Raw genomic sequence first — 55,324 nt, forward strand, 5'->3', positions numbered from 1 at the left:
CGCGGTTTTGCCAGCCGCCGAGCGCCTCCAGCGCCTGCGGCAGGTCCCAGTGGTAGAGACAGAGCCACGGCTCTATCTCAGCGGCAAGCAGGGCGTCGATCAGGCGGTCGTAGAAGGCGAGGCCGGCTTCGTTGGCCGCGCCGCGGCCTTGCGGCAGCACCCGCGGCCAGGAGATCGAGAAGCGATAGGCGTTGAGGCCGAGCTCTTGCATCAACGCCACGTCGCCGGCGTAGCGATGATAATGGTCGCATGCGGTCTCGGCCGTGTCGTTGGTCTTGGTGCGGCCCGGCGCGCGCAGAAAGACATCCCAGATGCTGTCGGCGCGGCCGTCGAGATGGGCTGCGCCCTCGATCTGGAAGGCCGAGGTCGAGGCACCCCAGAGAAAGCTCGGACGGATGGTCATGATCGAGAGGGGCCCTTGCGTTGTTGCGATCAGCCGCATGATGGCGGTCGCCGGCGCTCCGCCGTTGACTGGGATCAAGCCGACGATACCGGGGCCGGTGTGGCCTGCGAAGATGTCCTGCGCCGGGCAATGGCAATCATGCAGGCAACAGGCTTGCATCGGAGCCGAAAGCTGTGGAACGTGCGGCCGCCGAAAACTGGAGTCCCGGCGCGAATGAGCGTTTTTCTGCTGCGGCGCTGCCTGACCTTGCTGGCGACCCTCGTCGGCGCGTCGCTGATCATATTCCTGGTGCTCGACGCGCTCCCGGGCAACGCCGCCCAGATGCTGATGGGCGCGGATGCCTCGCCCGATGCGGTCAGGGCGCTGACGGTCAAGCTCGGGCTGGATCAGCCGCTGGCCTGGCGCTACCTGCACTGGATCGGCGGCATGCTGAGCGGCGATCTCGGCAACAGCTATGCCTATGGCACGCCGGTGGCCGAACTGATCCGCGAGCGGCTGGCGATGACGATTCCGCTCGCGATCCTGGCCATGGGACTCACGACCGTGCTGGCGCTCGCGGCCGGCATCTACACGGCCGCCAATCACAACCGCCTCGGCGATGTCGGCGTGATGTCCCTGACCCAGATCGGCATCGCCTTGCCGAACTTCTGGTTCGCGATCCTCCTGATCCTCCTGTTTGCGGTGAAGCTGCAATGGCTGTCGGCCGGCGGCTTCCCCGGCTGGGAGGACGGCACTTGGCCGGGGCTGCGCGCGCTGCTGTTGCCGGCTGTGGCGCTGGCGGTGGTGCAGGCCGCGATCCTGGCGCGGGTGACGCGCTCTGCGGTGCTCGACGTTCTGCGCGAGGATTTCGTCCGGACCGCGCGCGCCAAGGGCCTGACGAAGCGCGAGGTGCTGTGGCAGCACGTCTTGCGCAACGCGATGATCCCGGTGCTCACCGTGATGGGCCTGCAATTCGCAAACCTGCTGGCCGGCACCATCGTGATCGAGAACGTGTTCTATCTGCCGGGCCTGGGGCGTCTCATCTTCCAGTCGATCGCCAATCGCGATCTCATCGTCGTGCGCAATTGCGTCATGCTGCTGGCGGCGATGGTCATTATCGTCAACTTTGTCGTCGACGTGCTCTATGCGGTGATCGATCCGCGCATCAAGGTGCACGAGCTGTGAGTTCGTCCGTGATCGTTCAAGCCGCAGCCGCCACGGCCCCCGCGTCGAGCGCGTTCTGGCGCCGCGCGCTGCGCCATCGCAGCTTCATCGTCGGCGCGCTGCTGTGTCTGCTGGTGCTCGGCGCTGCGCTGCTGTCGCTGGTGTGGACGCCGTGGTCGGCCTATGAGATCGACGTCGCCTCGAAGCTGCGGCCGCCGTCATCAGCACATTGGCTCGGCACCGACGTGCTCGGCCGCGATATCGTCTCGCTGCTCTTGGTCGGTGCGCGAGCGACCATTCTGGTCGGCATCATCGCCGTCGGCATCGGTCTCACCTGCGGCGTCTGCCTCGGCCTGATCGCAGCCGCGCAGCGCGGCTGGACCGAGGAGCTGATCATGCGCTTCAGCGATTTCACCTTCGCCTTTCCGGCGGTGTTGTCGGCGATCATGCTGGCGGCTGTGATCGGCCCGGGCATGGTGACCTCGATCACCGCGATCGGCATCTTCCAGATCCCGGTGTTCGTGCGCGTCACCCGCGGCCAGGCCGGTGCTGTCTGGGCGCGCGAGTTCATCCTGGCGGCACGCGCTGCCGGCAAGGGCCGCTTCCGCATCACCATCGAGCACGTGCTGCCGAACATCCTGTCGATCCTGATCGTGCAGGCGACGATCCAGTTTGCGCTGGCGATCCTGGCGGAGGCGGCGCTGTCTTATCTCGGCTTGGGCACCCAGCCGCCGCAGCCGTCCTGGGGGCGCATGCTGAACGATGCGCAGACCTTGCTGTTCCAGTCGCCGAGCCTCGCCGTGTACCCCGGCGCCGCCATCGCGCTCGCGGTGCTCGGCCTCAACCTGCTCGGCGACGGCCTGCGTGATCTGCTCGACCCTCGGCTGGCGAGGCAGCGATGATGGCGAGCGATCAACCTCTGCTCGATGTCAGCGGTCTCGGCATCCGGCTCAACACCAGCCGCGGCCCGGCGCAAGCGGTGCGCGAGGTGTCGTTCGCGCTCCGGCGCGGCGAGACCTTGGGCATCGTCGGCGAGTCCGGCTGCGGCAAGTCGATCACGGCGCTCGCTCTGCTCGGGCTTCTGCCTGACAGCGCTGTCGTCAGCGGCAGCATCAAGCTCGATGGCCGCGAGCTGGTCGGATTGCCCGATGCCGATTACTGCAAGCTGCGCGGCAACCGCATCAGCATGATCTTTCAGGAGCCGATGACCGCGCTCAACCCGATGCATACGATCGGCCACCAGGTGGCGGAGCCGCTGCTGCGACATACCGGCTGCTCCGCGACTGAAGCGAAACGCCAGGCGATCGCGCTGCTCGACCGCGTCGGTCTGCCGGACCCCACTCGACGCTACGACGCCTATCCGCACCAGTTCTCCGGCGGCCAGCGCCAGCGCGTCACCATCGCGATGGCGCTGGCCTGCAAGCCCGACGTGCTCATCGCCGACGAGCCGACCACCGCGCTCGACGTCACCATCCAGCGCCAGATCCTCGACCTCATCGCCGATCTCGTGGCCGAGCAGGGCATGGCGATGATCCTGATCTCGCATGACCTTGGCGTCATCGCCGAGAACGTCCAGCGCATGATCGTGATGTATGGCGGCACGGTGGTCGAGAGCGGCACGACGGATGCGGTGTTCTCGCGCATGGGGCATCCTTATACGCAGGGCCTGTTCAGGGCGCGGCCGCGGCTCGGCGCGCGCAAGGGCACGCGGCTGTCGACCATCGCCGGCACGGTGCCGGAGCTGGCCGATCTTCCGGCAGGATGCGCGTTCGCTGAACGTTGCGCGCTCGTCGTCGATGCCTGCCGCACGGCGCTGCCGCCGGCGATCGAGATCGGCGCTGGACACGGCGTCCGCTGCATCCGGACCGATGTCGCGCTTGCGCGTGATCCGGTGGGAGTTGTCGCTTGAGCACGGCATCGCAAGGAGCTGGGGAGACGCCGCTGCTCGAGGTCAGGGATCTCGTGCAGCGCTATACGCTGCCGCGGGAGAGCCTGCTGCGTCCAGCCGGACAGGTGCTCGCGCTCAATGGCGTGTCCTTGGCGTTGATGCCGGGCAAGAGCCTCGGCATCGTCGGCGAGTCCGGCTCGGGCAAGTCGACCCTGGCGCGGCTGATCATGGCGCTGGAGCGGCCGTCGTCGGGATCGGTGCTGATGGCGGGGCGCGATCTCGACCGACTGCCGGCCGACGAGCTGCGCCGCGCCCGCCGCGATTTCCAGATGGTGTTCCAGGACCCTTATGGCTCGCTCGATCCGCGCCAGACCATCGCGCGCATCGTGGCCGAGCCGCTCACGGTTCTGGAAAGCCCGGATCGCGAGTCCTTGCGGACGCGTGTCGCGAGCGTGCTGCGGCAGGTCGGGTTGCGCGATGCCGACATGGACAAATATCCGCATGAGTTCTCCGGCGGCCAGCGCCAGCGCATCGCGATCGCTCGCGCGCTGATCACGCAGCCGAAGCTGATCGTCGCCGACGAGCCCGTCAGCGCGCTCGACGTCTCGGTGCAGGCGCAGGTGCTCAATCTGATGCAGGACCTGCAGGAGCAATTCGGCCTCAGCTATGTGCTGATCAGTCATGATCTGGCAGTCGTCGACTATCTCTGCGACGAGGTCGCGGTGATGTATCTCGGGCGCATCGTCGAGCGCGGACGGCCCGAGGATCTGTTCGGCCAGTGCGCGCACCCGTACACCCGGGCGCTGCTCGACGCCGTGCCGCGGGCGCAGGCCGGCGCGATCCGGCGCCGGCGCGAGAGCGTCGCGATCGCGTCGCAATCCCTCGGCGCGGCCGGATGCGCCTACGCGCCGCGCTGTCCACTCGCTGATGCCCAGTGCCGGGCGACGGCACCCTCCCTGCGGGCGCTCACGGGGCTGCATTCCGCTGCCTGCCACAAGGCGGAAAGCGTGATGGCGCTGCCGGTGCTCGTCGCCGCAGAACACCAGCCTCTTGTCTCGAAGCCGCTTTGACGCGTAACTTGGTTCCGTCCGGGAGAAACGAACAATGTTGAAAAGACTATCCATCGTCGCATTGGCCGCGCTCGTCGCGGCCACCGCTGTGCCGGCCTCGGCACAAAGCAAGAAGGACAGCGTCGTCGTCGGCATGACCTTGGAGCCGCCGGGGCTCGATCCGACCAGCGCGGCCGCCGCGGCCATCGCCGAGGTCACGCTCTACAACGTCTATGAGACGCTGACCAAGATCAACGAGGACGGCTCGGTGTCGCCGCTGCTGGCCTCGAGCTGGCAGGCCTCGTCGGATCTGAAGAGCTACACTTTCAAGCTCGTCAAGGGCGTGAAATTCCAGAACGGCGAGGCATTCGATTCCGCCGCCGTGAAGTTCTCGTTCGAGCGCGCCGGCGCCGCGAACAGCACCAACAAGGACAAGGCGCTGTTCCAGGCGATGGAGGCGGTCAACGCGCCCGATGCCGAGACGATCGAGGTCAAGCTCAAATATTCCGAGCCCAACCTGCCGTTCCTGCTCGGACAGGCCACAGCCGCGATCGTCGAGCCGAAGAGCGCGCCGACCAACGCGACGCAGCCGGTCGGTACTGGGCCGTACACGCTGGGTAGCTGGGCCAAGGGCTCGTCCCTGAGCTTGAACAAATGGCCGGACTATCGCAACGCCGCAGCCGTGAAGCTGTCCAAGGTGACGATCCGCTTCATCTCCGATCCGGCGGCGCAGGTCGCGGCGCTGCTGTCGGGCGACGTTGACGCCTTTCCGCGCGGCACCACGGCGCGCACCATCGCGCAGTTCAAGTCCGACCCGCGCTTCACCGTGCTGATCGGCGGCTCAAAGGCGAAGACCATCGTCACCATCAACAACAAGAAGAAGCCGCTCGACGACGTCCGCGTCCGCCGCGCGATCCTTGCCGCGATCGATCGCAAGGCGATGATCGAAGGCGCCGTCGACGGCCTGGGTACGCCGATCGGCAGCTTCTACGTGCCGGGCTCGCTCGGCTATGTCGACACCACCGACATCAATCCCTACGACCCGGAGAAGGCCAAGAAGCTGCTGGCGGAAGCCGGCATCGCCACGCCGCTGCAACTGTCGCTGCGGCTGCCGCCGCCGGCCTATGCGCGCCAGGGCGGCGAGGTGCTCGCGGCTCAATTGGCCAAGGTCGGCATCGTCGCCAAGATCGAGAATCTCGAATGGGCGGCGTGGCTGTCACAGGTGTTCAACGGACCGCATGATTTCGACCTGACCATCGTCTCGCATGTCGAGCCGTTCGATCTCGTGAAGTTCACCGATAAGAACTACTACTTCGGCTATCAGTCCGAGGCCTTCGACAAGCTGTATCAGAAGATCGTCGACACGCCGAACGAGGCGGAGCGCACCAAGCTGCTCGGCGACGCCCAGCGCATGCTGGCAACGGATGCGGCCGCCGGCTTCCTGTTCCAGCCGCAGTGGATCACGGTGATCAACAAGAAGCTGAAGGGCGTCTGGAAGGACGTGCCTCAGTTCGAGAACGATTTCGCGAGCTGGTCGTGGGAATGATCGTGAGCCCGTTTTGCTTGGCTGCGAAATAATTCCTGCGCAATGCGGTGCCCTCTCCCCTTGTGGAAGAGGGCATCGCCGGTCCATCCATATGTGCGGTCGCGTGACGGGTATCTCTCCACGAACGACACCATTAATTCTACAGATCAGTTCGGCCATTCGATGGGCGTAAAGCGCATCTGCCGTCGTCGCATTTCAGCCTGAAGCTCCTGGGCGTATTGCTTGGCCCGGTCTCCGATGAGCCGATAGGGTCCCCCGATCCGACTATCAGCGGCAACTTGCTTTCGGACACTCTCATAATAGGCCAACAGACTTTCGTCGGTTGAATTCTCAAATCGCATCGATGCTCCCCGAAACGCAACCTTAGGTATCAAATTTTGCCACTATCGCCGCGGCATGGCAGTGATATAGGTTAAGTTCCGTTGCCCAAAAAAGTTCCTTGTGTGTTCCGGATTATGGCCGAGCGAATTTCGCTCCGGAGCCCGGGGGGGGGGGGGGGAACTTGGGACCGCTGGCTGCGTAGAATTTGGGGTGTCGGCGTCGACCGAGCGCTCAGGAACCTGCGGTTCGGCAGCGGTCGCGCGCATGGGACGAACAACGGTTTCGCGGCAGACGCGGCCGAGCTGTCAAGAAGGGCGAGGGGCTGCGATGCGCACCGAAGTTCTCGTCGTCGGCGGCGGGCCGGCCGGCCTGATGGCCGCGATCTATCTGGCGCGGTTCCGACGGGACGTCGTGATCATCGACAGCGGCGCATCTCGGGCAGCCCTGATTCCCCGCAGTCATAATCTACCTGGCTTTCCTGACGGCATTTCGGGACATGAGCTGCTCGCGCGGATGGAGCATCAGGTGGAGGACCTCCGCGTTCCGATCATCCGCGGCACGGTGACATCGCTCGACAGGACCGGCGCCGACGTCGTCGCGACATATGCTGACGGCGCAATCGCCGCGCAGCGGGTGATTCTGGCGACGGGGATCGTCGACAGGCAGTTTCCTCTTCCCGACTGGATCGAGGCGGTTCGCCAGGGTGAGCTGCGCTACTGCCCTGTCTGCGATGGCTACGAGGCAGCCGACCGCAAGATCGCGATCGTCGGTGCACTCGGTCATGCTGCAGGCAAGGCGCTGTTCATGCGTGTCTACAGCGCCGACATCACGTTGATCCCGAGCGATGACGCGCAGAACGACGCAGCGCGGGAGGAGCTGGCCGCGGCCGGGGTTCGCGTGATGCCGCCTCTCCAGTCGCTTCAGCGCCGGAGCGGTGCCATCGAGGCGGCGTTCGCAGATGGCGCCAGCGAACGCTTCGAGGTCATCTATCCCGCGCTGGGGGCTGAGGTCCGCTCGGAGCTCGCCATCCGGATGGGCGCGCGACACACGGCCGAGGATTTTCTGGAGGTGGACGCCAAGCAGCGCTGCGGCGTCGACGGGCTTTATGGTATCGGCGACGTCGTCACCGACCTACACCAGATCTCGGTCGCGTTCGGCCATGCCGCGGTGGCCGCCTGCCACGCACATCATTCGCTGCCGATGCGCTATGTGTAACCTTCCGGCAGGACAATCATGCGAAGTCGATCACAACCTCAGATCGCGCTATCCTGTGTTAACGCGTTTGGTGTTGATCTGTCGGACCTTGGCGCATGGACAGGAAATCGGCATGTTTGGCGGCGGCGTCAAGCTGCCATGAGGAAGCCGCACGCGATCCGGCACGCCGCGACCTTTGGCTGCAGGAAGCATCGAAATGGACGGCGCTGGCGGGCGAGCCGGCTGGCAACGCGGTGATCGTCTGCGAACAGGGCGCCTCTGCGACCAAGGAAGCCCGCGGCTGAGTGCAGCTATTGCAGCGTCGGGTCGAGCCGGTCACGCAGCCAGTCGCCGATCACGGACACCGCAAGCGTGGTCACGACGATGATGATCGCCGGCGCCAGCATGATCCACGGCGCGCGCGTGAGATATTCGCGGCCATAGCCGACCATGTTGCCGAGGCTCGTCATCGGCGGCTGCACGCCGAGCCCGAGGAACGAGAGGCCGGACTCCAGCAGGATGACTTCCGGAAACACCAGCGTCATCGACACGATCAGGGTCGAGGCGATGTTCGGCAGGATGTGCCTGAGATACACGCGCTGCGGCGTCGCGCCGAGCTGGCGGACGGCCGCGGCATAGCCCTGCGCATTGGCCGAGATGGCGAGCCCGCGCGCGATCCGCGCATAGCGCTCCCAGCCGAACAGGCCCATCAGCCCGATCAGCAGCGGCAGCGAGTTGCCGAAGAAGGCGAGCACGGCAAGCGCGAGGATCAGGAATGGCATGCTGGCCTGGAAGTCGGCGAGCATCAGCACGGCCTGCTCGACGAGGCCGCGGAAATGCGCGGCGAGAAAGCCCAGCGTGGTGCCGGCGATGGCGGAGATCGCGGTGGCGCCGAATGCGATCAGGAGCGAGATCCGGATCGAGACGATCAGACGCGACAGCACGTCACGGCCGAGTTCGTCGGTGCCGAGCCAATGCGCGGCGTTGCCGGGCAGCGTCAGGCGATTGCGCAGGTCGAACTTGGTGAAGCCATAAGGTGCGAACTGGTCGGCGAAGACGGCCAGCAGCAGCATTGCCGCGATCCAGCACGCGGCGATCGTGACGGAAACGGGAACGTCGGGCCAGCTCAGCCGCCGCGCGGCAGGTGCCTTCATCGCAACGTCGGTCATGCCTCCGCTCCCTTGCTGCGCAGCCGCGGATCGAGCAGGCCGTAGAGGAAATCGACGATCACGTTCGACGTGACCATCGTCATCGCCACCAGCAGCAGGATGCATTGCACGACGGCGAGGTCGCGGTTGGCGACGGCGACGACGAGCAGCCGGCCGACGCCGGGCCACGAGAACACGCTTTCCACCACCACCGCGCCGGCGATCAGGCTGCCGACCATGAAGCCGAGGATGGTGACGGTCGGGATCGCGGCGTTCGGCAGCGCATGGTCGGTGATGACCCGGCGCCAGGGCACGCCCTTGGCTGATGCGGTCCGTATATAGGGCTGGCCGAGGATCTCGAGCATCGCGCTACGCGTGAACCGCGCCAGCACCGCAGCGCCGCCGAAGCCCAGCGTCACGATCGGCAGGATGGCATGACGCCAGGAGTCCTGCCCGCCCGACGGCAGCCAGCCGAGCTGGACGGCGAAGATCAGCACCAGAATCAGCGCCAGCACGAAGCTCGGCACCGTGAAGCCGGCCACCGCCGTGATCATCACGGCGCGGTCGATGGCTGAGCCGCGGTGAAGCGCTGCATAGATGCCGGCGGGAATGCCGAGCAACACCTTCACCAGGAACGCCGGGATGGTCAGCGCCAGGGTCGCCGGGACGCGCTCGATGACGAGCCGGATCGCCGGCCGGCCGTCGCGCATCGAGCGTCCGAGCTCGCCCTGGCCGATTGCCTTGAAGTAGTCGAGATATTGCATCCAGATCGGATGATCGAGGCCCCACGCCTTGCGAAACGCGGCGATGACCTCGGGCGGCGCTTCCGGCCCCATGATCATCAGCGCGGGATCGCCCGACAGCCTGAGCACGATGAAGGCGAAGGTGACGACGAGTGCGATCGTCAGCAGCGCGCGCGACAGGCGGATCGCGAAATAGCGCAGCATCACGCGGCATCCTGGGTCTGTGACTGTGGCCCCATCACGAGATGGCAAGCCACCTGGCGCTGTTGATCCAGCGCGGTGAGCGCGGGCACCTCATTGGCGCAGCGGGCGGTCGCGCGGCTGCAGCGCGGATGGAAGGCGCAGCCGGAGGGGCGCGCGGCCGGATTCGGCGGATCGCCCGTCAGGACGATGCGGTTGGTGCTGCGGCGTCCCGGAGCAGGGGAGGCCGAGACGAGTGCCTGCGTATAGGGATGCTGAGGTCGCGCGAACAGATCGTCGGCATCGCCATATTCGACGATGCGGCCAAGATACATCACCGCCACCTTGCTGCTGATCTGCCGGACGACGCGCAGATCATGGCTGATGAACAGCATGGTCAGCCCGAGCCGCGCCTGGAGTTCGATGAGCAGGTTGATCACCTGGGCCTGGATCGAGACGTCGAGCGCGCTGACCGGCTCGTCGCACACCAGGAAGTCGGGCTTGGTCGCGAGCGCGCGCGCGAGCACGATACGCTGGCGCTGGCCGCCAGACAGAGCGCCCGGATAGCGGCGGCCATGGCTGTCGTTGAGATCGACGGATTGCAGCAGCTCGTGCACGCGCGCGTCGCGCTCGGATGTCGTTCCGATACCGTGGATCTCGAGCGGCTCGCGAATCTGCGCGGCAACAGGGAGCCTGCGATCGAGCGCGCCGAGCGGATCCTGGAAGATCATCTGCATGCGCGCGCGCTGCGCGCGCCAGGCCGCCGAGCCTGGTGCTGCGATCGGCGCACCGCCGAAGCGCACGCTGCCCTGGTCGGGCGGCTCGAGCCCGAGCACCATGCGCCCGGTGGTGGATTTGCCGGAGCCGGATTCGCCGACGATGCCGAGCGTCTCGCCCTTCGCAATCGCAAAGCTCAAGCAGTCAACGGCGTGGACCGATGCAGGACGCCCGAACAGGCCGGACCTCATCCGGTAGGTGCGCGAGATCCCGTGGACCTCGACCAGCGGCGCGGTCATTCGGCGGCGAGCTCCACCGGCAGACGCTGCGGCCGCAGGCAGGCCACCGCGCGGTCCGGCTCGATCGGCGCCAGTGGCGGCACGCCGGCATGGCAGCCGTCGCCGGCAAAGGTGCAGCGTGGCGCGAAGGCGCAACCGCTCGGCAGGGCGCGGGGATCAGGGACCGTGCCGGGAATGGCCTGCAGCCGCCGCCTGATGCCATCGAGCGGCGGCAGCGCACCGATCAGGCCCTGCGCGTAGGGGTGCCAGGGATCATCGAACAGCCTCGTCGCCGGGGCGCGCTCGACGATGCGGCCCGCATACATCACGCAGACGCGGTCGCAATTCTCGGCGACGACGCCGAGGTCGTGGCTGATCAGGACCATCGCCATGTTGAACTCGCGCCGGATGGCCGACAACAGATCGAGGATCTGCGCCTGGATCGTGGCGTCGAGCGCGGTGGTCGGCTCGTCGGCGATCAGGAGGTCGGGCTGGCCGGCGAGCGCCATCGCGATCATGATGCGCTGGACCTGGCCGCCGGAGAACTCGTGCGGATAAGCCGACAGCCGCCGCGCCGCATCGGGAATGCCGACGAGATTGAGCAGCCTGAGCGCCTCGGCCCGCGCGGCCTCGCCGCGCAGCCCGCGATGCAGCGCGAGGCTTTCGCACAACTGGCGGCGGATCGTGAGCACCGGATTGAGCGCGCTCGCCGGATCCTGGAAGATCATCGCGATGCGCCGGCCACGCACCTGGTCGAGCACCCCGCCATCAGCACCCAGCAGCTCGCGGCCTTCGAGCTTGGCTGATCCGGACACTTTCGCCTTGACCGGCAACAGGCCGAGCGCCGCGAGCCACGTCACCGACTTGCCGGATCCGGACTCGCCGACGAGGCCGACGGCCTCGCCCTTGCGGATGTCGAGATCGATGCCATGCAGCACGGGCGTGCCGTCGAACGCGACCCTGAGGCCGGAGATGCTGACCAGCGGCGCCACGGCATCACGCTCCGTAGTTGCCGGTGCGGAAGTCCATCGCGAAGGCCGGCGAGGCCTTCCACTTGATCGACTTCGGCTTGGCGGTGAAGGTCGCGTTCTGGTGCAGCACCGTGTAGGCCGGGTCCTCGCGCTCGGCGATCTCCAGCATCCGGCGGAACGCCTTCTTGCGGGCCTCGCGATCGGTCGAGGTTTCCAGGAACTCCGACAGCCGGTTGAGCTCGTCGTTGCTCCATTCGCCGACCTGCTGCTGCTGGCCGTTCGGACCGTGCTGGGCGACGAGCGACGACACCGGATCGTTGAACGCGGCCGAGTTCGACCAGTCGCGCACGGCGCGGGTGGGCGCGCGCTCCAGGATCTGCGACCAGTTCTCCTTGGTCTCGATCTGCACGTTCAGGCCGACCGCCTGCCACATCTCGACCAGCACCTGCGCGGTCGCGACCTGGTTGGTGTAGTAGTTGTTCAGCAGGCGATAGGGGATCGGGTCGCCCTTGTAGCCGGCCTGCTTCAGCAGGTCCTGCGCCAGCTTGGGATCGAATGCTGGCACGCTCCAATCGGCGACGAACATGTCGCCGTAGAACTCCCACTGCAGGCCCTTCGGCACGCGGGTGCGGCCGGCCCACAGGCTGTCGACGATGGCCTGGCGGTCGATCGCGTGGGTGAAGGCGCGCCGCACCAGGGGATTGGCGAGCTGCGGATGATTCTTGTCGAACACGGTCAGGCGGTGGTTGAGGATGGTGCCGCCCTGGACCTCGAACGCCGCATTCTTCTCGATGCCGGCGATCTGGTCCGGCGGGATGTCGCAGGCGAACTGATATTCGCCGGAGAGAAGCCCATTGATGCGGCTCGCGACCTCCGGCACTTCGAGGAAGCGGATGCGCTTCAGCGGCGGGCGGCCGCCCCAATATTCGTCGTGGGCCTCGAGCGTCAGCGACACGTCGGGCTTGAACTCGACGATCTTGTAGGGGCCGGTGGTGATCGGCTTGCGCGCCCAGTCGAGATAGCTCGCAGCTTCCTCCCAGCCGCGGCGGCTCATGATGTCGGAGCCGTAGCGCATCAGCCGGCCTTCGATGGTCACGTCGGGCGTCGCGTTGACGAAGCGCACGGTGTATTTGTCGATCGCATCGACGCGGACGAGATCCGGCCAGATGCGGCGGGCCACGCCGATGACGTCCGGCGGCAGCTCCTTGCCGGGGCGCGGCGCCGGGATCTTCTCGAATGCCTTGATGGTGCTGCGGCTCTTGGCCTCGCTGTCGCCGAACATGCGCTCGCGGCTGAACGAGAACACGACGTCCTCGGCCGTCATCTCGTCGCCATTGTGGAACTTGACGCCCTGGCGCAGCTTCAATTCGACGGTCTGGTCGTCGATGCGCTTCCACTCGGTGGCGAGGCCGGGAACGGCTTCGAGATTGCCGCGGAAGTTCTTGGAGATCAGGCCTTCCCACAGCGACGAGTAGAACACGCGCTCGCCGACATTGGACTGCTCGCGCAGCACGTCGAGCACGTTCGAGTTGGTCACCTTCTGCACGGCGATGGTGACCGAGGGACGGGTGTCGGCTTGCGCGATCGAGACGCGCGGCAGGATGAAGCTGCCGCCGATCGCGGCGCCGGCGCCGAGCAGGCCGCGGCGGGTGAGCTTGGTCATGGCAATATCTCTGTGGTCTGAGGTTGTCCGAGAAATGAGGATGCGTTGGCTTATTGAGCGAGCTCGAGCGAGGCGAGATACGCTGCGCCGGCCTTGACGTGATCATGATTGCGCAGTTCGAGGATCAGGCGCGGATTGGAATTCAGCTTCGCCAATGCGCGGAACACGGCGACCCAGCGGATATTGCCTTCGCCCGGCGCCCAGTGGCGGTCGGCGTAGCCGTCGGTGTCCTGCAGATGGACATGGGTCAGCATGTCGCCGGCAGAATCGACGTAGTAGTCGACGGGCGGCGCGCCGGTCGAATGGTGCGCGTAGTTGGCATGGCCGGTGTCGAGCGAGACCCGCACCTTGCTGCTGCCCAGCGCCTTCGCCAGTCCAACGCGATCCTGCGGGTTCTTGTCCTCGATGTTCTCGATCACGATCTCGCAGTTGGCCTGCTCGGCAGAGGCAATGACGTCGGTCAAGGTCGCCCGCACGCGCTCGATCAGCGCCTCGCGATTGTCCGGCAGCATGTCGATGTTGTTGGCATCCCAGGTCGTGTACGGCGAGTGGATCACCATCTGGGTGGCGCCGAGAAATTCGGCGACCTCGAGCCCCTGCAGCAGGCGTTTGGTCACGGCGCGGCGGATCATCGGGTCGTGACTGTCGATCTTGAAGCCCCAGAACGGGCCGTGGATGCCGAGCCGACCGGTGTGCCCGTCCAGCATCGACTTGATCTCCTTGGCGGTGCTGCGCCAGTCGCTGTCGAGAAGGTCCGCGCGGAAGAAGTCCTGGATCTCGAGATCGCGTTGACGTTCGAGCAGCCAGTCGCGATGAGCCGGAATGGACTTGACGGAGAGGGCGGCGCCGAGCACCGGCAGCGTGGTGGTCATGTCGAGGAAACCCTTTCGAGGAAGCCCTTGGCCTGCGTGAGACCCGGCAAGCGCTAGCGGAGTTCGATGACGCTCCCATGAAGGGCTGTGGAGGACGTCCGCGACATGTTGTGCCTTCGTGGGCACGAGGCCGGTCGGCCTCGCAATCCCTGGGGTAGTCGCACGTTCTTTGCTGCTACTTGACGTAGCCGCGGGAATTGCAACAATGCGGCGAAAACGGGGAATTGGGATGACGGTGCTGCGTACGATCGTTGGAACGATGCTTTCGCTCCTGGCGCTGGCGACAGCTGCGTTGAATGAGCCTGCGCATGCGAAGGGGCCTTACGGCTCCATCTCCGTCGCGGGCTGGTCGGGCGGCGCCTACACCGACGACAACACCGGAAAATTCTCGAGCTGCATCGCTTCCGCCAGCTACAAGAGCGGCATCAATTTCGGTGTTCTCGCGCTGCCGACCTTCAACTGGGCTCTCGCCTTCATCCATCCCGGCTGGTCGCTGTCGCAGGGACAGAAGTTTCCCATCGTGCTCAGCTTCGACGGGCGCAATTCCTACAATGTCGAGGGCTCGGTATGGTCGGCCAACATGGTCGTCGTGCCGATGCCGAACGACTCCAGCCTGATCAAGGCGTTCAGGGCGGCACGGACGATGTCGGCCTTCGCGCAGGGCAATCTGTTCCAGTTCGATCTGAACGGCACGTCGGTGCTGCTGCCGTCGCTGGCGAATTGCGTGCGCATGATCAATGCCGGCGGAATGGCGGCCGCGACGAATTTCACCGTGCAGCACGGCGCTCCCTCGGCGCAACGTCAGGGAGCGCCGCCCGCCGCCACCGCGACGGCGAGCACGCAGCCGGTACGGGCGTCGGAGGACTCTCCCGAGTTGCAATTGGAAGCGATGCAGATCGCCTCCAACTTCATTCTCAAAGCCGCGCTGTCGCATCCGGCCATTCTGGGCGGGGGCGAACGGCCAGTGTGGTTGACATCGGGCGGGGTCGCCTGGAAGGCCGACAACGCCACCGGGTTCGTTCGGATCGTGCCGCCGCAGCGGAATGTCGACGGCCTCGAAGTCGCCGCCACGATCATCGGCAACGATGCCCGCGACTGCAAGGGCAAGTTCATCTCGGCGCGCAACAGCGAACTGGTCGACAGCGCCGTTGTGTTCCGCGGCATGTCCTCCTGCGAGGACAGCGAGAAGTCGGACATCGCCGAATACTTCATCTTCCCGCGCAAGGCTGGCGGCTTCGTCCTGTTCTCGGTGGTCACGCCGACCAAGCCGGTCGGTGGCGGCGGTGGCCAGCAGCTGCAGACCCGCGAGGAAGCCAACGCCAACTTCCGCAAGGCGGCCTATACGTCGATCGGGAAATAGGGCTGCCTTCCCTTCGCTACGCCGTCCGCGGGTCGATTTGCCGGCTCATCCTCGCGACCGCTTCGGCCGCCTGACGGCGCGGACCTTGCCGCTGCCGCCGCCGCCGCAATACAGCGTTTCGCCGCCGTCGGATTCCATGCCGGAGACGCCGGTGCCGGCGGGCATGTCGAGCTGTTCGAGCACCTCGCCGGTCGCGGGATCGATGCGCCTGATGTCGCTGACGTCGTCTTCCCAGGTGCCATGCCAAAGCTCGCCATCGACCCAGGTGACGCCGGTGACGAAGCGCGTGCACGGGATGCTGCGCAGGATTTGCCCGGTCGCGGGATCGATCTGGTGGATCTTGCGATCGCGATAGGCGCCGACCCAGAGCGATCCCTCGGCCCAGGCTAGCCCCGAGTCCCCGCCGCCCGACGGCGCCGGGATCGTCGCGAGCACGCGGCCATTGTCGGGATCGACCTTGTGAATGCGATCTTCGGCAATCTGATAGAGGTGCCGGCCATCGAACGCCGTGCCGGCATGCGAGGGGATATCCAATGACTTCCGTACCGCGCCGTCGACCGGATCGAACGCCTTGATGCTGTTGCCGGTCGCGATCCACACCTGCCGGCCGTCATAGCTGACGCCGTTGACGCGCTCGGCGTTGTCGAACGGGCCGTACTCGCGAATGATCTCTGCGGTTGCTCGTGTCATGTCTGCCATCCCACTTTTTCCGATGGACCCACGCTAGTCGAGCGACGACCACGCCGGGAGTAACAACGCGGTCGCGAATTCCGGCACGACGGGGCAGGTCCAGCGTTGCGCGCGGCCCCGACCGAACGACTGGACCCTGCCGGACGATGCCAGTCCATCGAGGGCACGCTGCACCGTCCGCTGGCTCGCGCCCAGCGCCAGCGCAAGGCCGGAGCTCGACCATGCCTCACCGTCGGCGAGGCAAGCAAGCACGGTGGCATTGTCGTCCTCGATCGGCTGTGCGAGGACGACGACGTCGTGATCGCGACACGGCACCAGGGCAAAGCCGTCGCGCGTGGCATTGATATCGGCCAGGCCATGGAGGAGCTGGCGCAACCGTCCGATCTCGACGCGCAGGCGGGCGCGGTGCGACTCGTCGGCTTCCTTGCCGCGGAATGCATGCGCGATCAGTGCGGCCCGCGGCACATCATCGGGGACCCCCTCGGCCAGCCGCCGGGCGAGTGCAAACAGCACCGGGCGCCGCGCCAGCGACACGATCTGGCTCGCCCGGCGTACCGCCAATCGGCAGGCATCGACGATCAGCACATCCGACCGGAACAGCGATTCGACGTCGTCGAGCTGCAGCAGGCGTTCCTCGCCGCGCAGGATCATCCGCGCGGCCGGCGCCGACAGCGCCGACGAGGCCCGCTCGATCTCCGCCTGGAGCTCCGGAATGCGGGCCTGCCGCGCCGACCGCGTCGCGCGCTCGAGCGCCGATCGCGCGGTCTTTGTTTGTAGACGGCGCAAGGCCAGTCCGGCGACGATCAGCTCGTAGATCGTGCGCGCGGCCGGCAGAAGCGGCGAGGGATCGAGCTCGGCGAGGCTGCGCTCGGCGTCATCGAGGTGCCCGATCAGAATCATGCGCCTGATCTCTAGGCTGCGCGCATAGGCGGCATTGGCGCGGTCGCCCTGCTGCTCCAGGGTCTCACGCGCCGCTGCGAGCGACTTGGTCGGCCAGCCGAGATCGCGCGCTGCGAGTGCGATCTCGGCCTCTGCGACGGTGCAGCGGGCGCGGGCCAGAACTGCCTTGGGGCCAAAGCTTCGCGCGGCCTGCCGCAGCAGCGCCTTCGCGCGCCCGAAATCGCCAAGCCGCGCCATCGCGATGCCGCGCAGCGCCAGCGCCGGGGGATCATCGCGCAACGCAACCCGGTTCAATGCGCCGAGCGGATCGCCCGCAGCGAGTGCCTGCGCCGCCGCTGAGATCAGCGAGTCCATGCAAATCCCGCCATACTTGTCACTCCCGGCCCCTCCCGTACCGATCCTAGTCTGAGCTGCGGTCAACACGCAAAAGGATGACGATCATGACCATGCATATCACCGGGACGCGCGAAGATTGGTTGAAGGCCCGGCTCGACCTGCTGCAAGCCGAGAAGGAACTCACCCGCCGCAGCGACGAGTTGGCGGAGCGCCGCCAGGCCCTGCCATGGGTGCGCGTCGACAAGGCCTATCGCTTCGACACCGAGGACGGACCCGCCGCGCTGCCCGACCTGTTCAGGGGGCGCTCGCAGCTGCTCGTCTATCACTTCATGTTCGGACCCGACTTCCAGGCCGGCTGCCCGTCCTGCTCGATGATTGCCGACGGCTTCAACGGCTTCCAGGTCCATCTCGCCAATCACGACGTGATGCTGTGGGCGGTGTCACGCGCGCCGCTGGCGAAGCTGAAGGCGTACAAGGCGCGGATGGGCTGGACCTTCCCGTGGGCGTCATCGGCGAGCAGCGACTTCAACTTCGACTTCAACGTCGCGATCACCGAGGAGCAGCAGCGCCGGGGCGGCACCGACTACAACTACCGCACCAGTCCTCCGCTCGGGGCTGGCGACGTGCCGGCGATGGTGGCGGAGATCGCCGCCGGCACCGGCACGGATGGCGCGACCTTCATGCGTGATCGCCCGGGCATGAGCGCCTTCATCATCGAGGATGGTGCCGTCTATCACACCTATTCGGCCTATGCGCGCGGCCTCGATGGGCTGTGGGGCGCCTATCAATGGCTCGATCGCGCACCGAAGGGCCGCAACGAGCAGGGCGTGTGGTGGCGCCGCCGCGACGAATACGGCAAGCGCTGACACGCAGGAGCAAAGCCATGGCGTTCTTCCACTCCAGGATGCGCGCGATGCCCGACATCGCCAATGGTCTCCGCTTCGCTGCGGCGCCGACCTTCGCGCTGATGGCCGTGCTGAACGCCATGGCGCGTGACGGCCGGTCGGACGTGATCTGCACGGCCATGCCGGCGGGCGCGCCGCTCGGCGACATGACGGTGATGTATTTGCTGATGAGCGCGTTCCACCTCGTGCCATGGTTGAAGCGCATCGGCCGCTACGTTGCTATTCGAGCGAGCGGACGATGTGCTGCTTCAGCCGTTGCGCCGGCAGCGACAGACCCTTGACCTCGAGCAGCGCGATCTCGGTGTCCTTGAGATCCGGCAGGTCATGGCCGTCGAGCACGTGCAGGCCTGCCGGCACCATGTCCTTCGGCAGCACCGCGAGCCCGAGCCCGGCCTTGACCGCGGCATGCGCGCCGGACAAGGCGGCGCAGGTGTAGGAGATGCGCCACGGCTTCCCCGCTCTGTCGAGGGCCGTGGTGGCGCGCTTGCGGTAGACGCAGGGCGGCGGCGACACCACCAGCGGCACCTTCGCGCCGTGATGCAGGAAGTCGCGGCTGCCGGACACCCACACCAGCGGCTCGCGCCAGACGCGCAGGCCCTTGGCGCGCACCGACGGCTCCTGCTTGACCAGCACCAGATCGAAATCGCCGGCGCGGAAGCGGTCGACCAGGTTGAGCGTCAGGTCGCAGGTGACTTCGAGCGCGACAGACGGATAGGCCTGCGCGAATCGCGCGAGCACCTCGGGCAGATGGCGGGTCGCGAAATCCTCCGGCGTCCCCAGCCGCACCACGCCGGTCATCATCGGCTCGCCGAACCGCGCCACCGCCTCGTCGTTCAGGTCGAGCAGCTTCTGCGCGTAGTCCAGGAACAGCTTGCCCTCGGTGGTCAGTGCCACCGCGCGCGGCGAGCGCTCCAGCAGCTTGGCGTTGACCGCGCTTTCGAGCCGCCCGATCTGCAGCGAGATCGTCGATTGCTGGCGTCCGAGCCGCTCGGCGGCCTGGGTGAAGCTGCCGAGCCGCGCGATGGTCGCGAAGGTGCGCACGAGGTCGATGTCGAGATTGGTCAACGTCTTCGGCATGGGCGGACATGATTGAGAAACACAATGGTAAAGGTTTCAATTATCAATTTTACAAATTATCGCCATTTGCTGCAAGTGCGGCCGGCGCCCATTGGTGGCGCCCTTGGAGGGCGGAGGCCGGCACCAGAGGCCGTCCGCCCGATGCGGAGTAGGGCTTCATGGGGCTGACCGAACTTGCGTTTCAGAATCTGCTGTCGCCGATGGTGTTGTTCTTCGTGGTCGGCCTCGCCGCCGCGCTGGCGAAGTCCGATCTCACCGTGCCTGAGGCGGTGGCGAAGCTGCTGTCGCTCTATCTCCTGATGTCGATCGGCTTCCGCGGCGGTGTCGAGGTCGCGCATCACGGCATGAGCTGGGATCTGGTCGCCGCGATCTGCGCCGGCGTCCTGCTGTCATATTTCACGCCGATTCTGGCCTATCTGCTGCTGACGCGAATGAGCCGGCTGTCGCCGGTCGACGCCGCGGCCGTGGCCGGACACTACGGCTCGATCTCGGCGGTGACATTTGCCGCCGTCACCGGCGCGCTCAATCTCGTGTCGTTGCCGTTCGCGGGCTACATGGTCGCGGTCGCGGCTGCGATGGAGACGCCCGCGATCGTGTCAGCACTGCAGCTCGCGCGTCCGCATCGCAAGACTGAAACGGGGGACGGGCATTCGATGTGGCGCGAGGTGATGCTGAACGGCTCGGTGGTCACTCTGCTCGGCGCCTTCCTGGTCGGCATGATCACCGGCACCAAGGGGCTCGCGACGGTGAAGCCATTCCTGGTCGATCTCTTCCCAGGCGTCCTCTGCGTGTTCCTGCTCGACATGGGCTTGATTGCAGGCCGCGGCCTGCAGCACGGCCGCAAATATCTCAGCGTGCCGCTGTGCAGCTTCGCCGTGCTGATGCCGCTGGTCGGCGCGGCGCTGGGCGCTCTGCTCGCGAGCGCCATCGGGCTATCGGCCGGCTCGGCCGCCGTACTGATGACGCTCGCGGCCTCCGCGTCCTACATCGCCGTGCCCGCCGCGCTGCGGCTGGCGCTGCCGGAGGCCAATGCAGCGATCCCGCTCACGCTCTCGCTCGGGATCACCTTTCCGTTCAACCTGCTGGTCGGCATTCCGCTCTATATCGGCGCTGCGACGATGCTCGCCGGCGCCGTGAAATGAGGGAGGGGACGATGAAGACATTCGCCAAGAAGCGCATCGATCTGATCATCGAGATGCCGCTGCTGCGCCGGGTCACCGAGCGCTTCGATCAGGCCGGCGTGACCGGTTACTCCGTGCTGCCGGTGATCGCCGGGCGCGGCCAGTCCGGCCCCTGGTCGGCCGGCGGCCAGGTCTCGGAGGTCGGCCAGATGGCGGCCATCATGTGCATCGTCGATGGCGGCCGCGTCGATGCCGTGCTCGACGCCGTCTTTGCCGTGGTCCAGCATCAGATCGGCCTCGTTACCGTGTCCGATGTCGAGGTGGTCAGGCCCGAGCGGTTCTGATCGGGCGCGGCGGGGCTCACGCCTCCGCCGCGACCTTCAGCGCCTCGGCGCGGATCTCCTCGACCAGCCGCTCCTTGAGCGCCACGAACTCCGGCGAGGTCTTGACCTTGTAGGAGCGCGGATGCGGCAGCTCGATCTTGATGTCGGCCTTGATGCGGCCGGGCCGCGCGCTCATCACCAGCACCCGGCTGCCGAGGAAGATCGCCTCCTCAATGTCGTGGGTCACGAACAGCACCGTCTTCTGGTCGCGCTCCCAGATGCCGAGCAGCATCTCCTGCATCAGCACCCGCGTCTGGTTGTCGAGCGCGCCGAACGGCTCGTCGAGCAGCAGGATCTTCGGATCGTTGGCGAGAGCGCGCGCGATCGCGCAGCGTTGCTGCATGCCGCCGGACAGCTGCTTGGGCCAGTGGTTCTCAAAACCCTTGAGGCCGATCTGCTGGATGAAGCGATCGGCGATCGCGTTGCGCTCGGCCTCGGATACGCCGCGCTCGCGCAGGCCGAAGGCGATGTTCTCGCGCACGCTGAGCCAGGGAAACAGCGTGTAGGACTGGAACACCATGCCGCGATCGGCGCCGGGGCCGGTCACCTCGCTGCCGTCGAGCAGTACCTTGCCGCTGCTCGGATGGTCGAGGCCGGCAACGATGCGCAGCAAGGTCGACTTGCCGCAGCCGGAGGGGCCGAGGATGGTGACGAAGTCGTTGTTGCCGATGGTGAGCGCGACCGGCTCCAGCGCGCGCGTCGGGGCATGACCCTGGCGGGCCGGGAAGGTGCGGGTGACGCGATCGATGACGAGCGTGGTCATGCGAGCTTCCACGGGAACAGCCAGGCGTTGAACGCCTTGAACAGGAAGTCGGAGATCAGGCCGATCAGGCCGATCACGATGATGCCGAAGATGATCTGCCCGGTGTTGAGCAGCGCCTGGCTGTCGGTAATCATGTGGCCGATGCCGGAGGAGGAGCCGATCAGCTCGGCGACGATGACGTAGGTCCAGGCCCAGCCGAGCACGAGCCGCAGGATCTCGGCGATATCAGGCGCAGCGGACGGCAGCAGCACCCGGCCGATGATGCCGCGGTCGCTGGCGCCCAGCGTATACGCAGCCTCGACGAGATCGCGTCTGGTATTGCCGACAGTCACGGTGATCATCAGGATGATCTGGAACACCGAGCCGATGAAGATGATCAGAAGCTTCTGGAGCTCGCCGATGCCGGCCCACAGGATCAACAGCGGAATGAAAGCGGAGGCGGGCAGATAGCGCGCGAAGGACACGAACGGCTCGAGGAACGCCTCGACCGGCTTGTAGGCGCCCATCAGTAGGCCGAGCGGGACGGCGATGGCAGCCGCGAGCACGAACCCGCCGACGACACGCCAGACGGTCATGCCGATGTCATAGAGGAAGCCGAACTTGGTCAGCAGATCCCAGCCCTCGCGCAGCATGGTCAGGGGATCGGCGAGGAACGTCTTCGGCACATAGCCGCCGAACGTCGCCAGCGACCACGCGGCGACGAACACGACGAAGAAGCCGAGGCCGAGCGCTGTTCTTGACCTGGCGCTGACGGGATCGAGAGGTCGGATCACGGAGAAAGGCTTTCGTGGTGGAGGCGGTACGCCCGGTGTCGCGGGCTGCTGGTGGTCGGTTCGAATAAATTCACGAGGGCATGATCTCTCCACATCGTCATTGCGAGGAGCGAAGCGACGAAGCAATCCAGAGTCGCACCCCGCCCTGGATTGCTTCGCTACTGTTCAGCCCGGGAACATAGCTTACACCTGTTCGGAGACATAGTTGACACTATTCGGGTCGCACAAATCGATGGCCGCGATCTGATGTGCGGCAAAGAAAATTCCGAATTTTCCGTCGTTACTCAGCGGACGAATAGCGAGCCGCTCCCCCCGAAAAGCTTGCGGGACCTTCCAGAGCTGTCCCTTGAAGCTGACGTAGGCTTTCGTCGTGGAGACGGAACGAACGAGCTCTCCCTCGTCGTACTCCACCGCCGGAAGGCGATCCGGCATCGTGCGCTGACTGGGGCGATAACGGCTTGCCGGCACGTTGAAGTCCAACGCCTCGTGCGGCCGATCGAGATTGTAGACGGCTCGCCATTCGTCGAGCGCCCGCTGGACATCTTCGAGGTCGCGGTACCTTCTGAAGGCAAAGACCTCGGCCTTCAGGGTGCGGTGGAAGCGTTCGTTCTTGCCCCGGCTCTGAGGATGGTAAGGCCGGCTATGGATCGTTCGAACGCCGAGCTTCAGAAGCCAGACGGTCAGCTTGGTCCAAGGGTCTTCAAGGGTGAAGCCCCAGGGACCGCCGTTATCGACGAACATCGCATCCGGCAGTCCGTAGCGGCGGAACGTCGTCTCCAAATGTCCTTGGACTGTAGAGCCTCGTTCGTTGTCACAGGCCGCCAGGCACAAGGAAAAGCGCGAGTGGTCGTCCAACGCCGTCAGCGGATGACAGGACACGCCGTTCTCCAGCGTACTGTGCCCCTTGAAGTCCATCTGCCACAGCTGATTGGGCGCATCCTTCTCGAACCGCTTGTAGGGTTGCCCGGGCGTGCCCCCAGGGTCCGTCACCCGATCGTAACGGCGCAGGATGTTGTGCACGGTCGATATCGCCGGGACAGCTTGCCCGTCCCGTTCAAGGCGCCGTGCGAGCTTGCGCGCTCCCCAAGCCGGGTGAGCATCGCGCAACGCGACAATCTGCTGCTCCGTCATAGCCGAGGTACGCTCGGGACTACGATGAGGTCGCCGCGACCGGTCCACCAGCGTCGTATCGCCGCCATCATGCCTCTGGATCCACTTGTAGCCGGTCTGGGGGCTGATGCCGAACTGCCGACACAGCTTCCGCCGGTTCACTCCTTCCTGCTTGGCAAGCATCACAAACTCTCGCCGCTGGTCCATGACAGACACCTCTCGCCACGGCATCGTTCGCCCCCTCGTTTGACGAATCGAGCCGATCTTGACGTGTCAACCATGTCTCCGAACACCCGTCAGCCATGTCTCCGGGCTAAACACTACGCTCGCAATGACGGATCACTCAGAGCTTAGCTCCGAGCTACTTGATGAAGCTCGCGTCGTAGAGGTCGTCGATTTTCGGGATCTGCTTGACGATGCCGACCTCGAGCAGGAGCTCAGCGGCCTCCTTGTTGAAGGTCTTGAACTCGGTCTCGAAGAACTTCTGGCTCGCGGCCTTGTCCTGCCAGCGCAGATATTTGGCGGAGTTGCCGAACTGCTCAGCCGTCTGCTTCACGTCCGCGCCCATGATCTCATAGGCCTTGGCTTGGTCCTTGGCGATCATGTCCAGCGCCTCGTAATAGCTGTCGGCGAGCGCCTTGGCGGCCTTCGGGTTCTCGGACAGGAATTTCGGCGTGCAGCCGAACGTGTCCATCACCATCGGATAATCGAGCGTGGTGGCGATGATCTTGCCCTTGTCGGGCGCGGCCCGCACCGTCGACAGATACGGCTCGTAGGTCATCGCCGCATCGTTCTGGCCGGCGACGAAGGCCTGCGCGGCGGCGGCCGGCTCGAGGTTCACGATGGTGACGTCCTTCACTGTCAGGCCGTTCTTCTTCAGCATCCAGGCCAGCCCGAAATAGGGCGACGTACCGGGCGCCGAGGCCGCGACGGTCTTGCCCTTCAGGTCCTTGATCGCGGCGATGTCGTTGCGCACGGCCATGCCGTCGGCGCCGTAGCTCTTGTCGAGCTGGAAGATCTGCTTGGTGGCGACGCCGTTGGCGTTCCAGGAGATCCAGGTCTCGACCGTAGTTGCCGCGCACTGCACGTCGCCGGCGGCGATCGCGAGGTGGCGATCCTTCTGCGGGATCTTCTTGATGGTGACGTCGAGGCCGTTCTTCTTGAAGATGCCGGCCTCCTTCGCCAAGGTCAGCGGTGCGAAGCCGGTCCAGCCGGAAATGCCGATGCCGACCTTGACGTCGTCGGCGAAAGCGGTGGTGGAGGCCAGCAGCGCGGCCGTTAATGCGAGTAGCCCGAATCTGCGCATCGTCATCGTCCTTTGCGGTGGGAGGAAACTGGTCGCGCGGCTCGCGCGCCGTAAAAGCTGCGCGATCCGCCTGCGTCTGCAAGCGCGCTTGCAAATCTCGTGCTCAGGCCGGGCGCGCAGGAGCGTCTCATTCGCTGCCCCTGAAGCGCGCCACCAGCCGGTGCTGCTCGCCCGGATAGATCAGCCGCACCGCCGTGAGCGGGCGCCCGCTGCGCCAGGTGTGCCGCTCGATCACGAGGCAGGGCGCGCCGATCGCGATGTCGAGCCCATCGGCGATCGCCTCGTCGGCGACGATGGCGCTGATCGCATGCTCCGCCTCGGTCCATGGCACGTGATGTAGCAGCCAGGAGCCGGGCGGATCGACCTTGAAATTGGCCTTGGCCGCGTCGGGGACGGCATCGAGGTCGATCAGGCGATCCTCGATCGCGAATGGCAAATTGTCGGCGCTGTGCCGGCAGCGGATCGCGATCACCTTGCATGGCGTCTTGACGCCGAGGCGCTCGCGATCGGCCGCGTTGGCGGTGCGGCGCGTCGATGAGATCAGCTCGTAGCCATAGGCGCGGCCGAGCGCGCCGATCTCGGCGCGGATGTCGGGGATCTTCAGCACGGCCGACAGGAATTGCGGTCGCCGCACGAAAGTGCCGGCGCGCCGCCGCCGCTCGATCAGGTCGGCCTGGGCAAGCTCCGACAGCGCCTTGTTCACGGTCATGCGCGAGCAACCATAGTGCTCCATGATCTCGTGCTCGAACGGGATGCGATGGCCCGGCGGCCATTCGCCGGTGAGGATGCGGCGCTCGATGTCCTGCCGGATCGTCTTGTAGAGCGTGCCGGTTGCCTGCTTGGCGCTGTCATCGGCGAGGCTCATGCGAGCAGCCTCCGCACGGCTCTGTTGAAGCCGCGCCGGGCCGTGTCGCGCGAACGATGGTGGCCGCCCTGGACGACCTTGGCGCCGCCGGCCCAGACGCAGTCGATCGCGTCGTTCGACGTCGCGAAGATCCAGCCGTCGAGCAGCGCATCTTGCGTCCGCCCCGCGAGCGAAGGATGCGTCAGATCGAACGTGACGATGTCGGCACGGCCGCCCACCTGCAGCCCGGCGAGAGATTGCGCCAGCGCCTGCGCGCCGCCGGCGAGCGCGGCATCGAGAAGCGTGCGGCCCGTCGACGCATCCGGACTTGACGTCAGCACGTTGCGCTCGCGATGCGTCAGCCGCTGGCCGTATTCGAGCTGGCGCAACTCATCGCTAACGCCGACCAGCACGTTCGAGTCGGTGCCTACGCCGATGCGTCCACGCGCGCGCAAGAAGTCGCGCGCCGGGAAGATGCCGTCGCCGAGGCTGGCTTCGGTGATGGGGCAAAGGCCGGCCGTCGCGCCGCTGCTCGCGAGTGCCGCCGTTTCATCCGGCGTCATGTGCGTCGCGTGGATCAGGCACCAGCGAGCATCGACGGCATGATGATCGAGCAGCCATTGCACGGGACGCTGCGCCGACCAGGCCAGGCAGTCCTCGACCTCCTTGACCTGCTCGGCGGCGTGAATGTGGATCGGGCCGCCGTCCGCAAGCGGCAACAGCGTGCTCAGCTCATCCGGCGCGACGGCGCGCAGGCTGTGCGGCGCGATGCCGAGATTGGCGCCGGCAAGAGTGCTGATAGCCCTGCGCGACGCCGCGAGCAGCCTCTCGAAGCGATCGACATCGCAGATGAAGCGCCGCTGTCCCTCATGCGGCGCGGCGCCGCCGAACCCGCCATGCGCATAGAAGCTCGGCAGCAGCGTCAGGCCGATGCCGGATGATTGAGCTGCACCGGCGATGCGCACCGCCATCTCGGCGATGTCGGCGTAAGGCGTGCCATCGCGATCATGATGCAGATAATGGAATTCGCCGACCCGCGTAAAACCGCGCTCCAGCATCTCGACATAGAGCAGCGTCGCGACCGCCTCGACATCGTCAGGGCTCATCGCCAGCGCGAAGCGATACATCGTCTCGCGCCAGGTCCAGAACGTGTCGGTGGAAGGACCGCTGATCTCGGCAACCCCTGCCATGCCGCGCTGGAACGCGTGACTGTGCAGGCTGGCGATGCCGGGGATCGCGACCTCATGTTGCTCGTCGGCGGAGGTCGGAGGCACGCCCGCGGTGACCGACGCGATTGTGCCGTTGCTGATGACGACCTGCACGTCCTCGGCCCAACCCTTGGGCAGAAGCGCGGATGCGAAGTGCAGTGACGCCATGATCGATAAGCCCGCTGGACAGGACGGCGGAAGCGAGTTTATGTATAGACATATCGCCCGTCAAGCTTTCGTGAAGTTGGGAGGCAGCAGCATGGCCGAGCGCTTCGATCGGATCTGGCACAATGCGCGGCTCGCGACGCTGCGCGAGGGGCAGCCGGGCCTCGGCGTGATCGAGCAGGGCGTGGTGGCTGCGCGCGACGGCCGTATCGCCTTTGCCGGCCCGCAGTCCGATTTTCCAGCCAATGCGGATGCGCCCGAGCGCATCGATTGCGAGGGCCGCTGGATCACGCCGGGCCTCGTCGATTGTCACACCCATCTCGTCTACGGCGGCGACCGCGCCCATGAGTTCGAGCTGCGCTTGGCGGGCGCGAGCTATGAGGAGATCGCCCGCGCTGGCGGCGGCATCGTCTCGACCGTCGCTGCAACGCGCGCCGCCAGCGAGGAGGCGCTGGTTGCAAGCGCTCTGCCGCGGCTCGATGCACTGCTCGCCGAGGGCGTCACCACGATCGAGATCAAGTCCGGCTATGGCCTGGAAACCGCAACCGAGCTGCGGCAATTGTCCGCAGCCCGCGCGCTCGGCAGCAGGCGGCCGGTCGGCGTGCGCACCAGCTTTCTCGGCGCCCACGCGCTGCCGGTGGAGGCTGGCGGCGACAAGGACCGCTACATCGATCTCGTCTGCAATGAGATGCTGCCGGCGGTCGCAAGGTCGGGCCTCGCCGATGCCGTCGATGCGTTCATGGAAAACATCGCCTTCTCTCACGCGCAAACGTCGCGGGTATTTGCCGCGGCGAAAGCGCTCGGCCTGCCGGTCAAGCTGCATGCCGACCAGCTGTCCAATCTCGGTGGCGCTGCGCTCGCCGCCGAATTCGGCGCGCTCTCGGCCGATCATCTCGAGCACACCGACGATGCCGGCGCCGCCGCGATGGCGCGCGCCGGCACGGTCGCAGTGCTGCTGCCCGGTGCCTACTACTTCATCCGCGAGACGCAGAAGCCGCCGGTCGAGCTGTTCCGCAAACATGGCGTGAAGCTCGCGCTCGCCACCGACTGCAATCCAGGCTCGTCGCCTTTGACCTCGCTGCTGCTCACGATGAACATGGCCGCGACCTTGTTTCGCATGACCGTCGACGAGTGTCTTGCCGCAGTGACGCGCGAAGGCGCCCGCGCACTTGGTCTGTCGGCTGAGACCGGCACGCTCGACGCCGGCAAATGGTGCGATCTCGCGATCTGGGACATCAGCCGCCCGGCGGAGCTGGTTTACCGCATGGGCTTCAATCCGCTGCATCAGCGTGTCTGGAGGGGCCAATGAGCACGATCATTGCGGCGCCCGGCCGCGTCGGCCTCGACGATCTCGCGCAGATCTATGCGGGAGCTGCGGTCGTGCTCGAGCCTTCCTATTGGCCTGATATCGATGCGGCGGCCGCGATCGTCGCCAAGGCGGCGCAAGGCGCCGAGCCGGTCTATGGCATCAATACCGGTTTCGGCAAGCTGGCCTCGAAGCGCATCCCGCCCGACCAAACCGCGCAGCTCCAGCGCAACCTGATCCTCTCGCATTGTTGCGGCGTCGGTCCGGCGACGCCGCAACCAATTGTGCGGCTGATGATGGCGCTGAAGATCATCTCGCTCGGCCGCGGCGCTTCCGGCGTGCGGCGCGAGATCATCGAGCAGCTCCAGGCGATGCTGGCGCACGGCGTGTCTCCGTTCGTGCCGCAGCAGGGCTCCGTCGGCGCCTCCGGCGATCTGGCGCCGCTCGCGCACATGACGGCGGTCATGATCGGCGAGGGCCAGGCCTTCCACGATGGCCGGCTGGTGCCCGGGCGCGAGGCGCTGGCGCACGCCGGCCTGACGCCGGTCACGCTCGGGCCGAAAGAAGGCCTCGCGCTGATCAACGGGACGCAGTTCTCGACGGCCTATGCGCTCGCTGGCCTGTTGCGCGCGCATGATCTGCTCAACGCCGCGCTGGTGGCCGGCGCGCTGTCGGTCGATGCCGCGATGGCCTCGACTGCGCCGTTCCGCCCCGAGATCCAGGCGCTGCGCGGTCATCCCGGTCAGATCGAAGCTGGCCGCGTGCTGACGGAGCTGCTCGATGGCAGCGCCATCCGCCTGTCGCATCTGGAAGGCGACGAACGCGTGCAGGATCCGTATTGCCTGCGCTGCCAGCCGCAGGTCGCAGGCGCCGCGCTCGATCTGTTGACGCAGGCGGCGCGCACACTGGTGACCGAAGCCAATGCCGTCACCGACAATCCGCTGGTGCTGGTCGGGACCGGCGAGATCATCTCCGGCGGCAACTTCCATGCCGAGCCGGTGGCGTTCGCTGCGGACCAGATCGCGCTGGCGCTGTCCGAGCTCGGCGCGATCAGCGAGCGGCGCATCGCCACGCTGGTCGATCCCGCGCTGAATTTCGGCCTGCCGCCGTTCCTCACGCCGGAGCCGGGACTGAACTCCGGCTTCATGATCGCCGAGGTGACGGCGGCGGCTTTGTTCGCCGAGAACAAGCAGCGCGCGCTGCCATGCTCGATCGACTCCACGCCGACCAGCGCCAACCAGGAAGATCATGTGTCGATGGCCGCGCATGCGGCGCGGCGGCTGCACGACATGGCCGACAATCTCGCTGCTATCATCGGCATCGAGCTGCTCGTCGCCGCCCAAGGCATCGAGCTGCGAGCGCCGCACGACACCAGCGCGGCGCTGTCGGCCGTCATCGGTGCGCTGCGCGTGCACGTGCCGGCGCTGGAGAACGACCGCTACATGGCCGACGATCTCGCCAAGGCGGCCGCGCTCGTCGGTGGCGGTGTGTTGGCCACGGTTGCAACGCATGCACTCGGACGCGATCCGTTTCCCAAGCTTGGATGAGAGGGACCCATGAACCGACGCCTGGACAATGCGCGGGTGATCCGCGCCCCCATTGGCAGCGACATCAGCGCCAAGAGCTGGCTCACCGAAGCGCCCTTGCGCATGCTGATGAACAATCTCGATCCTGATGTGGCCGAGAAGCCGAGCGAACTGATCGTCTATGGCGGCATCGGCCGCGCCGCGCGCGACTGGGACAGTTTTGATCGCATCGTCGAATCCTTGCGCAAGCTGGAGGCGGATCAGACACTGGTCGTGCAATCCGGCAAGCCGGTCGGCATCTTCCGCACCCATCCGGATGCGCCGCGCGTCCTGATCGCCAACTCCAACATCGTGCCGCATTGGGCGACGCTCGATCATTTCAACGCGCTCGATAAAATGGGCCTGATGATGTACGGCCAGATGACGGCCGGCTCCTGGATCTACATCGGCAGCCAGGGCATCGTGCAGGGCACCTACGAGACCTTCGTCGAAGTCGGTCGACGTCACTACGACGGCGATCTCTCGGGCAAGTGGATCCTGACCGCCGGCCTCGGCGGCATGGGCGGCGCGCAGCCGTTGGCTGCCACGATGGCTGGCGCCTCGATGCTCGCCGTCGAATGCCAACCGAGCCGCATCGAGATGCGGCTGCGCACCGGCTATCTCGATCGCCAGGCCGCCACGCTCGACGAGGCGCTGGCGCTGATGGCGGAGGCCGCGACGACGAAGAAGGCGGTCTCGGTCGGCCTGCTCGGCAATGCTGCCGAGATCTTCTCGGAGCTCGTGCGCCGCGGCGTGCGCCCCGACATCGTCACCGACCAGACCAGCGCGCATGATCCGATCAACGGCTATCTGCCGAAGGGCTGGACGCTCGCCGAATGGGAGACCAAGCGTGCCTCCGACCCGAAGGCGGTCGAGCAGGCATCCAAGACCTCGATGGTCGGCCACGTCCAGGCGATGCTGGATTTCCACGCCATGGGCATTCCGACGCTCGACTACGGCAACAACATCCGCCAGATGGCGAAGGACATGGGCCTCGCCAACGCGTTCGATTTTCCGGGCTTCGTGCCGGCGTATATTCGTCCCTTGTTCTGCCGCGGCATCGGTCCGTTCCGCTGGGCTGCGCTGTCGGGCGATCCGCAAGACATCTACAAGACCGACGCCAAGGTGAAGGAGCTGCTGCCGGACAACAAGCACCTGCACAACTGGCTCGACATGGCGAGGCAGCGCATCAAGTTCCAGGGGCTGCCGGCGCGGATCTGCTGGGTGGGGCTCGGCGATCGTCATCGCCTCGGGCTTGCGTTCAACGAGATGGTCGCCCGTGGCGAATTGAAGGCGCCGATCGTGATCGGGCGCGACCATCTCGACTCCGGCTCGGTCGCGAGCCCGAACCGCGAGACTGAGGCGATGAAGGACGGCTCGGATGCTGTGTCGGACTGGCCGCTGCTCAACGCGCTCCTGAATTGCGCGAGCGGTGCGACCTGGGTGTCGCTGCATCATGGCGGCGGGGTTGGCATCGGCTATTCGCAGCATGCCGGCATGGTGATCGTGGCGGACGGCACACCGGACGCGGCGCGGCGGCTGGAGCGCGTGTTGTGGAACGATCCGGCCACCGGCGTGATGCGCCATGCCGATGCCGGCTACGAGGACGCGATCGCGTGCGCCGAGGCCTACGGCCTCGACCTGCCGAGCCTGGCACGCTGAGGGCGTGCATTCCTCACGGGTTGAAGTGCGGCCCCTGATTGCGATCTCATGCTGACAACGCGAAGGGAACTCGTCGCGGCGCACGGGAAGCTCATGGGGATCGCCTTCCGTTCTCGGCCATCGTCGGCCAGGACGAGATGAAGCTGGCGCTGATGATCGCTGTCGTCGATCCGAAGGTCGGCGGCGTGCTGGCCTTTGGCGATCGCGGCGCCGGCAAGTCGACCGCGGTCCGCGCGCTCGCAGCGGGCAACTAGCTCCCCTTTTCGGTTTCCTCGTCGTCGCTTTCTTCTGGTTGGCTGAGGTCATACCGATCGAGCTTGGCGTAAAGGCTTTGGCGGCTGAGACCAAGAATTTCGGCGGCCGACGTCCGATTCCCATTGGCGAGCTCGAGCGCCGCACGGACGTAATGCTGTTCAACGACCTCGACCGTGCTCTTCACCAGCTTGCGCAGCGGAGTCTTGCCGACGGATTCGTTCAGGGCGGCCAGCGCGACCCTGAGGTTGTCATGCTCCGCAGTCGGCAACAGCCGCCTGGCGACGTTGCGCAGCACCAGCGCAATCCGGGGATGGCCGTCCAGACCATAGGCCGCAGCCGAGATCTCGACCTCCGTTTCGGTGCCGAGCTCGCCTTGGATGGTCGTGGATAGCAGCCGAACGGTGCCGTGGCGCTCGACGTTGGAGATCAGGACCGAAAGGTCGGCGCCCGGGCGCGTCAACCAGCGGCTCAGCTTCTCGCCGATGACCGCCTCCGTCGACCCGATCTCGACCAGTTCCAGAAACGCGCGATTCGCGCGCTTGATGGCACCGCCGCCGTCGATGCTGATGACGGCGTCGGGGAGGCTGTCGATCAGCGCTTCGGGATTGTCCGGCACGAGGCCAGGCTGCGCAGCCTTGCCGATCGGCGCCATCTGCAGCAGGAACATCGGCCCGGTATTGCTGGTCATCAGGGATCCCCTGAGCATCCAGGGGACGGCCTCTGCGCCGAGATGGACCACGATGCCGGGCGCCTTGCCCTGGTCGCGCACGCGTCTCAGCATCTGTTCAACCAGCTCGCGGTCAGTGGCTGGAATCTCCTGCAGAAACTCGCGGCCGACCAGATTGTCCCTGCGGCGGCCGGATGCCCCCAGCGCGGAGGCCGCGGTCCGGTTGGCTTCGACGATGCGCAGATCCCGGACCTTCGTCAGCAGTACGGCCTCGTTGGAATCCTCGATCACGAGCCGGTAGCGCGTTTCGATCTCGCGCAGCTTCCAATAGTCGCGCTCGATGGTCTGCTGGGCCGAGATCAGCCGGGCCTGCAGCTCGGCCACGGCCTGCAGGTTCTTGCCGATCGCGAGCATGCCAGCCCGACCGCCGAGCAGTACAGTCGTGAATTCCATCGGAAGTTCGAGGCCGCTGGGGAAGCGCTGCGTGATCTGGCGGAATGCGGAAATGCCGGTCCGCTTGGTGTCCTGCATGATGCGTTCGATCTTCTCGCTCGCACCGTCGACGATCTCGGACCAGGGACGGCCAAGCCACACGTCGACATTTTCGGATGACATGTTGGGAGACAGCGTCGCCTCACGGATCACGCCGTCCATGTCGAGCAGTAATGTCACGTCGGCGCGTGGACCGTGAAATTCGGCCATGGTCTAGGCACCCGTTGGAGACGCTCAAGGACCACGGCCGACGCCGTCGGCGCGCATCTTGAAGGCGCTAGGTCGCATCCCGCTAACGTCTTGAGAGACTCGACAGTCCATGCTGCGCCCTCAGTGTCAAGGCTTATTTACAAGCACATACTCCCAACTGTATCCCTGCGCCTGCCGCATGTTCAAACTGCGGCTTGACCGCTCATTTTCAGCAATCATGTCACCGACACATGGCATGACAAGTATTCATTGCACTAATCACTGTAAGGGATAGCTGCGCGAGGATTCGGAAAATCGGGACAGCGCAGGATGCTGAGAGCGGGTGGGGTTGCGACGGTCGTGTTGGCAATTTCGGCCGACGGCACTCTCGGCGATCTGGGCCGAGATGGGGCTGGCGCAGGCCGCGTGAGGTCTGGTGCGCGCGCACATCGAAGTGCGCGCGCACGGTGCCACCACGCCGGTCCCTCACCGTGCCGTCAACGGGGCAGGAACCGTGCGCCCTCCTTGCCGAGGAAATCCAGCATGGCCTGCGCCGGCGGCAGCAGCAGCTTGTCGGCGCGCCGTACCGCATGCCATTGCCGGATCACGGGCAGTCCGGGCACCTTCAAGGTGACCAGGCGGCCCTCGGAGAGCTCGTGCGACACTGTGTGCTGCGAGATGAAGGCGATGCCGAGGCCGGCGATGACGGCCTGCTTGATGGTCTCGTTGCTGTCCATCTCCATGCTGGTCTTGAGATGCAGACCGTGCTTCTCCAGGAAGGTCTCCATCAGCATGCGGGTTCCCGAGCCGCTCTCGCGCGTGATGAACACCTCGCCCGCGAGCTCTGCGGCCGCGATCCGTTTTCGGCGCGCGAGCCGGTGCCCCGCCGGCGCGACGATGACATGCGGATGCTTGCCCATCGGCCGCATGTCGACGGGAATGTCCGCCGGCGGCCGTCCCATGATGGCGATGTCGAGATCGTATCCTCTGAGCGCTTCGCGGATGGTGTCGCGATTGCCGATCCGCAGGGTGACGTCGATCTTGGGGAACCGTCGCGAGAATTCCGCGATGGCGAAGGGAACGAAATATTTCGCCGTGCTGACCGCGCCGATCGCGACCCTGCCGCCGCTGCGCCCCGCCAAAATGTCGAGCGCCTGCTCGCAATCCTGCAGCGCCGCCTCGACGCGTTCGGCCAGCGCCAGCACGCTGCGTCCGGCTTCGGTGAGGATCATGCCGTCGGTGGTGCGCTGGATCAGCGGCAGGCCGGCGAGCTCCTGAAGGTTGCGAATTTGCAGCGTGACCGCAGGCTGCGTCAGGTGAAGACGGCCGGCCGCGGAGGTGACCGATCCGGACTCCTGCACGGCTGCGAGCGCGCGCAGCTGGCGAATGGTGAGGTCGCGTGAGAAGCGCCGGCTCATGGAACCCCCGATATAAGGAAAACTTTTGTCGATCCAAAGATAAAGAAATTTCCCTAATCACGCAAACCGGGCCTTGATGGGGGTGCGGCACGACCCCTTCGTGCCGCACGCATCAAGCTCTCCAAAGAATGGGCTGATGGCAAGGGAGTGGCCCATGGATCATCATCAGACATTGCAGGCACATCTGGCGGCGCAGGGTGCCGACGCCGATTGTGCCGCGGTCATCGAGGCTCTGGCCGAGGCGGCGCGCGAGCTCGCGCGGCAGATCGCTATCGCGCCGCTGTCCGGCGTCGACGAAGGCGCCGCCACCGTGAACGCCGACGGCGACGTCCAGAAGGCGCTCGACATCGTCGCCGACAATCTGATGCGGGATGCGCTGCGCCGGGCTCCTGTCGCGGGCATCCTGTCCGAAGAGGTCGATCGGCCGGAAACGGTCAACGCTGCTGCCCCACTTTGCGTGGCGATCGACCCGCTCGACGGCTCCTCGAACCTGCAGAACAACATCTCGGTCGGCACCATCTTCTCGATCCGGCCGCGCGGCCGCGACGTGCTCTCCAGCTTCTTCGAGCCCGGCACCGCACAGCTTGCCGCCGGCTTTTTCGTCTACGGACCGCAGACCTGCCTGGTGCTCGCGATCGACCGCCGCGTCGATCTCTACGTCCTGCATCCGACCTTGCACGAGTTCATGCTCGCCAAGTCCGGAATCCGCATCCCGCAGGATACGCCGGAGTTCGCCATCAACGCCTCGAACCGCCGGCACTGGAGCGGGACGGTGCGCAACTATGTCGACGAATGCCTGGCGGGCGCCGCGGGCCCGCGCGGCCGCGACTTCAACATGCGTTGGATCGCCTCGCTGGTCGCCGAGGCCTATCGCATCCTGATGCGCGGCGGCGTGTTCCTCTATCCGGCCGACTCCCGCCCCGGCTATCGTGAGGGCCGGCTGCGGCTGGTCTACGAGGCGCATCCGATGGCGCTGATCATGGAATGGGCCGGCGGCTCGGCCTCGAGCGGCCGTTCGCGCATTCTCGAACTGTCGGCGCGCTCGCCGCATCAGCGCGCGCCGCTGATCATGGGCGACGTTCGCCTTGTTCGCGACGTCGACCAGCTGCACGAGGGTGTCGAGCCGCTGTTCGAAACCAGCGATGCGCCCCTGTTCGCGCGGCGCGGCCTGTTCCGCTGAGCCAGCCTGCCGAACGCGCCTTCCGGAGAAAAGTCATGTCACGTCGTCATCCCATCATCTCGATCACGGGCTCGTCGGGCGCCGGCACCACGTCCGTCAAGAAGACCTTCGAGAACATCTTCCGCCGCGAGAACGTCAAGGCGGCCTACATCGAGGGCGATGCCTTCCATCGCTACAATCGCGAGGAGATGCGCCGCAAGATGGTCGAGGAGGCCGAACTCGGCAACAAGCACTTCAGCCATTTCAGCCCCGACACCAACCTGTTCGAGGAGCTCGAGAAGACCTTCCGCGATTACTCCGAGACCGGCACGGGCATGACGCGCCACTACGTCCATGACGAGGAGGAGGCGCGGCTCTACGACACAAGGCCCGGCAACTTCACCGACTGGACGCGGCTGCCGGAAGAGTCCGATCTTCTGTTCTACGAAGGCCTGCATGGCGCTGTCGTCACCGAGACGGTCAACATTGCCCAGCATGCGGACCTCAAGATCGGTGTCGTTCCGGTCATCAATCTCGAATGGATCCAGAAGCTGCACCGCGACCGTGCCTCGCGCGGCTATACCACCGAGGCGGTCACCGACACAATCCTGCGGCGCATGCCGGACTATGTGAACTACATCATTCCGCAGTTTTCCGAGACCGACATCAACTTCCAGCGTGTACCGACGGTCGACACGTCGAATCCCTTCATCGCGCGCTGGATTCCCACGCCCGACGAGTCGATGGTCGTCATCCGCCTGAAGAATCCGCGCGGCATCGACTTTCCCTATCTGCTCTCGATGATCCAGGGCAGCTTCATGTCGCGCGCGAATTCGATCGTGATCCATGGTTCCAGGCTCGATCTCGCCATGCAGCTCATTCTCACCCCCATGATCATGCAACTGATGGACCGAAAGAGGCGCACGCTATGACCGCCACCGCCGTGCAGACGCTGGCCCCCAAGACTGATAGCAAGACCGATATCAAGGCCGATCCCAGCCATGCGGAGATGGCGAATGCCATCCGCTTCCTCGCGATCGACGCCGTCGAAAAGGCGAAGTCGGGCCACCCCGGCATGCCGATGGGCATGGCCGATGTCGCCACTGTGCTGTATCAGCGCTTCCTGAAGTTCGATCCCGCCGATCCGGCCTGGCCCGATCGCGACCGGTTCGTGCTGTCGGCCGGACACGGCTCTATGCTGCTCTATGCGCTGCTGCATCTGACCGGCTACGAGGCGGTCACGATCGATGAGCTGAAGAAGTTCCGGCAATGGGGCGCCAAGACGCCCGGGCATCCGGAATATGGCCACACGCCGGGCGTCGAGACCACGACCGGTCCGCTGGGGCAGGGCATCGCGACGGCGGTCGGCATGGCGCTCGCCGAGCGCCTGATGAACGCGCGCTATGGCAACGATCTGGTCGATCACTACACCTATGTGATCGCCGGCGACGGCTGCCTGATGGAGGGCATCAGTCACGAGGCGATCTCGCTCGCGGGGCATCTCAAGCTGAATCGTTTGATCGTGCTGTTCGACGACAACGGCATCTCGATTGACGGCTCGACCGGGCTGGCATGCTCCGACGATCAGCTCGCGCGCTTTGCCGCCTCTGGTTGGACGACCTGCCGCATCGACGGCCATGATCCGGAAGCGATTGCTGCGGCGATCGCAGCGGCGCGGCAGAGCGATCGTCCCAGCATGATCGCGTGCCGGACGACGATCGGCTTCGGTTCACCCGGACGGCAGGGCTCGGAGAAGGCGCATGGCGCGCCGCTCGGGCCGGAGGAGGTCGAGAAGACCCGCGCGGCACTGCACTGGCCCCACCGTCCGTTCGAGGTGCCGGCCGACGTGCTGGTGAGCTGGCGCGAGATCGGCGCGCGAGGCCGCAGCGTGCGCCAGGCCTGGAAGGAGCGTGCGCGCAAGCTGTGCACCGCGGACCGGTCGCCCTGCCACGACGCGCTGAACAAGAAGCTTCCAGCCGCCTATACCGAGCGCATGGCGCAGTTCATCGCGCAGCTCACGGCCGAGCGGCCGAAGATCGCCACCCGCCAGGCCTCGCAGAACGTCATCGATGTCATCGCGACGGTGCTGCCCAATCTGCTCGGCGGCTCGGCGGATCTCACTCACTCCAACCTCACCAAGGCCAAGACGCACAAGTCGGTCACATCAGCGACCATGGACGGCAACTACATCCACTATGGCGTGCGCGAGCATGCGATGGCCGCGGCCATGAACGGCATCGCGCTGCATGGCGGCTTCATTCCCTACGGCGGCACCTTCCTCGCGTTCGCCGACTACAGCCGGCCGGCGATTCGCCTGGCCGCACTGATGGGCATCCGCGTCATCCACGTGATGACCCACGATTCCATCGGCCTCGGCGAGGACGGCCCGACGCATCAGCCGGTCGAGCATGTCGCGAGCTTGCGGGCCATTCCGAACCTCCTGGTATTCCGCCCGGCCGACGCGGTCGAGACGGCGGAAGCCTGGGATTGCGCGCTGCGTGCGGAGACCTCGCCGTCAGTGCTGTGCCTGTCGCGGCAGGCGCTGCCGGCGTTCCGCACCGAGGCATCGGATCACAACAAGGTAGCGCTCGGCGCTTACGTGGTCATCGAGCCCGAGGCCGGTCGCGACGTGACTTTGATTGCGACCGGCTCGGAGGTGGCCATCGCGCTGGAGGCGGCCAAGCTGCTGGCGGCCGAAGGCGTCCAGGCGGCGGTGGTGTCGGCGCCGTGCTTCGAATTGTTCCGCAAGCAGTCGGCAGAGTATCGCGCCGAAGTGCTCGGCCATGCGCCACGCATCGGGGTCGAAGCTGCGATCGAGGGCGACTGGGCGCGCTGGCTCGGTGATGCCGGCGAGTTCGTCGGCATGCAGGGCTTTGGCGCCTCGGCGCCGGCCGAGGTGCTGTATCGCGAATTCGGCATCACGCCTGCGGCGGTCGCCGATGCGGCCATGCGCAACATCATCCGGGCGCGGGCTTCCTGAGCCGCGTCACAGAACAGAACATCGAAACAGGAACGGAGATCAACATGGCGCGGATCACGCTCAGACAATTGCTGGACCATGCTGCCGAGCGCAGCTATGGCGTGCCGGCTTTCAACATCAACAACATGGAGCAGGGGCTCGCGATCATGGAGGCGGCCGCGGCGGTCGACGCCCCCGTGATCATCCAGGCCTCGCGCGGCGCGCGCTCCTATGCCGGCGACATCATGCTGTCGAAGATGATCGACGCGCTGGAGGAGATGTATCCGCAGATTCCGCTCTGCCTGCACCAGGACCACGGCAACGACGAGGCGACCTGCGCCACCGCGATCAAGTACGGCTTCACCTCTGTCATGATGGACGGGTCGCTCAAGGCCGACGCCAAGACCGCGGCGGATTATGACTACAATGTCGACATTACCCGCCGTGTCACTGACATGGCGCATTGGGTCGGCGCCTCGGTCGAGGGCGAACTCGGCGTGCTCGGCTCGCTCGAGCATGGCGGCGGCGAGCAGGAGGATGGTCATGGCCTCGAGGGCAAAGTCAGCCGCGAGCAGCTGCTGACCGATCCGGACCAGGCCGTGGATTTCGTCCGCGCCACCAAGGTCGATGCGCTGGCGATCGCGATGGGCACCTCGCACGGCGCCTACAAGTTCTCGCGCAAGCCGGACGGCGAGATCCTCGCCATGAACGTGATCGAGGAGATCCATCGCCGGCTGCCGAACACGCATCTGGTGATGCACGGCTCGTCCTCGGTGCCCCAGGCGCTGCAGGACATGTTCAATCAGTTCGGCGGCGAGATGCCGCAGACCTGGGGCGTCCCGGTCGAGGAGATCGTGCGCGGCATCCGCCATGGCGTCCGCAAGGTCAATATCGACACCGACTGCCGGCTGGCGATGACCGCGATCTTCCGCAAGGTCGGCGCGTCGTCGAAGGTCGAGTTCGATCCGCGCAAGTTCCTGAAGCCGGCGATGGATTCGATGCGCGAGTTGTGCCGCGAGCGGTTCGAGCAGTTCGGCGCTGCCGGCAATGCATCCAGGATCAAGGTCATTCCGCTCGCCGAAATGGCCAAGCGCTACCGCTCCGGCGCACTCGATCCGCGAGTTGGGGGAATGACTGAAGCTGCCTGACATCCACGGCCATAACGAACATTCAGGAGGAACACATGAACGACCCATCGATCACGGTGCGCGGCAAGGATCGCTACAAGTCCGGCGTCATGGAATACAAGCGCATGGGCTACTGGGAGCCGTCCTATCAGCCAAAGGACACCGACGTGATCGCGCTGTTCCGCGTCACGCCGCAGGACGGTGTCGACCCGACCGAGGCTTGCGCCGCGGTCGCCGGCGAATCCTCGACCGCGACCTGGACCGTGGTGTGGACCGACCGCCTGACGGCGGCCGAGAAGTACCGCGCCAAGTGCTACCGGGTCGAGCCGGTGCCGGGCTCGCCGGGCAGCTACTTCGCCTACATCGCCTATGACCTCGATCTGTTCGAGCCGGGCTCGATCTCCAACCTGACGGCCTCGATCATCGGCAACGTGTTCGGCTTCAAGCCGCTGAAGGCGCTGCGGCTGGAGGACATGCGGCTGCCGGTTGCCTATGTGAAGACGTTCCAGGGGCCGGCGACCGGCATCGTCGTCGAGCGCGAGCGGCTCGACAAGTTCGGCCGGCCGCTGCTGGGCGCTACCGTCAAGCCGAAGCTCGGCCTGTCCGGCCGCAACTACGGCCGCGTCGTCTACGAGGCGCTGAAGGGCGGGCTCGACTTCACCAAGGACGACGAGAACATCAACTCGCAGCCGTTCATGCATTGGCGCGAGCGCTTCCTGTACTGCATGGAGGCGGTCAACAAGGCGCAGGCGGCCACCGGTGAGATGAAGGGGACTTATCTCAACATTACCGCAGCGACCATGGAAGACATGTATGAGCGCGCCGAGTTCGCCAAGGAGCTCGGGTCATGCGTTGTCATGATCGACCTCGTGATCGGCTACACCGCGATCCAGTCGATGGCGAAGTGGGCTCGCAAGAACGACATGATCCTGCATCTGCATCGTGCAGGACACTCGACCTATACGCGGCAGCGCGCGCACGGCGTGTCGTTCCGCGTCATCGCCAAGTGGATGCGGCTCGCCGGTGTCGACCACATCCATGCCGGCACCGTGGTCGGCAAGCTCGAGGGCGACCCGAACACCACACGCGGCTACTACGACATCTGCCGCGAGGACTTTAATCCGATGCGGCTCGAGCACGGCGTGTTCTTCGACCAGCCCTGGGCCAGCCTGAACAAGCTGATGCCGGTGGCGTCCGGCGGCATCCATGCCGGCCAGATGCACCAGCTGCTCGACCTGCTCGGCGAGGACGTCGTGCTGCAGTTCGGCGGCGGCACCATTGGCCATCCGCGCGGCATCGCCGCCGGTGCGACCGCCAACCGCGTCGCGCTGGAGGCGATGATCCTCGCCCGCAACGAGGGCCGCGACTACGTGCATGAGGGCCCGGAGATCCTGGCCAAGGCGGCGCAGACCTGCACGCCGCTGCGCGAGGCGCTGGAGATCTGGAAGGACGTCACCTTCAACTACGAATCGACCGACTCGCCGGACTTCGTGCCGACCGTCACGCCCGCCGCCTAGTCATTATTCGATGCGCCGCCGCGACGCGGGCCGGAGCCCGCTCGCCCGCATCAGCCACACCAGGAGACATCAACATGCGCGTGACCCAAGGCTGCTTTTCTTTCCTACCCGATCTGACCGACGAGCAGATCACGGCCCAGATCCAGTATTGCCTCGAGAAGAATTGGGCCGTGAACATCGAGTTCACCGACGATCCGCATCCCCGCAACACCTATTGGGAGATGTGGGGCCTGCCGATGTTCGACCTGCGTGACGCCGCCGGCATCATGCGCGAGCTGGCCGAATGCCGGAAGATCTATGGCGACCGCTACATCCGCATCTCGGCCTTCGACTCCACCCACGGCTGGGAGTCGACCCGGCTGTCCTTCATCGTCAACCGGCCGCAGAACGAGCCGGGCTTCCGGCTCGACCGGCAGGAAACCGTCGGGCGCAATCAGCGTTATTCGACGCGGTCCTACGCGGCCGAGCGCCCCGAAGGCCAGCGTTACTGATCCCTGGCGGGCGGAGGTCGCTGCTGCGCCTGCAGGTCTGCGGCGTGGCAGGGATCTCCGCCCGGAGCGGCCATATCACCTTCTATTTGCCGTTGCTTCGTTGCTGCCAGGTTCGAAGGCACGGCGATCTGATGCGAGCGTCCCGAACGGAGCACGAGCGGATGATGCAGGCCACGCAGGCGGACACCACCCAGGCGACGCCGGTCGATACCGTCGACCTGCGCCGCGAGTTCGAGAGCGTCGATATTGCGCCCGTGCTGGAGCAGCTCGACCGTGAGCTGGTCGGGCTCGCGCCGGTCAAGACGCGGATCCGCGAGATCGCCTCGCTGCTGATGATGGAGCGGATCCGCCGCAAGATGGGGCTGGCGACGACGTTTCCGACCCTGCACATGTCGTTCACCGGCAATCCCGGCACCGGCAAGACCACGGTCGCGCTGCGCATGGCGGGCATCCTGCACCGGCTCGGCTTCGTCCGTCGCGGCCACGTCATCAGTGTCACCCGCGACGATCTCGTCGGCCAATATATCGGCCACACCGCGCCAAAGACCAAGGAAGTGCTGAAGAAGGCGATGGGGGGCGTCCTGTTCATTGACGAGGCCTATTATCTCTACCGTCCCGAGAACGAGCGCGACTACGGCCAGGAGTCGATCGAGATCCTGCTGCAGATCATGGAGTCGCAGCGCGAGGACCTCGTGGTCATTCTTGCCGGCTATGCCGACCGGATGGAGAAGTTCTTCCAGAGCAATCCCGGCTTCCGCTCGCGCATCGCCCACCACATCGACTTCCCCGACTATTCGGAAGCCGAGCTACTGACGATCTCCGAGATGATGCTGGAGGGGCAGAATTATCGCTTCACCCCGGAGGCCCGCGCCGCTTTCGAAAAGTACATCGCCGTCCGGCGCACCCAACCGTTGTTCTCGAACGCGCGCTCGATCCGCAACGCGCTGGATCGGATCCGCCTGCGTCAGGCCAACCGGCTGGTGTCGCGGCTCGACCGCGTGCTGACGTCCGATGACGTGATGTCGATCGAAGCGAGCGACGTGCTGGCGAGTCGCGTGTTCGCCAAGGGTGCCGACGCAGGCGACGGCAGGGCGGAGGCGCAATCATGAGTCTCGCTTTGGTGATGAACGCGCCGCTCGACGATCTCAGGCGCCGCATCGCCGACGCCGGCGCGCTGATCTTCGATGTCGACGGCACCATGGCCGAGACCGAGGAGATCCATCGCGAGGCTTTCAACGAGGCGTTCGTCGCGGTCGGCATCGACTGGCACTGGGGCCGCCGCATCTACAAGGAGCTGCTGCGCGTCGCCGGCGGCAAGGAGCGCATTCGCGCCTTCGACCAGATGCGGCGCACGGGGCCGCCGCTGAGCGACGCCGTCATTGCCCGGCTTCATCGCATCAAGACGGAGCGGTTTGCCGCGCTGATGGCCGACAAGGGATGCCCATTGCGCCCAGGCGTTCAAGCATTGCTGGGGGCTGCCTCGGCACGCGGGCAGCGGCTCGCGATCGCGACGACGACCACGCGCGCCAATATCGATGCCCTGCTGGCGCCCGTGTTGGGCGTGGATTGGGAGGCAGGATTTGCCGCCGTCGTGGCGGCCGACGATGTCGCGCGCAAGAAGCCTGCGCCCGATGTCTACCTGGAGGTCTTGTCGCAGCTCGATCTGCCCGCGGCCAGTTGCATCGCGATCGAGGACTCCGGTAACGGGTTGATGGCTGCGACCCGCGCCGGCGTTCCCGTGCTGATCACGCGCAGCCTCTACTTTCATGACGACACGTTCGACGGTGCGCTCGCTGTGCTCGACGACCTCGTGGAGTTTGTTGCCTGAGGTATTTTGAGGTGTCTGTGCTGATGCATTGCCGATTATGTACGCCACCATGCGCATAGCCGCGTGGCGTAGTTGTTCTATTGCCGTCTCGACAAGAACGTGTAATCCCTTAACGTTATGTCTTCATGTCGAGTCGAGGTCGTTGAGTATGGCCCGCACGCAGGCCAAATTGAAACGTACGGACGTTGCACGCACGGAAGCGTTTCGCGGGCGGGTGGGACGGCCGCCGAAGGCGCTGGCTGGAAACATCGAGGAACGTATTCTGGACGCTGCGCGCGCGGTGTTTCTCGAGCGCGGCTTTGACGGCGCCAGCATCGACGAGATCGCCGAACGCGCCCCCGCCAGCAAGCCGACGATTTATGCCCGATACACCGGCAAGGCCGCCTTGTTTGCCGCTGTCGTCGAGCGCTCCATCAACGACGTGATGAATCTCGGGGCCTACACGCCGGTCGCCGGCACTGCACAGGAAAAGCTGGTTGGACTTGCCATCGCCATCGTCGATCGCGCGCTGAAGGAATCGCTCGGATTGTTACGGGTCACGATCGGGGAGGCCTACCGGTTTCCCGATCTCAGTTGTCAGTTTCATGACGTCTCGCGCAAGCGCGCCACCCATGCCGTGGCGGCGCTGCTCGCCGAGACGATCGGCGTCTCGGCCATGACCGCCCGCCGGACGCCGTCGAAGGCGTCGGCGGCCTCCGCCGAGATCTTCATCGACCTGATCGTCATGCCGGTGATCATGCGCTCGCTGATGGGCGAGAGCGAAAGGACGATCCGCAGGGAGCTGCCCGGCTTCGTCCGTGACCGGGTCAAGATTTTCCTGGCGCTGCAGCCGAAGGCCTGAGCAGCGCGATCAGCGCCGCCGCAGCAATGACGGTTCGAGCGTCACCTGCTTGAGATCGTTGCCGCTGACGACGACCACGATGAAGGCGAGCTTGCCGTCCTTGTTCATCAGGCCGCCACTGATCGCCCGGCCGGCCGCCGAGCGCTCGGCGATCCGAATCGCATCCGACATCTTGAGCCGGACCGTGGTGAGGGCGGCCAGGCTGTTACGGTCGCTTTCGCTCAGTCCGTCCACGGTCGAGAACAGAACGCTGTTGCGCACCTTTGCCGTGGTGCCGTCGATGTCGGATTCCCAGATCCGTCCGCGCTGCAGGGTTCGGACCTTGTAGATGGGGGCGTCGAGCCCACCCTCGAAGCTGATGTCCGCGGTCTTGGAGCCAGGATGAATCCTTTCGGCGATCCGCAGCGCCTGGTGCAGTGACACCTCCGTCCGCCTGAACTTGTCGAGCTCGCGATCAATCGTCTCCTGGCTCAGCGCCGGATCGGTGGAGGCTTGCGGATCCCCCTCCGTCTGCATGCCGGTGCCGGTTCCGGCGACGGCGTGCGCCAGGGGAGTCCATGACAGCAGGATCAAGGTCAACAGAATGATTCGTTTCATGACGGCCTGCTGTCTCCGATCTCGGTCGGTGCTTGTAGAGCATTCCCTTGGGAAACGGTTGCGATAAAACGAAACTGTATCGTTTTATAATTGTCGATGGCGCGGTTGTCAAGGTAACGGCGCCGGCGGCGTCTGGGTCCAGAAGCGACCCGAGCGCGCGCCGTCATAGCCAAGGGTGTAGAGCGAGCGCATGTAGTCGGTGTCGAAGCCGACGCCTTGGCCCTCGGGGACGGACGGGTCGATCGCCGTCATGTTGAAGGCTAGGCCATTGTGCCGGGCGAACTGATAGGTGGCCGAGAGGTAGCTCCGGATCTCGCGTTTGCTCTTCATGGCCAGCGAGCGGATCGCGATCGCCTTGGCGCTGTTTTCGACCGGCTGGAAATCGGTGGACGTCCGGCCGTTCATGATGATGTAGATGGCGGGCCTCGCTGAGGCCATGCGCCGCGATGATTCGGGCTGCATCAGCAGACGGTCCGGAAAGGTGAACACCTGGGTCGAGACACCGCCGTCGACATGCATCTCCTCGATCGGCTTGCCGTCGGAGGAGGCCGCGATCAGCGACGGCGGAAACGCCACGGGAACGCTGGCGGACGCGGTCAGGACCTGCCGGAACAGGTCGAGCGCGCGCGGCGTCCGCGCCGAGGCGATCTCACCCATGTTCCACAACACCGGGCGCCCCGCGTCCAGATCGGTGGTCACGACGAACAGTCTCCGGCCCTTGGCGTGTTCTCTGGCGATCGCCGCGAGCAGGTCCGGCGTCGTGTAGTGGCTGATCGCGTCGCGGAGCGGCTGCCCATCGAACAGGGATGAGCCGAACACGGCGTTGAGCGCGTTGGGGGAGGCCGCGAACGAGCTGGCGAGCCCGCTCGTATACATCTCCTTCAGCGTCGCATCGTAGGCTGGCCCGAGGAAGGCGAACGGCGCGATCAGGGCACCGGTGCTGACGCCCGAGACGATCGTGAATTCGGGACGAGCCCCGCTTTCGCTCCAGCCGTTGAGAACGCCGGCGCCGAATGCGCCGTCGCCGCCGCCGCCGGACAGCGCAAGATAGGCGAAGGGCTTGCCAGGTTGCGGCTGCGGCTTGAACGCGGCGTTGTCGAAGCTCGCGGCCGGCGCATCGGCCCACATCCGGATCGCGCGAAAGCCGTCGATCGTGGCGCGTTTGGCGTCGTCGGCCGAATAGGCCGCGCGCTGAACGGCGGCACAGCCGCCGAGCAGGAGAGCCAGGCTGCAGAATGCGGCCAGACTCCCTGCCGCTCGGATCCAACGCGATCGCACGTCCCACCCATCCGTTCACTAAACGAAACCGTATAGTATTATTATTGCGATTTGATCAAGCCCGAGGCGATCGACGCGTATCCGCGGATCACGATTGCGGGAGCTGGATATCGGAACCTGCACGGCAGCCTGGGCCGATCGTCCTGCTGCTCGTTCACAGGCGGCACTCGGCGCGTTCATCTGCGGCTCACGCGCCGCCGGCTATGATTTTCTTCCATTTCCGATAGGTTGTCGCCGTTTCAACCAGGGGCGGCCGATATTGCCGCAGCGGCGCCTGATGTTCCGACAGGGGCACGATGCAGGCCGCATCGGCGGACGCGACCAGAGGAGTCTGAATGATCAACCGGCGGGCCATGATCACCTTCACGTTCACTGCCGCGACGCTGCTCGCAGCCTGCGGCGGCGTTGCGCAGGCGGCGCAGTGCGGCTCGTCGCCGGCGGGGTTCGAGGCGTGGAAGCGCGAATTCAGCGAGGAGGCGAGGGCGAAGGGCGTCGGCGGCACCGCGATCGCCGCGCTGATGCAGACCAACTACGCCTCGGCGACGGTCGCCGCCGATCGCGGCCAGCGCAGCTTCCAGCTCTCGCTCGATCAGTTCCTCGCCAAGCGCGGGGCTGCGGCGATCGTCGCGCGCGGCCGCCAGCTCAAGCAGTCGCAGGCGGCGATGTTCGCCTCGATCGAGCAGCGCTACGGCGTGCCGCCCGGACCCCTGATCGCGATCTGGGGCATGGAAAGCGCGTTCGGCAGCCAGCGCGGCAATCAGCACATGCTGTCGTCGATCGCGACGCTCGCCTATGATTGCCGCCGTCCGGAGTTCTTCACCGACCAGCTCTATGCCGCGCTCAAGCTGATCGACCGCGGCGTGCTCTCGGGCAACACCCGCGGCTCGATGCATGGCGAGGTCGGGCAGACTCAGTTCATGCCGAAGAACATCCTGGCCTATGGCACGGGCAATCTCGACGTTGCCGCCAACGCGTTGGCCTCGACCGCGAACTTCCTGCGCGCCAATGGCTGGAAGGCAGGCGCCGGCTATCAGCCGGGCGAGCCGAACTTCGCCGCCATCGAGGCCTGGAACGCCGCCGGCGTCTATCAGAAGGCGATCGCGCTGATGGGCCGCCAGATCGATGGCGGCGGCTCGGCCGCGGCGCGCTGACAGGCTTGCGACTGGCAAGCATGTCGAAATGAAAGAAGCGGCGCTTCATCACTGAAGCGCCGCCTCTCATTATTCTCGGTCAGTCAGCTTCTCGACTTAGGTCTTCAGCTCGAACCGATCCAGGTTCATCACCTTGGTCCAGGCGGCGACGAAGTCCTTGACGAACTTCTGCTTGGCATCCGAGCTCGCATAGACCTCGGCCAGCGCCCGCAACTGCGAGTGCGAGCCGAAGATCAGGTCGGCGCGGGTGGCCGTCCACTTGATCGCGCCGGACTTGCGGTCGCGGCCCTCGAAGGTGTGCTCGCCCTGATCGACCGGCCGCCACACCACGCCCATGTCGAGCAGGTTGGCGAAGAAGTCGTTCGTGAGCGTCTCGGTCTGCGCCGTGAACACGCCATGCTTGGAGCCGTTGGCGTTGGCGCCGAGCACGCGCAGGCCGCCGACCAGCACGGTCATCTCCGGCGCGGTCAAGGTGAGCAGTTGCGCCTTGTCGACCAGCAGCTCCTCGCCCGACAGCCACTGCTGGCCGCTGAGATAGTTGCGGAAGCCGTCATATTTCGGCTCGAGCACCGCGAACGACTCGACGTCGGTCTGCTCCTGCGAGGCATCGGTGCGGCCGGGCACGAACGGCACGGTCACCTCGACGCCGGCCTTCTTGGCCGCCGCTTCGACCCCGGCATTGCCGGCCAGCACGATCAGGTCGGCGAGCGACACCTTCTTGCCGCCGGTGGCCGATGCGTTGAACTCCTTCTGGATGCCTTCGAGCGTCGAGAGCACCTTGGCGAGCTGGGCCGGGTTGTTGACTGCCCAATCCTTCTGCGGAGCCAGGCGAATGCGCGCGCCATTGGCGCCGCCGCGCTTGTCCGAGCCGCGGAAGGTCGAGGCCGAGGCCCAGGCCGTCGACACCAATTGCGACACCGACAGACCCGAAGCGAGGATCTTCGCCTTGAGCGACGCGACGTCGTTGTCGTCCACGAGCGGATGGTCGACCGGCGGCACCGGATCCTGCCAGATCAGATCTTCCTTCGGCACCAGCGGGCCGAGGTAGCGCACCTTCGGACCCATGTCGCGATGGGTCAGCTTGAACCAGGCGCGGGCGAAGGCATCGGCGAACTGATCCGGGTTCTCCATGAACCGGCGCGAGATCTTCTCGTAGGCCGGATCGAACCGCAGCGCGAGGTCGGTGGTCAGCATCGACGGCGCGTGGCGCTTGGACTTGTCATGCGCATCCGGCACGGTGTTGGCGCCGGCGCCATGCTTCGGCTTCCACTGGTGCGCGCCGGCCGGGCTCTTGGTCAGCTCCCATTCATAGCCGAACAGATTCCAGAAGAAGTTGTTGCTCCACTTGGTTGGCGTCGTCGTCCAGATCACTTCGAGGCCGGAGGTGATGGTATCGCCGCCCTTGCCGGAGCCGTACTTGCTGGCCCAGCCGAGACCCTGCTGCGCGATGTCGGCGCCTTCCGGCTCGGCCCCGACCAGCGACGCATCACCCGCGCCGTGGGTCTTGCCGAAGGTGTGACCGCCGGCGATCAGCGCCACGGTCTCTTCGTCGTTCATCGCCATGCGGGCGAACGTCTCGCGGATGTCGCGCGCGGCAGCCAGCGGATCGGGATTGCCGTTCGGGCCTTCCGGGTTGACGTAGATGAGGCCCATCTGCACGGCAGCGAGCGAGCCTGCGAGCTCGCGGTCGCCGCTGTAGCGCTCGTCGGCGAGCCACTTGCCCTCGGGGCCCCAATAGATGTCCTGCTCGGGCTCCCAGGTATCGGCGCGACCACCGCCGAAGCCGAAGGTCTTGAAGCCCATCGATTCCAGCGCAACGTTGCCGGTCAGCACGAACAGGTCGGCCCAGGAGATCTTCTGGCCGTACTTCTGCTTGATCGGCCACAGCAGGCGGCGGGCCTTGTCGAGGTTGGCGTTGTCCGGCCAGCTGTTCAGCGGCGCAAAACGCTGCTGACCAGTGCCGGCGCCGCCACGGCCATCGCCGATGCGATAGGTGCCGGCGGCGTGCCAGGCCATGCGGATGAACAGCGGACCGTAATGGCCGAAATCGGCCGGCCACCATTCCTGCGAATCGGTCATCAGCGCGTGCAGATCCTTGACCAGCGCGTCGAGATCGAGGCTCTTGAATTCCTTGGAGTAATCGAACGCCTCGCCGAGCGGATCGGAGAGGTTCGAGTGCTGATGCAGGACCGACAGATTGAGCTGGTTCGGCCACCAATCCTTGTTCGAAAATCCCTTCAAGCCGCCCGAGAACGGGCACTTGCTGACGTCATCCATGTTTGCCTCCTGACGTGATCGTCATGGTTCCCCCCTGGGGTGGGAGCCGGGACCCTACGCGGCTACTTCGATCAGGGGAAATTGAGATTGATGATCATAACGATAAGATTATCTGATGAATATGGTGTGACGCTGTCCAAACGCATATGGACACGGTGCGTTACCTCCGCATCTCAAGATTGTGGTCAGGAAAATTGACTTCGCGGCGATGATCGATAAGATAATCTGATGATACATTTGACGATGCGGCAGCTTCGCTATTTCGACGCGCTGGCGCGTCTGGGGCATTTCGGCCGCGCCGCCGAGGCCTGCGCGATCTCGCAGCCGGCGCTGTCGATGCAGATCAAGGAGATGGAGGAGGCGCTCGGCGGCGTGCTGCTGGAGCGCAACGCCCGCCAGGTCGTGCTGACCCGGTTCGGCGAGCAACTCGCCGAGCGCGTGCGCGAGATCCTGCGCTCGGTCGATGAGCTCGGCGACTTCGCCCGCGCCTCGCGCGACAAGCTCACCGGCCGGCTCCGGCTCGGCATGATCCCGACGATTGCGCCTTATCTGCTGCCCAAGGTGATCGGGAACCTGACGCGCAAACATCCCGAGATCGACATCCACGTCCGCGAGTCCAAGACGCCGACCTTGATCGAGGAGCTGGTCGAGGGCCGCCTCGATGCCGCCATCGTCGCGCTGCCGGTCTCGGAGCCGTCGCTGACTGAGGTCGCGCTGTTCGCGGAGAACTTCCTGCTGGTGCGGCCGCCGGAATATGAAGGGGCGGCGGTGCCGAGCAGCGAGATGCTGCGCGAGATGCGGCTGCTGTTGCTGGAGGAGGGGCACTGCTTTCGCGACCAGGCGCTGTCGTTCTGCAACATGCAGGCGCCGCGCGAGATGCTCGATGCCTCCTCGCTGTCGACCCTGGTGCAGATGGTGGGCGCCGGCATGGGCGTGACGTTGATTCCGGAGATGGCGGTCGGCGTCGAGACGCGCTCGGCGTCGGTGTCGCTGGCGCGCTTCGCCGATCCGCAGCCGCAGCGCACGGTCGGCATGGTCTGGCGCAAGACCAGCCCGCTCGCCAAGCAACTGATGCAGATTTCCGAGATCGTCGGCAGCGCGGCCCAGGGTCTGCGCAAGCAGGCCGCGGCCGGGCAGGGCCGCAAGCGGCGAGGGTGAGCGCAGACGTCGTGCGTTTCTCCCGGAACGTTCCGCGATGCGGAGATTTGTCCGTCTCCTGCCGGAGAAGGAGAACGGGCGGCAGCAGCTCTCTACGGCTATGTCGGCGTCGGCTACGGGCCGTACTACGGTCGTCCATACGAGGCCCGTCCATATTGGCGGCACCGCTATGATGGTTGGGTGGTCATTGGCGCGGCCCGTGGTGGTGAGATCGGCCGATTGATCCTCTGACACGAGATCGTCTGCGCGCCAGATCGCGCAGGCGATCTGGCGTGACGGCTAGCCGGCTGACGAGACCTCCGCTGCGCCCCGCTGGGTCGGAACGCGCCGTCGTGATGGCCCCTGATGTCCTGCTTTCCCATGGCATAAGTCTTGTATCGATCTCCGCGAGCGGTTGAACGTCCGACGCGCATGCGGTGTGGCGATGCCGTCGGATTGTGATCTCGGTCGGTCGGTTCGCCGCTCGCGCGGCTTGCTGGTCGAGACCGCGAGCCTGGAGAACGGTCCATGTCTGAGCCGCGCAATGCCCGGGAGTTCTGGGCTGCCACGATTATCGATTGGCTCATCGAGAACGCGAGCCTCAGGCGGGAGCGCGTCGACCTCGCGCGGAAGTTCACCCAGGAGCCCTACAATCTAAGCGTCGTCAGGGTCCTGACCATGATGGACGAACTCGTTGCGCGCCACAATGCAGCGAGCGGCGCCAGGCTCGTGCTGTCGCAGAACTGGCGCCTGGCGCATCGCAGCGACACGGTCGGTGACTTCATCGCGGCTTTCCTGCAACTGGTACTTCCCGAGGGGCGCGGCGCGACAACGGACGACGCCGCGAGGGACAACGGCGTAGCGACGTCCGGCGACGCGTCGGAAAGCCGACAGGGCCGGACGCAGTCGCGCCGCATCGATGCGCTGCGGGCGAGTCCGGGCGGCGACTGGAAGCCGGTCGATTTCGAGATCATCGCCTCGCAATACGCGATCAAGTTTCGCAAGATCACCGGCACCCACGAGGTGTTCCTGCATCCCGCGGTCCCGAATTGCGTGACGATCCCGCTGAAGGCGAGGATCAGGCCGCCGCATGTCCGGGCCTTCGTGGCGATGATCGACGGAATGGACGAGGCGGCGCGATGAGCGATTCCCGCGTCTATGCCTATGAGGTCACGGCGCTCGGCGCCGAGGATGGCGGCGGCTTTCTCGTCACCTTCCCCGACATTCCCGGGGTCATCGGCATCGGCGCCAACGCCGAGGAGGCGGTTGCCGACGGTCAGCAGGCGCTGTTGGCATGTCTCGACGCGCTCAAGGCCGTCGATCGCGGGCCGCCGGTCCCGGCCGCGGCGCGAGCTGCCGTGCCGCTGGCGTGATTCTTGATGTGAGGTCCGGGACGCCAATGCGACGGGAGACAGCATGCCATTGACAGAGGACGCCATCCAGGTCGGCAAGTGCTACAAGACGAAGATCGCCGAGAGCTACAAGGTGCTGTCGATCACGCGCGGCATCGTCACCTATCAGACGCTGACCTCGCCCTTGCGCATCAACACCGGCATCAAGGCGTTTGCCGACGCCGTCTACAAGGAGATCAGCTGTCCGCGGCAGGGCTAGCGATCCGGCGGCGGCCGTATCGTGCGGACCGGGGGCAGGCGGCAGGCTCGGGGCGAACAGAGAGCGCATCACCTCTCCTCCGTCATTGCGAGGAGTGTCAGCGACGAAGCAATCCAGACTGCCTCTACGGAAAGACTCTGGATTGCGTCGCTGCGCTCGCAATGGCGTGGAGAAGGCTCGCCTTTGTTCACGCGCTGCGGAGGTAGGAATGAAAGTCGAACAGCGCGATGACGGCGTGTTGGCCGTCGTCGACGAGGAAGGCCGCGTCTGGGCGCAATGCGCGCGGTCCTCGCAACATGCCGATGAGACGGATTACGTGATCGAGGGGCCCCTCAGTGGATTCGTCTATGAGGACGGCACGTTCACGGCGGACAGCGAGCAGGCCTTCCGCGCCTGGCTCGCCGACCGCCTGATCAGCGACGAGATCTTCCATGTGAAGGACAGGGAGACCGCGTTGGCTCTGTGCCGGCGTATCGCGATCGCGGCCCGCGAGATCCTGAAGGACAAGGCAGGCCCGGCTCATTGTTGAGTGTCCCTGCGTTCCGCGGCGCCATCGCAGATCCCGATCCGGGCCTCAGCCGAGGTCCGGCCTTCCTCGCGCGCTCTCCTCATTCAGAGGGACATGATCGATGCACGACCTGGGCGCAGTGCGCCGCGTGGGATGAGCGGCAAGGTATCGATCGGCTTCGTTGATTTTGCTGCGTTCTCGTTCGATTTCGATTGAGTTCGTTGCGGTTTGTTCGGATCGTTTCTGGTGCGGCCCGTCGGGGGCAACATCCTCTCTAGGCTGAAACAGGGGTTCGATTCCCTAGAGAACCTTAAGATCACTTGGCAATCAGGGGGCCACCTCGTGTTGTCCGGAAGCCATCATTGGTACACAATGCATTTTCCGAGAGCTGGCAAACCCTGAGTCCTCAAGAAGAGACCGGCTGGAGGCTTGCCTGGGCCGTAGAGCCATCCTGCACACAAGCGGCTGAGCTTCGCTATTGGGAAGTCCCGCCCAGTCTAACTGAGGGAGTGTCAGTCAAACTCCCCCGTCAGATAACGACCTTCCGCCACTTGCAGCGCATGATCGTCTCGGTGTTGCCGGATGGATTGATGTCGGTGCCGACAATGACCGTGCCATCGGCGGCGACGCCGTTGTGCCGGCCTGAGATATTAATCCGGAAGCAGTCGGCGGACAGGGATCGATCGCATACCAGTGGCCGCAGTCTGGCGAACCGCGTTCTGACGCGGGAAGCAGGAAAACGTGAGAGTGTTGCCCCCGCAACAGCCGCCTTTTGCGGGTCGACGTGGAGAGCAGAGTACAGATTCTGTGACGAGTGCAGTTAACGCAAGGAGGCCTTGCGGTAGCGTAAGCTTCCCCGGCTGCGCTATTTCAGCGTCGACAGATAGGCGACGACGTCGGCCCGCTCCTTCGCGTCCGCCAATCCCTTGAAATACATCTTGACGCCGTGAACGTCCCCGCGCGGATCGGCGATATAGGCATCCAGCGCGGTCGTGGTCCAAGGCGCGTTGTTTTTTTTCATGCCCTCGGAGTAGGCGTAGTCCGGTACAGCCGCCGGTTGCCGTCCGACGATGTTCCAGAGGCTCGGGCCGACCTTGTTGATGCCTATCTCGGCAGAGTGGCAATTCTGGCAGATGCGCTGGAAGATGCCCTTCCCAGCGACGGGATCTCCATCCAGCGCCTGGGCGCTCGACGCCAGACTTGCGAGAACAACGACAAGAGCGATGCGGCGGAGCATGCGAATCCTTCCCTTTTGATCCGGAGCGGGCGCGGGCCAGCCCCGCGGCCAGGCCGGTGAGCAGATCGGTGCAGATGATCTGACGACAGCCCGGCCCAAGTCCTTGTTCTGGATCAAGCCGCGCAGTTGCCGTTGCTGCTCAATTGGCTTAATCTTCTAAAAAAACGAACGATCACCAACACGAAACCCAAGTGTCGTTCTGGGAGGTGCCCGGTGGGAGACGCCGATCCTCGGCCCGCGCGTCCGTCTGGCGTGATTGCGGCGAAGTCGAAGGCTGCGACGGAGGCCGCCGCGGCGGCCGACATCTGCGGCCAGTTGCCGGCTGACGGCTTGGCCATGGTGCTGATCTTCCTGTCGCCCCACTACGACCCAAACGCGTTCATGGCGGAAGTGACGACCCGTCTCGCAGACATCCCCGTGTATGGTTGTACGACGGCTGGAGAGCTGTCGCCCGATGGCTGGGACGACAACAGCGTCGTCGCTCTCGGCTTTGCCGCCGATGATTTCACGGTATTCGCACAGCCCATCTTCGGGCTGTCGGGCTTCCGCGTCGACGAGGGCCGCCGCCTTGGCGTCCAGTTGAGGCAGGATCTGTCGCGGCACGGCGGTCGCGACGATGACGGCGTGTTCGGGCTCGTCCTGATCGACGGCATGTGCCAGCGCGAAGAGGCGATCATGTCGGCGATCTATGCGTCGCTCGACAATATCCCCTTGGTCGGCGGGTCGGCCGGCGATGGTCTGCGCTTCGAGCGCACCTGGGTCTTTCACGACGGCAAAGCGCATACGGACATGGCGGTGCTGATCCTGATCAGGACGTCATTGCCGTTCCGGCTGTTCAAATGTGACAATTTCGAGCCGACCTCGACCAAGATGGTGGTGACGGAGGCCGATCTCGAACAGCGTATCGTCAAGCAGCTCAATGCCGAGCCGGCGGCGGAGGAATATTGCCGCGCGGTGGGCATCGCGGATTCCGAGCTCGACCCATTCCTGTTTGC

Annotated in this window: 54 protein-coding genes and 1 pseudogene (2 of these 55 only partly in view); 31 read left to right on the forward strand and 24 right to left on the reverse strand. The window is 65.7% G+C overall.

Features of this window, described 5'->3' with window-relative positions; translation table 11 throughout:
• Positions 1–403 carry the start of a GH1 family beta-glucosidase gene (locus QX124_RS21425; protein WP_315785601.1) on the reverse strand. It extends 941 nt beyond the left edge of the window, so 403 of the gene's 1,344 nt are visible here — the first part of the coding sequence; it begins with the start codon at positions 401–403; the stop codon falls past the left edge of the window.
• Positions 404–616: 213 nt separating this feature from the next.
• Between QX124_RS21425 and QX124_RS21430 the strand changes: the two genes are divergently transcribed.
• Genes QX124_RS21430 through QX124_RS21450 form a run of 5 tightly spaced genes read left to right on the forward strand, consistent with a single transcriptional unit; the run spans position 617 to position 6,029 of the window.
• Positions 617–1,567 carry an ABC transporter permease gene (locus QX124_RS21430; protein ID WP_315798198.1) on the forward strand — a complete coding sequence of 317 codons (951 nt, stop codon included), beginning with the start codon at positions 617–619 and terminating at the stop codon, positions 1,565–1,567.
• Positions 1,564–2,448 carry an ABC transporter permease gene (locus tag QX124_RS21435; protein ID WP_315798199.1) on the forward strand — a complete coding sequence of 295 codons (885 nt, stop codon included), beginning with the start codon at positions 1,564–1,566 and terminating at the stop codon, positions 2,446–2,448. The genes QX124_RS21430 and QX124_RS21435 overlap by 4 nt, the downstream gene beginning before the upstream one ends.
• On the forward strand, positions 2,445–3,455 hold the full coding sequence (locus QX124_RS21440) for an ABC transporter ATP-binding protein (protein WP_315798200.1): 1,011 nt from the start codon (positions 2,445–2,447) through the stop codon (positions 3,453–3,455). Before QX124_RS21435 ends, QX124_RS21440 begins: the two co-directional genes overlap by 4 nt.
• Positions 3,452–4,504 (forward strand): oligopeptide/dipeptide ABC transporter ATP-binding protein, encoded by a 1,053-nt coding sequence (locus tag QX124_RS21445; RefSeq protein WP_315798201.1) that lies wholly within the window; start codon positions 3,452–3,454, stop codon positions 4,502–4,504. The genes QX124_RS21440 and QX124_RS21445 overlap by 4 nt, the downstream gene beginning before the upstream one ends.
• Positions 4,505–4,538: 34 nt before the next feature.
• Positions 4,539–6,029: an ABC transporter substrate-binding protein gene (locus QX124_RS21450; RefSeq protein WP_315798202.1), complete on the forward strand. Its 1,491-nt coding sequence runs from the start codon at positions 4,539–4,541 to the stop codon at positions 6,027–6,029.
• A 146-nt stretch (positions 6,030–6,175) separates the two neighbouring features.
• Here QX124_RS21450 and QX124_RS21455 read toward each other — a convergent pair whose 3' ends face one another.
• Positions 6,176–6,370, reverse strand: a complete 195-nt coding sequence (locus QX124_RS21455; RefSeq protein ID WP_315755179.1) for a hypothetical protein — start codon at positions 6,368–6,370, stop codon at positions 6,176–6,178.
• Between the two features lie 307 nt (positions 6,371–6,677).
• On the opposite strand from QX124_RS21455, the gene QX124_RS21460 reads away from it, so the two are divergent.
• The gene (locus QX124_RS21460; protein ID WP_315798203.1) at positions 6,678–7,565 is read left to right on the forward strand and encodes an NAD(P)/FAD-dependent oxidoreductase; all 888 of its coding nucleotides are present in this window, start codon (positions 6,678–6,680) and stop codon (positions 7,563–7,565) included.
• A 290-nt stretch (positions 7,566–7,855) separates the two neighbouring features.
• Here the strand turns inward: QX124_RS21460 and QX124_RS21465 are convergent, their stop codons facing one another.
• From QX124_RS21465 to QX124_RS21490, 6 genes are read right to left on the reverse strand one after another with little or no spacing between them, the layout of a single operon-like run.
• Positions 7,856–8,698: an ABC transporter permease gene (locus QX124_RS21465; RefSeq protein WP_409997731.1), complete on the reverse strand. Its 843-nt coding sequence runs from the start codon at positions 8,696–8,698 to the stop codon at positions 7,856–7,858.
• An 11-nt stretch (positions 8,699–8,709) separates the two neighbouring features.
• The gene (locus QX124_RS21470) at positions 8,710–9,639 is read right to left on the reverse strand and encodes an ABC transporter permease (protein WP_315798204.1); all 930 of its coding nucleotides are present in this window, start codon (positions 9,637–9,639) and stop codon (positions 8,710–8,712) included.
• Positions 9,639–10,631, reverse strand: a complete 993-nt coding sequence (locus tag QX124_RS21475; protein ID WP_315798205.1) for an ABC transporter ATP-binding protein — start codon at positions 10,629–10,631, stop codon at positions 9,639–9,641. The genes QX124_RS21470 and QX124_RS21475 overlap by 1 nt, the downstream gene beginning before the upstream one ends.
• Positions 10,628–11,602, reverse strand: coding sequence for an ABC transporter ATP-binding protein (locus QX124_RS21480; RefSeq protein ID WP_315798206.1), 975 nt, complete (start codon positions 11,600–11,602; stop codon positions 10,628–10,630). The genes QX124_RS21475 and QX124_RS21480 overlap by 4 nt, the downstream gene beginning before the upstream one ends.
• Positions 11,603–11,606: 4 nt before the next feature.
• Positions 11,607–13,244 (reverse strand): ABC transporter substrate-binding protein, encoded by a 1,638-nt coding sequence (locus QX124_RS21485; RefSeq protein WP_315798207.1) that lies wholly within the window; start codon positions 13,242–13,244, stop codon positions 11,607–11,609.
• 50 nt (positions 13,245–13,294) lie between these two features.
• Entirely contained in the window at positions 13,295–14,116 is an 822-nt protein-coding gene (locus QX124_RS21490) for a sugar phosphate isomerase/epimerase family protein (RefSeq protein ID WP_315798208.1), read from the reverse strand.
• 229 nt (positions 14,117–14,345) lie between these two features.
• Here QX124_RS21490 and QX124_RS21495 point away from each other — a divergent pair, with 229 nt between their 5' ends.
• The gene (locus QX124_RS21495) at positions 14,346–15,476 is read left to right on the forward strand and encodes a hypothetical protein (RefSeq protein WP_315798209.1); all 1,131 of its coding nucleotides are present in this window, start codon (positions 14,346–14,348) and stop codon (positions 15,474–15,476) included.
• A 45-nt stretch (positions 15,477–15,521) separates the two neighbouring features.
• Here the strand turns inward: QX124_RS21495 and QX124_RS21500 are convergent, their stop codons facing one another.
• The gene (locus QX124_RS21500) at positions 15,522–16,166 is read right to left on the reverse strand and encodes a PQQ-binding-like beta-propeller repeat protein (RefSeq protein WP_315798210.1); all 645 of its coding nucleotides are present in this window, start codon (positions 16,164–16,166) and stop codon (positions 15,522–15,524) included.
• Between the two features lie 33 nt (positions 16,167–16,199).
• Positions 16,200–17,420, reverse strand: a complete 1,221-nt coding sequence (locus tag QX124_RS21505; protein WP_315733773.1) for a helix-turn-helix domain-containing protein — start codon at positions 17,418–17,420, stop codon at positions 16,200–16,202.
• A gap of 86 nt (positions 17,421–17,506) precedes the next feature.
• Here QX124_RS21505 and QX124_RS21510 point away from each other — a divergent pair, with 86 nt between their 5' ends.
• Together QX124_RS21510 and QX124_RS21515 are read left to right on the forward strand one after the other, a co-directional pair.
• The gene (locus QX124_RS21510; RefSeq protein WP_315785512.1) at positions 17,507–18,268 is read left to right on the forward strand and encodes a DUF899 domain-containing protein; all 762 of its coding nucleotides are present in this window, start codon (positions 17,507–17,509) and stop codon (positions 18,266–18,268) included.
• 17 nt (positions 18,269–18,285) lie between these two features.
• A complete protein-coding gene (locus tag QX124_RS21515) occupies positions 18,286–18,588 on the forward strand; it encodes a hypothetical protein (RefSeq protein WP_315785515.1) in 303 nt (100 codons plus the stop codon).
• On the opposite strand, the gene QX124_RS21520 is transcribed toward QX124_RS21515, so the two are convergent.
• Positions 18,527–19,384: a LysR substrate-binding domain-containing protein gene (locus tag QX124_RS21520; protein ID WP_315785518.1), complete on the reverse strand. Its 858-nt coding sequence runs from the start codon at positions 19,382–19,384 to the stop codon at positions 18,527–18,529. The genes QX124_RS21515 and QX124_RS21520 overlap by 62 nt on opposite strands.
• Before the next feature lie 158 nt (positions 19,385–19,542).
• Here QX124_RS21520 and QX124_RS21525 point away from each other — a divergent pair, with 158 nt between their 5' ends.
• Together QX124_RS21525 and QX124_RS21530 are read left to right on the forward strand one after the other, a co-directional pair.
• A complete protein-coding gene (locus tag QX124_RS21525) occupies positions 19,543–20,526 on the forward strand; it encodes a sodium-dependent bicarbonate transport family permease (RefSeq protein ID WP_315798211.1) in 984 nt (327 codons plus the stop codon).
• Between the two features lie 11 nt (positions 20,527–20,537).
• A complete protein-coding gene (locus tag QX124_RS21530) occupies positions 20,538–20,849 on the forward strand; it encodes a DUF190 domain-containing protein (protein ID WP_315733763.1) in 312 nt (103 codons plus the stop codon).
• 16 nt (positions 20,850–20,865) lie between these two features.
• On the opposite strand, the gene QX124_RS21535 is transcribed toward QX124_RS21530, so the two are convergent.
• From QX124_RS21535 to QX124_RS21560, 6 genes are all read right to left on the reverse strand, one after another.
• Positions 20,866–21,651 (reverse strand): ABC transporter ATP-binding protein, encoded by a 786-nt coding sequence (locus tag QX124_RS21535; protein ID WP_315798212.1) that lies wholly within the window; start codon positions 21,649–21,651, stop codon positions 20,866–20,868.
• Positions 21,648–22,421, reverse strand: a complete 774-nt coding sequence (locus QX124_RS21540) for an ABC transporter permease (protein WP_315798237.1) — start codon at positions 22,419–22,421, stop codon at positions 21,648–21,650. The genes QX124_RS21535 and QX124_RS21540 overlap by 4 nt, the downstream gene beginning before the upstream one ends.
• 186 nt (positions 22,422–22,607) lie before the next feature.
• The gene (locus QX124_RS21545; RefSeq protein WP_315798213.1) at positions 22,608–23,765 is read right to left on the reverse strand and encodes an IS481 family transposase; all 1,158 of its coding nucleotides are present in this window, start codon (positions 23,763–23,765) and stop codon (positions 22,608–22,610) included.
• A 130-nt stretch (positions 23,766–23,895) separates the two neighbouring features.
• Positions 23,896–24,840 (reverse strand): ABC transporter substrate-binding protein, encoded by a 945-nt coding sequence (locus QX124_RS21550; protein WP_315798214.1) that lies wholly within the window; start codon positions 24,838–24,840, stop codon positions 23,896–23,898.
• 127 nt (positions 24,841–24,967) lie between these two features.
• On the reverse strand, positions 24,968–25,705 hold the full coding sequence (gene hutC, locus QX124_RS21555) for a histidine utilization repressor (RefSeq protein ID WP_315778113.1): 738 nt from the start codon (positions 25,703–25,705) through the stop codon (positions 24,968–24,970).
• A complete protein-coding gene (locus tag QX124_RS21560; protein ID WP_315733755.1) occupies positions 25,702–27,060 on the reverse strand; it encodes a formimidoylglutamate deiminase in 1,359 nt (452 codons plus the stop codon). Before QX124_RS21560 ends, hutC begins: the two co-directional genes overlap by 4 nt.
• A 91-nt stretch (positions 27,061–27,151) precedes the next feature.
• Between QX124_RS21560 and hutI the strand changes: the two genes are divergently transcribed.
• The 4 genes and pseudogenes from hutI to QX124_RS31920 all read left to right on the forward strand — a co-directional run.
• A complete protein-coding gene (hutI, locus tag QX124_RS21565; protein ID WP_315798215.1) occupies positions 27,152–28,366 on the forward strand; it encodes an imidazolonepropionase in 1,215 nt (404 codons plus the stop codon).
• Positions 28,363–29,910 carry a histidine ammonia-lyase gene (gene hutH, locus QX124_RS21570; RefSeq protein WP_315798216.1) on the forward strand — a complete coding sequence of 516 codons (1,548 nt, stop codon included), beginning with the start codon at positions 28,363–28,365 and terminating at the stop codon, positions 29,908–29,910. Before hutI ends, hutH begins: the two co-directional genes overlap by 4 nt.
• Before the next feature lie 9 nt (positions 29,911–29,919).
• On the forward strand, positions 29,920–31,590 hold the full coding sequence (gene hutU, locus QX124_RS21575) for a urocanate hydratase (protein ID WP_315798217.1): 1,671 nt from the start codon (positions 29,920–29,922) through the stop codon (positions 31,588–31,590).
• A gap of 38 nt (positions 31,591–31,628) precedes the next feature.
• Positions 31,629–31,835: pseudogene (locus tag QX124_RS31920) on the forward strand (magnesium chelatase ATPase subunit I); the annotation flags it as partial.
• Between the two features lie 5 nt (positions 31,836–31,840).
• Here the strand turns inward: QX124_RS31920 and ppsR are convergent.
• Positions 31,841–33,214, reverse strand: coding sequence for a transcriptional regulator PpsR (gene ppsR / locus QX124_RS21585; protein WP_315785537.1), 1,374 nt, complete (start codon positions 33,212–33,214; stop codon positions 31,841–31,843).
• Positions 33,215–33,690: 476 nt separating this feature from the next.
• A complete protein-coding gene (locus QX124_RS21590) occupies positions 33,691–34,611 on the reverse strand; it encodes a LysR family transcriptional regulator (RefSeq protein WP_315755203.1) in 921 nt (306 codons plus the stop codon).
• 136 nt (positions 34,612–34,747) lie between these two features.
• Here QX124_RS21590 and QX124_RS21595 point away from each other — a divergent pair, with 136 nt between their 5' ends.
• The 9 genes from QX124_RS21595 to QX124_RS21635 all read left to right on the forward strand — a co-directional run bounded on the left by QX124_RS21595 (position 34,748) and on the right by QX124_RS21635 (position 44,533).
• Positions 34,748–35,791, forward strand: a complete 1,044-nt coding sequence (locus QX124_RS21595) for a class 1 fructose-bisphosphatase (protein WP_315798218.1) — start codon at positions 34,748–34,750, stop codon at positions 35,789–35,791.
• A 35-nt stretch (positions 35,792–35,826) separates the two neighbouring features.
• The gene (locus QX124_RS21600; RefSeq protein WP_315733741.1) at positions 35,827–36,702 is read left to right on the forward strand and encodes a phosphoribulokinase; all 876 of its coding nucleotides are present in this window, start codon (positions 35,827–35,829) and stop codon (positions 36,700–36,702) included.
• Positions 36,699–38,750, forward strand: coding sequence for a transketolase (tkt, locus tag QX124_RS21605; RefSeq protein ID WP_315798219.1), 2,052 nt, complete (start codon positions 36,699–36,701; stop codon positions 38,748–38,750). The genes QX124_RS21600 and tkt overlap by 4 nt, the downstream gene beginning before the upstream one ends.
• A 44-nt stretch (positions 38,751–38,794) precedes the next feature.
• Entirely contained in the window at positions 38,795–39,877 is a 1,083-nt protein-coding gene (gene fba, locus QX124_RS21610) for a class II fructose-bisphosphate aldolase (RefSeq protein ID WP_315733737.1), read from the forward strand.
• Positions 39,878–39,912: 35 nt separating this feature from the next.
• Positions 39,913–41,373 (forward strand): form I ribulose bisphosphate carboxylase large subunit, encoded by a 1,461-nt coding sequence (locus tag QX124_RS21615; protein WP_315733736.1) that lies wholly within the window; start codon positions 39,913–39,915, stop codon positions 41,371–41,373.
• Between the two features lie 74 nt (positions 41,374–41,447).
• Positions 41,448–41,864, forward strand: a complete 417-nt coding sequence (locus tag QX124_RS21620) for a ribulose bisphosphate carboxylase small subunit (RefSeq protein ID WP_315733734.1) — start codon at positions 41,448–41,450, stop codon at positions 41,862–41,864.
• A gap of 164 nt (positions 41,865–42,028) precedes the next feature.
• On the forward strand, positions 42,029–42,973 hold the full coding sequence (cbbX, locus tag QX124_RS21625; RefSeq protein WP_315735640.1) for a CbbX protein: 945 nt from the start codon (positions 42,029–42,031) through the stop codon (positions 42,971–42,973).
• Positions 42,970–43,692, forward strand: coding sequence for an HAD-IA family hydrolase (locus QX124_RS21630; protein ID WP_315798220.1), 723 nt, complete (start codon positions 42,970–42,972; stop codon positions 43,690–43,692). The genes cbbX and QX124_RS21630 overlap by 4 nt, the downstream gene beginning before the upstream one ends.
• Positions 43,693–43,840: 148 nt before the next feature.
• Complete coding sequence (locus tag QX124_RS21635) at positions 43,841–44,533, forward strand: TetR/AcrR family transcriptional regulator (RefSeq protein WP_315735638.1); 693 nt, start codon at positions 43,841–43,843, stop codon at positions 44,531–44,533.
• A 9-nt stretch (positions 44,534–44,542) separates the two neighbouring features.
• Here the strand turns inward: QX124_RS21635 and QX124_RS21640 are convergent, their stop codons facing one another.
• The 3 genes from QX124_RS21640 to QX124_RS21650 form a co-directional block, all read right to left on the reverse strand.
• Positions 44,543–45,130: a PepSY domain-containing protein gene (locus tag QX124_RS21640; RefSeq protein WP_315778465.1), complete on the reverse strand. Its 588-nt coding sequence runs from the start codon at positions 45,128–45,130 to the stop codon at positions 44,543–44,545.
• 108 nt (positions 45,131–45,238) lie between these two features.
• Entirely contained in the window at positions 45,239–46,408 is a 1,170-nt protein-coding gene (locus QX124_RS21645; RefSeq protein WP_315785548.1) for a patatin-like phospholipase family protein, read from the reverse strand.
• 187 nt (positions 46,409–46,595) lie between these two features.
• Complete coding sequence (locus QX124_RS21650; RefSeq protein ID WP_315798221.1) at positions 46,596–46,763, reverse strand: hypothetical protein; 168 nt, start codon at positions 46,761–46,763, stop codon at positions 46,596–46,598.
• Between QX124_RS21650 and QX124_RS21655 the strand changes: the two genes are divergently transcribed.
• Entirely contained in the window at positions 46,744–47,559 is an 816-nt protein-coding gene (locus tag QX124_RS21655; protein WP_409997727.1) for a lytic transglycosylase domain-containing protein, read from the forward strand. The two genes, QX124_RS21650 and QX124_RS21655, sit on opposite strands and share 20 nt — an antisense overlap.
• 96 nt (positions 47,560–47,655) lie before the next feature.
• On the opposite strand, the gene katG is transcribed toward QX124_RS21655, so the two are convergent.
• A complete protein-coding gene (gene katG / locus QX124_RS21660) occupies positions 47,656–49,836 on the reverse strand; it encodes a catalase/peroxidase HPI (protein WP_315798222.1) in 2,181 nt (726 codons plus the stop codon).
• A gap of 228 nt (positions 49,837–50,064) precedes the next feature.
• Here katG and QX124_RS21665 point away from each other — a divergent pair, with 228 nt between their 5' ends.
• From QX124_RS21665 to QX124_RS21685, 5 genes are all read left to right on the forward strand, one after another.
• On the forward strand, positions 50,065–50,994 hold the full coding sequence (locus tag QX124_RS21665; RefSeq protein ID WP_315798223.1) for a hydrogen peroxide-inducible genes activator: 930 nt from the start codon (positions 50,065–50,067) through the stop codon (positions 50,992–50,994).
• Between the two features lie 507 nt (positions 50,995–51,501).
• Positions 51,502–52,116, forward strand: a complete 615-nt coding sequence (locus QX124_RS21670; RefSeq protein ID WP_315798224.1) for a hypothetical protein — start codon at positions 51,502–51,504, stop codon at positions 52,114–52,116.
• Complete coding sequence (locus QX124_RS21675) at positions 52,113–52,346, forward strand: type II toxin-antitoxin system HicB family antitoxin (RefSeq protein WP_315798225.1); 234 nt, start codon at positions 52,113–52,115, stop codon at positions 52,344–52,346. Before QX124_RS21670 ends, QX124_RS21675 begins: the two co-directional genes overlap by 4 nt.
• Positions 52,347–52,389: 43 nt before the next feature.
• The gene (locus QX124_RS21680) at positions 52,390–52,584 is read left to right on the forward strand and encodes a hypothetical protein (RefSeq protein WP_315798226.1); all 195 of its coding nucleotides are present in this window, start codon (positions 52,390–52,392) and stop codon (positions 52,582–52,584) included.
• Between the two features lie 208 nt (positions 52,585–52,792).
• The gene (locus tag QX124_RS21685; protein WP_315733716.1) at positions 52,793–53,113 is read left to right on the forward strand and encodes a hypothetical protein; all 321 of its coding nucleotides are present in this window, start codon (positions 52,793–52,795) and stop codon (positions 53,111–53,113) included.
• An 844-nt stretch (positions 53,114–53,957) separates the two neighbouring features.
• On the opposite strand, the gene QX124_RS21690 is transcribed toward QX124_RS21685, so the two are convergent.
• Positions 53,958–54,329: a c-type cytochrome gene (locus QX124_RS21690; RefSeq protein ID WP_315785562.1), complete on the reverse strand. Its 372-nt coding sequence runs from the start codon at positions 54,327–54,329 to the stop codon at positions 53,958–53,960.
• A 213-nt stretch (positions 54,330–54,542) separates the two neighbouring features.
• Here QX124_RS21690 and QX124_RS21695 point away from each other — a divergent pair, with 213 nt between their 5' ends.
• Positions 54,543–55,324: the 5' portion of an FIST N-terminal domain-containing protein gene (locus tag QX124_RS21695; RefSeq protein ID WP_315785564.1), read on the forward strand. The gene runs 391 nt beyond the window's last position; the window shows 782 of its 1,173 coding nt (coding positions 1–782); it begins with the start codon at positions 54,543–54,545; its stop codon lies off the right edge, out of view.

The organism is Bradyrhizobium sp. SZCCHNRI3043 (genome assembly GCF_032377735.1).
Classification (GTDB): domain Bacteria; phylum Pseudomonadota; class Alphaproteobacteria; order Rhizobiales; family Xanthobacteraceae; genus Bradyrhizobium.

What these genes read in the sequence shown, in the direction of transcription:
- QX124_RS21430 (WP_315798198.1), top strand. Translation starts at nt 617, where the DNA reads ATGAGCGTTTTTCTGCTGCGGCGCTGCCTGACCTTGCTGGCGACCCTC.
- QX124_RS21590 (WP_315755203.1), bottom strand. Translation starts at nt 34,611, where the DNA reads ATGAGCCGGCGCTTCTCACGCGACCTCACCATTCGCCAGCTGCGCGCG.
- QX124_RS21535 (WP_315798212.1), bottom strand. Translation starts at nt 21,651, where the DNA reads ATGACCACGCTCGTCATCGATCGCGTCACCCGCACCTTCCCGGCCCGC.
- QX124_RS21640 (WP_315778465.1), bottom strand. Translation starts at nt 45,130, where the DNA reads ATGAAACGAATCATTCTGTTGACCTTGATCCTGCTGTCATGGACTCCC.
- QX124_RS21495 (WP_315798209.1), top strand. Translation starts at nt 14,346, where the DNA reads ATGACGGTGCTGCGTACGATCGTTGGAACGATGCTTTCGCTCCTGGCG.
- QX124_RS21635 (WP_315735638.1), top strand. Translation starts at nt 43,841, where the DNA reads ATGGCCCGCACGCAGGCCAAATTGAAACGTACGGACGTTGCACGCACG.
- QX124_RS21595 (WP_315798218.1), top strand. Translation starts at nt 34,748, where the DNA reads ATGGCAAGGGAGTGGCCCATGGATCATCATCAGACATTGCAGGCACAT.
- QX124_RS21515 (WP_315785515.1), top strand. Translation starts at nt 18,286, where the DNA reads ATGGCGTTCTTCCACTCCAGGATGCGCGCGATGCCCGACATCGCCAAT.
- QX124_RS21545 (WP_315798213.1), bottom strand. Translation starts at nt 23,765, where the DNA reads ATGCCGTGGCGAGAGGTGTCTGTCATGGACCAGCGGCGAGAGTTTGTG.
- QX124_RS21630 (WP_315798220.1), top strand. Translation starts at nt 42,970, where the DNA reads ATGAGTCTCGCTTTGGTGATGAACGCGCCGCTCGACGATCTCAGGCGC.
- QX124_RS21475 (WP_315798205.1), bottom strand. Translation starts at nt 10,631, where the DNA reads ATGACCGCGCCGCTGGTCGAGGTCCACGGGATCTCGCGCACCTACCGG.
- QX124_RS21530 (WP_315733763.1), top strand. Translation starts at nt 20,538, where the DNA reads ATGAAGACATTCGCCAAGAAGCGCATCGATCTGATCATCGAGATGCCG.
- QX124_RS21465 (WP_409997731.1), bottom strand. Translation starts at nt 8,698, where the DNA reads ATGAAGGCACCTGCCGCGCGGCGGCTGAGCTGGCCCGACGTTCCCGTT.
- QX124_RS21500 (WP_315798210.1), bottom strand. Translation starts at nt 16,166, where the DNA reads ATGACACGAGCAACCGCAGAGATCATTCGCGAGTACGGCCCGTTCGAC.
- hutH (WP_315798216.1), top strand. Translation starts at nt 28,363, where the DNA reads ATGAGCACGATCATTGCGGCGCCCGGCCGCGTCGGCCTCGACGATCTC.
- QX124_RS21650 (WP_315798221.1), bottom strand. Translation starts at nt 46,763, where the DNA reads ATGGCCCGCCGGTTGATCATTCAGACTCCTCTGGTCGCGTCCGCCGAT.
- QX124_RS21680 (WP_315798226.1), top strand. Translation starts at nt 52,390, where the DNA reads ATGCCATTGACAGAGGACGCCATCCAGGTCGGCAAGTGCTACAAGACG.
- QX124_RS21675 (WP_315798225.1), top strand. Translation starts at nt 52,113, where the DNA reads ATGAGCGATTCCCGCGTCTATGCCTATGAGGTCACGGCGCTCGGCGCC.
- QX124_RS21690 (WP_315785562.1), bottom strand. Translation starts at nt 54,329, where the DNA reads ATGCTCCGCCGCATCGCTCTTGTCGTTGTTCTCGCAAGTCTGGCGTCG.
- QX124_RS21505 (WP_315733773.1), bottom strand. Translation starts at nt 17,420, where the DNA reads ATGGACTCGCTGATCTCAGCGGCGGCGCAGGCACTCGCTGCGGGCGAT.
- QX124_RS21455 (WP_315755179.1), bottom strand. Translation starts at nt 6,370, where the DNA reads ATGCGATTTGAGAATTCAACCGACGAAAGTCTGTTGGCCTATTATGAG.
- cbbX (WP_315735640.1), top strand. Translation starts at nt 42,029, where the DNA reads ATGCAGGCCACGCAGGCGGACACCACCCAGGCGACGCCGGTCGATACC.
- QX124_RS21655 (WP_409997727.1), top strand. Translation starts at nt 46,744, where the DNA reads ATGATCAACCGGCGGGCCATGATCACCTTCACGTTCACTGCCGCGACG.
- QX124_RS21550 (WP_315798214.1), bottom strand. Translation starts at nt 24,840, where the DNA reads ATGCGCAGATTCGGGCTACTCGCATTAACGGCCGCGCTGCTGGCCTCC.
- ppsR (WP_315785537.1), bottom strand. Translation starts at nt 33,214, where the DNA reads ATGGCCGAATTTCACGGTCCACGCGCCGACGTGACATTACTGCTCGAC.
- QX124_RS21620 (WP_315733734.1), top strand. Translation starts at nt 41,448, where the DNA reads ATGCGCGTGACCCAAGGCTGCTTTTCTTTCCTACCCGATCTGACCGAC.
- QX124_RS21685 (WP_315733716.1), top strand. Translation starts at nt 52,793, where the DNA reads ATGAAAGTCGAACAGCGCGATGACGGCGTGTTGGCCGTCGTCGACGAG.
- QX124_RS21600 (WP_315733741.1), top strand. Translation starts at nt 35,827, where the DNA reads ATGTCACGTCGTCATCCCATCATCTCGATCACGGGCTCGTCGGGCGCC.
- tkt (WP_315798219.1), top strand. Translation starts at nt 36,699, where the DNA reads ATGACCGCCACCGCCGTGCAGACGCTGGCCCCCAAGACTGATAGCAAG.
- hutU (WP_315798217.1), top strand. Translation starts at nt 29,920, where the DNA reads ATGAACCGACGCCTGGACAATGCGCGGGTGATCCGCGCCCCCATTGGC.
- QX124_RS21470 (WP_315798204.1), bottom strand. Translation starts at nt 9,639, where the DNA reads ATGCTGCGCTATTTCGCGATCCGCCTGTCGCGCGCGCTGCTGACGATC.
- hutC (WP_315778113.1), bottom strand. Translation starts at nt 25,705, where the DNA reads ATGAGCCTCGCCGATGACAGCGCCAAGCAGGCAACCGGCACGCTCTAC.
- katG (WP_315798222.1), bottom strand. Translation starts at nt 49,836, where the DNA reads ATGGATGACGTCAGCAAGTGCCCGTTCTCGGGCGGCTTGAAGGGATTT.
- QX124_RS21450 (WP_315798202.1), top strand. Translation starts at nt 4,539, where the DNA reads ATGTTGAAAAGACTATCCATCGTCGCATTGGCCGCGCTCGTCGCGGCC.
- fba (WP_315733737.1), top strand. Translation starts at nt 38,795, where the DNA reads ATGGCGCGGATCACGCTCAGACAATTGCTGGACCATGCTGCCGAGCGC.
- QX124_RS21440 (WP_315798200.1), top strand. Translation starts at nt 2,445, where the DNA reads ATGATGGCGAGCGATCAACCTCTGCTCGATGTCAGCGGTCTCGGCATC.
- QX124_RS21665 (WP_315798223.1), top strand. Translation starts at nt 50,065, where the DNA reads ATGATACATTTGACGATGCGGCAGCTTCGCTATTTCGACGCGCTGGCG.
- QX124_RS21460 (WP_315798203.1), top strand. Translation starts at nt 6,678, where the DNA reads ATGCGCACCGAAGTTCTCGTCGTCGGCGGCGGGCCGGCCGGCCTGATG.
- QX124_RS21525 (WP_315798211.1), top strand. Translation starts at nt 19,543, where the DNA reads ATGGGGCTGACCGAACTTGCGTTTCAGAATCTGCTGTCGCCGATGGTG.
- hutI (WP_315798215.1), top strand. Translation starts at nt 27,152, where the DNA reads ATGGCCGAGCGCTTCGATCGGATCTGGCACAATGCGCGGCTCGCGACG.
- QX124_RS21670 (WP_315798224.1), top strand. Translation starts at nt 51,502, where the DNA reads ATGTCTGAGCCGCGCAATGCCCGGGAGTTCTGGGCTGCCACGATTATC.
- QX124_RS21520 (WP_315785518.1), bottom strand. Translation starts at nt 19,384, where the DNA reads ATGCCGAAGACGTTGACCAATCTCGACATCGACCTCGTGCGCACCTTC.
- QX124_RS21490 (WP_315798208.1), bottom strand. Translation starts at nt 14,116, where the DNA reads ATGACCACCACGCTGCCGGTGCTCGGCGCCGCCCTCTCCGTCAAGTCC.
- QX124_RS21510 (WP_315785512.1), top strand. Translation starts at nt 17,507, where the DNA reads ATGACCATGCATATCACCGGGACGCGCGAAGATTGGTTGAAGGCCCGG.
- QX124_RS21560 (WP_315733755.1), bottom strand. Translation starts at nt 27,060, where the DNA reads ATGGCGTCACTGCACTTCGCATCCGCGCTTCTGCCCAAGGGTTGGGCC.
- QX124_RS21615 (WP_315733736.1), top strand. Translation starts at nt 39,913, where the DNA reads ATGAACGACCCATCGATCACGGTGCGCGGCAAGGATCGCTACAAGTCC.
- QX124_RS21485 (WP_315798207.1), bottom strand. Translation starts at nt 13,244, where the DNA reads ATGACCAAGCTCACCCGCCGCGGCCTGCTCGGCGCCGGCGCCGCGATC.